This window comes from Candidatus Zixiibacteriota bacterium, assembly GCA_029860345.1.
Classification (GTDB): Bacteria; Zixibacteria; MSB-5A5; order GN15; family FEB-12; genus JAJRTA01.
This window is the reverse complement of sequence record JAOUBJ010000010.1, coordinates 115,343-173,013: the sequence shown is the minus strand read 5'-3', so window position 1 is coordinate 173,013 and position 57,671 is coordinate 115,343. Positions and strand designations below refer to the sequence as shown.

The window sequence follows — 57,671 nt, the reverse complement described above, 5'->3', positions numbered from 1 at the left end:
TAAGAGCCCAATTGAATTTACAGCTTGCTGAAAACAAACCGAATCTCACCGTTGCCGGGGGCTTCAAACGGGCCCAGGCCGACGGCACCAACAGCTTCGTTTTCGGCCTGGCCATGCCGCTTCCGTTTTTTGATCGCGGGCAGGGTAGTACCAAAGCGCTACGCTCCGAAGGAGTGGCTGCCGGATGGGCCCGGCAACAAGCTCAAGTTTCGACCCGGGTGGAGTATCGACGCCTGACGCGGAACCTGAAACAGTTTTCGGCCCGTCGCAAAATGTTTAACGATATAATTCTGCCACAGGCACAAGAGACCTACCGGTCGCTAAGACAGGCTTTCGAAAAGGGAAAGGTAATCTACTCGGTTCTTCTGCAGGGAGAACAAACACTGATAGAATTACGCGCCGAACTGAACGATCTTGATTTGGCGCTGGTCGAACAGGTAATCGCCCTGGAACAACTTCTGGGCGTCCACCTTCTAATGACCCAATCCAAGTGAGGTTATGCAGATGTCACGAATACTCAACAACAATCGGCTCCTGGTCTTACTGTTCATTGCCGTAATCGGCCTTCTTCTGGGCTCGGTGTCGGTTACCGGTGGTGGCGAGGATGATCACGAACACGAAGACACCCTCGCCCAAGAGCAAGACAAGCACGAGGGTCACGACCACGACGATGTTGCTCATGAAAACGATGGTCACGACCATGACACCGATGACGCGAAGCACCCTGATGAGCAAACGGCCACCGATGCACACGCCGGCCACGACCACGAGGATGAACTTACGGTCGAGCTGTCACCCGAAGCTGTTAAACTTGCCGGTATTTCTATATCGACCGTGGGCCGTGGTCGGATTGAACAGTGTATCGAACTGCCGGGTGAGGTCGGTTTCAACGAAGACAGAGTAGTTCATATAGCGCCGCGCTTTGCCGGAATCGCCCTGAAGGCCAACTACCGGATCGGCGATCATGTCTCGTTCGGAGATGTCGTCGCAGTGGTCGAAAGTAACGAGAGCATGAGTGCGTACTCGATCAAGGCTCCTATGTCAGGTTGGGTGATTTCGCGCCATGTAACGGCCGGAGAATTCGTCTCGGAGGAGAACAGCATCTATGTAATCGCCGATTTGTCAACGGTCTGGGTAAATCTGGCCGTCTATCCGAAAGATGCCCACCGCATAAGGAAAGGTCAGGTGGTCGAGATTGATGCGGTCGGATCAAGCATTCGGGCGACAGGGAAAATCGAGTACATTTCGCCAATCATGGATCTTCGCACGCGCAGCCTGACAGCCAGGGTTGTACTGTCCAATATGGACAAGGTCTGGAGACCGGGGGCTTTTGTTCAAGCCATGATCGCTACCGAAGGGGGTGATGAAGGACTGGTGGTGGATAAGGGCGCGGTCCAATTCCTTGAGGGCCAGAGTGTCGTGTTTGTCGTCGACGGAACCAACAGGTTTCGACCGATCGATGTTGTTACGGGCGCCGGCAATGCTCGCCAGATAAGAATTCTTCACGGCCTGAAAGACGGCGCTAAGTATGTCTCAGGCGGCGCTTTCGAGTTGAAGGCAAAGATCGTGACGAGCAATATGGATGCTCACGCCGGACACTCGCACTAGAGAGAGGCTGTTTGATGAAAAGTTTTTTTGAACTGATCCTGAAGAACCGTCTACTGATAGTCGTCCTGCTGATTTGTGTAACAGCCTTGGGGCTCTACCAATCGAAAAACCTGCCGACCGACGCATTTCCCGACATTTCGCCGGTGATGGTGCCGCTCTTCGCCGAGGCACACGGCATGGCGCCTGAGGAAGTGGAGCGCTTGATTACATTCCCTATCGAATCGGCCATGAACGGTCTACCCGGCGTGCGGGAGATCAAGTCGACTTCCGCTTTCGGCATGACGGTGATCTATGTCTATTTCGATGACGACGTTGATGTTTACTTTGCCCGCCAGATTGTTGCAGAACGATTGAGCCAGGCAGCCGCCGAACTACCCGACTTGCATGAACCACCCGGCCTGGGGCCGATCTCGACCGGCCTCGGCGAGGTCTACATGTACTATCTCACGGCCGACAGTACTGTCGACACCGATGGCAAACCCCTGGATGCATACCTGCGCGAAGTCAATGACTGGGTAATCAAATACCAACTTCAGACAATCCCGGGTGTTACCAGTATTCTGTCCATGGGCGGTCACATTCTGCAATACCAGATAACCGTCGATCCATACGCGCTCAACAAATATGATCTTGGTTTTGAAGATATCGTCCAGGTGGTGACCAACAACAACAGCAACGCCGGCGGGCAGTTTCTGGTCCTGGGCTCTGAGGAGTATCTGGTAAGAGGGGTAGGTCTGGTTGAGACGTTGGACGATCTCAGGAACATGCAGCTCAAAGTGGTAAACGGTACACCCGTTCGATTGGGTGATGTGTCCGAGGTCGGCTACGGGCGCGAGATTCGCCGCGGCGTTGTCTCCCTAAACGGTGAGGAGGAAGTGGTTGGCGGTATCGTAATGAAGCTTTTTGGCACCAATACCTCCGATGTTATAACCGGGCTAAACCAAAAAATTCCCAAAGTACAGCAATCATTGCCACCGGGAGTGCGACTGGTTCCTTACTATAATCAAAGTGCGTTGGTCAGCAACGCCGTCTACACGGTGCGTAATGCGTTATTGCAGGGCGCCTTTCTCGTCGTATTGGTATTGGCCCTGTTCCTGGGAAACGCCAGGAGCGCTCTTGTTGTCGCGCTGGCTCTGCCGGTCTGCGCGGTGATTGCCGCTATCTTTATGAGAACGGCCGATATGTCGGCCAATCTTATGTCGCTGGGGGGAATAGCCATCGCAATTGGGATGTTGGGAGACGCCTCAATCGTCATTGTCGAGAATATATATCGGCTGCTTGGAGATGAAGCCAACCAAAACAAAAGCAAGACGGAGATCATCGTCGCGGCCTGCGCCGAAGTTGCCAAACCAATATTCTTCTCCGTCTCGATCATCATCATTGTCTTCCTGCCCCTGTTCACGCTTGAGGGTGTTGAGGGCAAGATGTTCTCACCAATGGCCTTTACCATCACTTTCGCGCTTTTGGGATCTCTGGTAGCCGCTTTGGTTTTTTCGCCGGTATTGTCTTCACTACTGTTCACCAAGAGTAAGAGAAGAGAGTTCATTCTTGTGAGGGCGGTTAAAGCCGTCTACCGACCGCTCCTCGGTTTCGTGTTGCGAATCAAGGCGGTTGTTCTGGTGGCAACGCTGTTGTCGTTTGCCGGGACCCTTTACCTGTTGTCACATCTGGGCACAGAGTTCATCCCAACACTTGAGGAGGGCGCCCTTCAGATCAACGTAGGCATGGCGCCCTCTATCTCGCTGGTGAAAGCGACCGAGACCATCCAAAAAATCGAGAGAATTGTCATGGAGTTCGATGGTGTAGAGCAAACGATCGGTAAAATCGGTCGACCGGAGGCGGGCAGCCACCCGCATCCGATCAACGCTTCGCACCTTCAAATCATGCTCAAACCTCAGGAAGAGTGGCAAGAGTACGAGTCCAAAGAGGAACTTGTTGAGGCTCTGAATAAGAAACTGTCGGAATATCCGGGCATTCAAACAGTCTTCTCGCAGCCAATTCAAAGCATGTTCGACGAGTTGCTTTCCGGCGTTAAGACTCAGTTGGCCATCAAGGTCTTTGGCGAGGACCTCACCGTTCTTCGCAACACAGCCGAGCAGATCAAAGAAGTCATCACGCCTGTGGAAGGTTTGGTCGATCTCAGCGCCGAGCAGAGTTTTGGTCAGCCACAGGTGCAGATTGTGGCCAATCGTGAAGCGTGCGCGCGTTACGGTGTCAACATTTCAGAGATTCTCGAGATCGTGGAACACGCGGTTGGTGGTGAAGAAGTTTCACAGGTCTATCTGAACATGCGACGGTTTGGCATCTATGTCCGATACGCCGAAAAGTACCGCAACGACCCCGAGGCGATCAAGAATCTGCTGGTACATACATCCGAAGGAGTACTGATACCACTGGCCCAGGTGGCCGATGTGGAGACGGTGATCGGTCCTATCCAAATCAACCGCGAAAACAACCAGCGAAGATGGATCGTCTCCGGCAACGTTCGCGGTCGTGACATGGGCGGTGTGGTCGCCGATATCAAGAGACTGGTCGATCAAAATATCCAACTACCGCCCGGCTACTTCCTGGAATACGGCGGACAGTTTGAAAACCAGGAGCGGGCCATGAAAAGATTGAGCATCATTGTCCCGGTTACATTCCTGTTGATTTTCCTTCTCTTGTACATGTCGTTCGGAACTCTTCGCAGTGCGACGCTGATTTTCGTGAACGTCCCGCTTGCCCTCATCGGTGGCGTCCTGGGGCTGTACATAACCGGCGAGTATCTATCGGTACCGGCCTCGGTTGGGTTCATCGCGTTATTCGGGATTGCCGTCCAGAATGGATTGGTGCTGGTGTCTTGCATCAACCAACTGCGCGATGAGGGAATGCCGACCGTCGAGGCGATCACGCAGGCCTGCCTGCTCAGGTTACGACCGGTCTTGATGACCGCCCTGACGACAATCCTGGGACTGGTGCCGCTGCTTCTGTCGCACGGTATGGGATCGGAGGTTCAGCGACCGTTGGCCGTAGTGGTTGTCTTTGGGTTGCTGTCGTCGACTTTTCTGACGCTGGTTCTGATACCGGTGTTGTACGAATGGTTCGCACCCAGACGGGCGATAGAGACAATGTGATTCTGAAGGGCTGGAGGTTGTCTCCAGCCCTTACTTGTGAAGCTGATGAATCGAAAAATCGTAACATGGTCAATGTGCAGCGCTCTCTTGATCGGAGCCGCATTCGCCGCACAAGGTGAGCTTCTTTGTATCGAACACGACGGGAATACAGAAATCGAAAGCCTTGGTCTTCTCTGTTGCCGGGATTCTGACCATTGCTGTGAAGGAGAAAACTCTAGCTCGCAGAAGGATCATCATCCTGGCGATTGTAGCCGTTGTGCAGACGTCGAGCTCGACAGTGTTCTTAGGTCAAATCTAACTCCAAGGGTCAAAGAGGGATCTGTACCAGACGTCTCATCTACCACCCTCATAGATTTCGATGATCGTCCATCACAGTTTCTTGACAATTCATCACCACTGACCACACATCGTCAGTCGGCCCGTCCAAGAGCCCCGTCAACTGATATTGTGATAACAGCTATGCTCTGTTGATTTCCAAAACTGACTCGGTTTTGGGATAGTGCCACTTATATCCGGCAGACGGGTACAAGTGAATTACTACATACGAGAACGTTTTCAGGAACAACAAAGGTGAAAAAATGAAAACAATATCGACGAGCATATTTCTGATACTCATGCTAATCAGTGTAACCGCTGCGCAAGAATGTGGACCCAACTGCCCAGTCTGTTCCGGGGCGGGCAACAACCCTGGTGCTTTGTTGTCCCGGAGATCGCTAATGTTCTCCGGCATGACTATTCCGACGGCGGAGGAAGAAACGGGTGTATTGAATGCCAGGGTCGGATTGCTGAGTTGGCTCGATGCCGGTGTTGGATACGCATTTGAAACTGAAAAAGTCCTTTGGGACGCAAGAGTACAGCCGGTGCTGGAACAAGAAGACGGTTGGAAACCGGGGCTCATCTTGGGTACTGGTAGCGTACAGACCGGTGGAAGTGATCAATCAGTGTACGCGCAAGTCATCAAGTCCTGGGAGGTCAGTGAAACCTTTGGTTTACGATTCTCGACCGGGGTGGCTACACTTCTACCCGACCATGATCAGCTTTTCGGGATGGCCGGGTTAACTGCCAGTTTGAGTGAGCGATACGCACTCTTTGGCAACTATGATGGTGAGTCCTTCCACGAAGGGCTCGCCTGGATTCCATTGGATTGGCTTACGGTTTCGTTTCTGATGATAGAAACTGAATTCCCTGCGATTTCTATCACAGTCAAGAGATAGTCTCATGATGTGACGGGAGGATCGGGCACGGCGCAGTATCAGCAACTCTTGGAGGGCAGATTGGTCTTCAAACCTGCCGACTGTGGCGGGTACACGCCGCGGCGCGCAGGCGAAGACGGACCCGGCCACTTCATGCTTCGACTGCGCTCAGCATGACATGCACCAGCGATTGGTCACCAGTTGAACGGTGGGATCATACGGTAGCCCACCCAGAGGCTCTGCGTCGGGTGGGGCCATTGATGTTCACTGGGGAACCAACCTGTCGCCGGACTTTAGGTGGGGTGCAAGATTCACCCTTCGACTCCGCTCGGGGTGAAGTTACAAACGTGCGAAGCGCCAAGAGCCCTTTTACGGACAGTCGGCCGGGGGTGCGCCGCCGTTGAACATGAAGTCGACTAAGCCGACCAAATCGGTGATATCGTTGGCCCCACTGCCGTCGATGTCGGCTTCGGCAAGACAGGGCGGCGGCGGGCCGTAATCATCGGGATCGCCGCCGGCATCCGAGAACATCCAATCGGCCATGTAGATCAGATCGGCAATGTCCACCTGGTCGGCCGGGTCGCCGTCGACATTACCGCGCGTACCACGACAACATGAAACGAGATCAAAACAGTGCGGACCGTCCCAGTCGGGCGGGAAGGCTCCCACGGCCGAGCCGTAAGACCACATCCAATTGCCCGACGGCGGACAGTAGGCGGAGTCCAGGCAGAAGGTCTCGCCGATGAAGGCTGAGTTGTCGTCGAAATCAACCGTTATGTAGTAGACAGGGCCAAAGAAGCCCGGCGGCAACCCGGTGCCTACCATGACAGAACCCCCAAACCGGACGGAGTCACAACCTGCGCCGTCCCAACCGAACTGCCCTATTGAAAACACCAGGTCGAACCAATCGTTGGCCGGGAAGGAAGGGTCCAACCCCCACGATCCGACCCAGGTCACACCACCAGTGGCACACAACTCATACCCGTTGACCATTCCCTTAACTTTGTTGACCGGATCATAGTTCTGATGGCTCATGTGGAAGGTGACCGGTCCGCCCGGGATCGGAATCTCGCCATCCATGAGACCTTCTACTTCATCCAGCCAGACTCGCCCGCCGTTCTGGCCAAAAGCAGTAATTGTCAGCAGACAAACCAGCCCCATCGTAATAGCAAAAATGCGTGTCATAGAAGTATACCTCATCCCTTCCTCAGAAGTACGTTGTTTGTCGAAACGGTGTCATTCAATAGATGTCTTGTCATATCTCTACACAATATACATCGAATATCCTCACGGGCAATCAGGCATTGGGAATCCACCCAGGAACATAAACTCAATCAGCACCACCAGGTCGGAGATGTCGATTTCTCCACTACCGTCGATGTCGGCTTCCTCCGGACAGAACGGTGGCGGACCATAGTCGTCGGGGTCGCCACCGTAGTCGGAAAACATCCAGTCGACGAGATAGATTACATCGGCGATATCGACCCTGTCCTCCGGATCAAAGTCGATATTCCCCACACCGCCGCGACAGCAGTGCACGATCTCGAAGCAATGCGGTCCGTCCCAGCTCGGCCGGACTTCGCCATGGGGCGGATCGTAGCGCCACATCCACCCACCGCTTGGCGGATAATAGGTGGAGTCCAGACAAAGGTGGTGACCGATCAAGGACTGATCGCCTGCGAGTCTGAAGTTCATCCAGAAAGCAACCGAGTCAAACCCGTCCACCAGCCCCGCACCATATTGGGTCGAAACGCCGCCCCAACCGAGCGTGTCGGCGCCGGAACCGGTGAGGCTGTATGTGTTCATCGCCCAGACCAGATCGAACAACGAACTAAAATCTACCGGTCCGTCGCCCCAGGCAATCCACTCCCAGGTCACCGCCGGATCGCTACCGTATACGCTGAATCCGTTAATGATGGCTGTGGCCGGCTGGGCAAAGCCGACGTTGGTCAACCGGATGTGAAAGGTAATCTCGGTGCCGGGAACGATACTGTTCGGCGGCCAGACGCCTTCGGCAGAATCCAGCGATATCGACGGATGCGGGACGCCCTGTCCGACAGCGACCGTGCAGATAACACTGAAACAGGCTAAACATGCGAAAATGCGAACGAAAGTCATGATGACATTCTCCGCGCAGAAAGTATTGATCTCGTAATTTCGATCGTAGCGCGTGTTTCCCTGCCCTGAACAAGGATAGCATATCAACAGGGAGGCGTCAATCTCTTTTTGTCGGGGTGCCCAAGCCTAGACCGTGTCACCCTGAACACTCACTAACCTCACCCCGAGCATTTACTAACCTCACCCTGAGCGGAGTCGAAGGGTGATTCTCTCCCGGAGAGTTCATGCTTCGACTCCGCTCAGCATGAGGTGGTGATGGACATGTCAGAAAAACAATGTCGCCGAAGTTGAAAAGGAGGTAGGTCGAAACCCCTGGCCCGAAGGGATGCCGAAGGCAGGTTTCGACAATGGCAATTGCAGGAAAAAATGTCGTGGGAGCCGAGAATGCACCGGGTGGCGTTGTGATTAGCTACCGAATGAAGACAGCTATCGCGCCCACCGCAAACAGCAGTCCGAGCGGTACTAAGAAATGCAGTAAGCTACCGTAGCGTTCGTACCAGTTCAGATTAGTGTCGACCTGTTTCATGTTAACAGAATAATCGACGGGTGCGAGTTTGTCAATGGGGGAATGCATCATGCCGGGAGGTTAGTTCGTGAGGGACTCCCCATGTAGGTTCATGCTTCGACTCCGCTCAGCATGACACGGTCAAGCCGTGATTCTCGCGCTTCGAGCGTTCACTTAGTCATTCCGGGCTTTGACCCGGAATCCAGTTCTGAATTCGAAGACTGGATTCCGGCCTTCGCCGGAATGACAAGTCAACGTAGGGCGTGTCGAAGACGGGCCTGCCCTGCGCACGGACAAAAAAACCCGCGGGCGATGGATACCCGCGGGTCTATATTTATGCGGAAGGCGGGACTTGAACCCGCACGACCGAAGCCACTACCCCCTCAAGATAGCGTGTCTACCAGTTCCACCACTTCCGCATTAACCGTCAAAATCAATCCGTGTCGACCTACTGGCCACCCGGGTCGGTCGGGGTTGTCTGCGGAGGCTGATCAGTCGGTGTCACCTGCACCCCTGGTGCCGTCGAGTCGTTCAAAAGCTGCTGCTGTTGTTGCTCCTGGAGGGCTCGTTCGCGGTCTGCCTGCGCCTGTTGAGTGACAACCGACGTTGCATCACCCGGTTGAGCGCCGGTAGTACCGACCTGCCGCGAGGATGCCGACATAAAAGCCAGCGCTCCACAGTTTAACATAAACAGCACAGCCAGATAAGATGTGGCTTTCGACAAAAACGAAGCGGCGCCTCGTCCCCCGAATACGGCGCCACTCAAACCGCCGCCACCAAAAGCTGAACCGGCCAAGCCTTCGCCTTTACTGGCCTGCAACAACACTACCAACACTAACGAGATGCAAACCATAACATGAAAAACTACCAAACCAACAAACAAACGCTTACCTCCAGTCAAACAGCATTTACAATTCCACAAAAATCATCAGCCTTTAGAGATGCGCCGCCCACTAAGGCGCCGTCGATATCCGGCTGACTCAAAAGGTCTTTGGCATTACCCGGTTTGACCGACCCACCATACAGTATCGGCACCACCGATGCAGCATCTTCGTCGTTTCGAGCCAATCTGACTCTGAGAAAACTATGCACCGCCTGGGCCATTTCCGGTGTCGCCGTCTTACCGGTGCCAATCGCCCATACCGGCTCGTAGGCCAGTATCGACTTCTTTAGTTGATCCGCCGTCAGGCCCTCAAGAGAGCCGTCCAACTGACCAGCTATGACCTCCTCCGTCCGGTCGGCTTCTCTCTCGGTCAATGTTTCGCCGATGCAGATGATCGGGATAAGGCCGGCTGAGAACGCCGCTTTGGCCTTGGCGTTGACCAACTGATCGGACTCAGCATGGTACTGCCGCCGTTCGGAGTGGCCAAGTATAACATACCGGACCCCAACTGTCAAGAGCATCTCAGAGGAGACCTCTCCGGTGTATGCACCCTTCTCATGTTGCGACATATCCTGAGCGCCCAGTGCAACATGAGACCCGGCAAGCAGTTGGGCCGCCTGAGCCAAAAACGGGTAGGCCGGACAAACGATCATGGTTGCGCCGTTGTCTGAGGAGCTGCCGCTCAGCAGTCCTTTGATAAGCTCCTCTGTCTCGGCTGCCGTGCCGTTCATTTTCCAGTTGCCGGCAATGATGGTCGACCGCATATCAGAGGGCCTTGACCTGTGATTGGTCGGTGAGCGATTCGACACCCGGCAGCTTCTTACCTTCAAGAAACTCAAGTGAAGCCCCGCCGCCGGTGGAGATGTGGCTCAGTTTATCATCCAGGCCGATTCTGGAAATGGCCGCTGCCGAGTCACCGCCACCTACAATCGTGATTGCGCCGGACTCGGTCATCTGGGCCAGTAGGCGGGCGATGGCGAAAGTGCCATGGGCAAAAGGCTCGGTCTCGAACACACCCATCGGGCCGTTCCACACCACCGTCCCGGCGCCGGACAGGCTGTCACTGAACTGTTTAATCGTGGCCGGACCGATATCCAGCCCCATCATGCCGTCCGGTATTTTGTCTACATCTACAATCTGCGTCTCAGCCGTGTCGGTAATCTCCGAGGCAACCACAGCATCCACAGGGAAGATCAGTTCGGCGCGTGAGTTCTTGACCATAGCCATCAACTCCCGAGCCAATTCAACTTTGTCTTTCTCAAGCAGCGACCGGCCGATCTCATAGCCCATCGCTTTGGCGAATGTGAAGACCATACCGCCGCCGATAACGAGTTTATCGACTTTGTCCATCAAGCTTCGAATCACATCGATCTTGCCCGATATCTTAGCGCCACCCAGCACCGCCACAAAGGGACGTTTTGGTTCGGACAACGCGCGGCCCAAGTATTCGAGTTCTTTTTCCATCAGGAACCCGGCCACCGATTGGTTGAAGTGATGAGTAACGCCTTCGGTCGAGGCATGGGCGCGATGAGCTGATCCGAAAGCATCGTTGACAAAGATATCGGCCAGAGCGGCGAGTTTCTGAGCAAACTCCGGATCGTTGGCTGTCTCTTCGCCGTGGAATCTGAGATTCTCCAAAAGAACGCAGTCACCGCTCTTCAGATTATCTATCAGGTTGGATGCTTCCGGTCCTATACAGTCCTCGGCAAACTGAACATCCTGGCCCAATAGTTCACTCAGCCGCACCGCCGCCGGGCGCAAGGACATCTCGGCAACGAATTTCCCCTTGGGGCGGCCAAGATGTGAACAGGCGATGACAACACCGCCATCGTCAATTATCTTTTGGATCGTTGGAAGAGCAGACCGAATACGACGGTCGTCTGTAATGTGCTGTTGGTTATCCAGCGGCACATTGAAATCGACCCGCACCAAAACCCTGCGATCTCGGAAGTTGATGTCGGCTACGGTGACTTTGTTCATTAATTCGTCCTTATGGTTCGCCCTGCTACAACATGATCTTCATCATGTCGATCATGCGGTTGCAGAAGCCCCATTCGTTGTCGTACCAGCTAAACAGTTTGGCAAAGTTACCCTGCGCCATGGTCATGCCGGAGTCGAACACCGAACCGTGCGGGTTGCCGATGATATCGATGGAAACAATAGGGTCCTCGCAGTATTCCAACGCATTCGACAGCCATTTGTCGGCTGATGCTTTTTTCATGGCCGCGTTGATCTCGTCGGCGGTCGTTTCTTTTTCGAGAATCACGGCCAGGTCGACCATGGAACCGTCCGGCGTGGGAACACGAATGGCGCAACCATCCATCTTCCCTTTCATCTCGGGAATAACCTCGGCAATCGCCTTGGCCGCCCCGGTGGATGTGGGAATCATTGACAGGGCGGCAGCGCGCGCACGACGCAGATCACTGTGAGGCGCATCGAGTGTCCGCTGGTCCATCGTGTAGCCGTGGATTGTCGTCATGAAGCCTTTGACGATGCCGAAGTTTTCCATCAGCACTTTAACCATCGGAGCCAGACAGTTGGTCGTGCATGACCCGATCGAAATAATATGGTGCTTGTCCTTGTCGTATCCCCGGCAGTTGATTCCGGGGATGAAGGTGCCGTCGTGCCCTTTGGCCGGTGCCGAGATAACAACCTTCCTGGCTCCGGCGGCCAGATGCTTGGATGCAGTCTCTTTGGTGCGGAACAGTCCGGTGCATTCCAGGATGACTTCCGCGCCCAGCTTCGCCCACGGCAGGTTGGCCGGATCACGTTCGGCGGAGATAGGTATCTTTTTTCCGTCGACCATCAGATGGTCGTCGCCTGAAGATACCTGGCCCGGGTACTTGCCGTGCACCGAGTCATACTTCAGAAGATGGGCCAATGTCTTGGCGTCGGTGATATCGTTGATGCCTACGAATTCAATGTCGCTCTCTTGGGCCGCTCGGAATACAAGTCGCCCGATCCTACCAAATCCGTTGATTCCTACTTTCATCTGGTCCTCCAATTAACCAATCAGTTTCCATTCTTCGGGCTGTAAAGATATTTGACGCCAACCGTAAACGCAAGCGCATCGTACTCATCAATGACCACCAACGACATATTTATGGGCATATATTTGACTGTGAAATCAAGACCAACACTGCCGGCTATAGGCCAGTCAAATCCACCGCCAAGGACATAATTGAAGTCGGTGGCGGTCTCTTCCTGCCAGTTGGCGTAGGAAATCTGCGAGTTGGTAAACTGAACATTGCGTCGGCCATAATGGAGACCACCTCCGGCCATGAGATACGGATACAGACGGGTGCCGGGGAGTGTGGGAGTGTATAGTTTAAGCTGCACCAGGATGGGGTAGATTATCAGATTGCCGACATCGGAGGCGCCGGCTGCATCCGAAAGCGTCACACTGCCGCGATTGACCGAGCCGAGCGACACCTCGCCGATCAGCCGCGAACTAAGACGGTAGCCGAAGTAAGCTTCGACATAGGCCGAAGAGGAGTGAATATTGGTCTTGAAGGAGCCGGTAATCACCGGCGGATCACCGTCCACAATATCTCCCGCCGACGGGGGGAGATCGCCCTGATTGCTCCACACACCGATGCGGATACCGGCCTGGTGCCTGGTCTGAAAAAGATCGGGTTGAGGGGATTCTTTATCGGTTGCAAGAACCTGGCCGGCTGCAATTATCAGGAGGGCAACTCCGATTACCAGGAGTTTTGACGACTTCAACAAGATCATTCTCATACTACTTCCGGTTTGTGACTCAGCTTTGAGATCGGACGCCTCAGCTATCGTCGGATTTCACTTTCATACTTGGCCTATCAGCATCATAGAAAATGATGCTACTGTTCTGGTAGTCAAGAAGGATTTTGAAGTTTTCCAGGACCAGGTTGCCGATGTTACCGGCCAACTGCTCCGAGCCGGCTAATCCGCCGCCTGATTCCGGGATGATTACTTTTAACGACTGAAGCAAAACATCGCCCACCTTAAACGAGGCGGCAAAGGCTGTTCGTCCGGAGATAGAGCCGCCGACCCCCCCGATCCCGTGCGGGATAGGCTCAATGTGATCCAGCAAGCTGTCGAGGTGGTGTGTTTCGGCAAACCGGTCGTGGATGACCAAACCGAAGGCGTTACCCAAATCGACGATGAAATCACCGGCTAGACCGTTTAGCTCTGCCCGCACGGTTGGGACTTTCATGGTCAGATGGAAAGTCACGCTTGTTCCGCTGTCTTCCGGATTGAAGGTTTCGGGATTGTAAACGGTCAATGTAGAGTCCCGATAGTTGATCAATACCGGAAAGCGTGACAGAAAGTCGTATCCCAACACGCCACCGAAGGGGGCGCCGTCGGGGCCAACTGAGGAAAGCACCGAAAGGTCCAACGAGCCGGCTACCTGGTCGCGCAAGCTAAGACCACCAATCTGTATCGAATCCACTCGCACCATATCCACTTCCTCGTAAGCGCTGATTCCCTTGGCCGCAATCTTACCTACATGCTCCAGGCCGAGTTGAGTGGCCACCGACTTGTTGAAAATGTTGGCCGATGCGCCGGAATCGAGAATCATCCAGACTTTGGTGGAGCCGTTCACCAACACCGGTAACTTGACATGTCCTGCTTGGTATCTAAAAGGCACCACCAGTGAATCAACGTCACCGGGAAACCCAAAGTCCCTTGTGTTGTCGGTCGGAATCCTGAAGATGGATCGGTCGACCGGTTCGTTGAGGGTGATAGTCTCGTAAGTGGCTTTCATCGACACCGGTGCACCCTGGGCGATTACATCGACTTCGGTAGGCCATAGGATGCCACCGATTTTCGAAACATTGCGGTAATATGTGTGCATGGCCAACTCGTCGATAAATCCGATAGACTCAGACAGTAAGCCGGAATCGAATTCAAAGTAGGCGGTGACGGTATCTTTGTTTAGCGGGCTGAAAGCCACTTCGTGATAGCGAACGCCGTCCCTGATGATCTCTCCGTTGTATTCATAGGACCCATCGAAACGGTCGTTGAACAGATACGAATGAGAGTTGAAATAAAGACCCTTAAGCACGGCGTCCCGTTCGAATCCTTGCAGCTCGGAAGTTTGTCCGTTCATGTCAATCTGCCAGGCGGTGTGGCCGTCATACGCCTGCACCATTTTCATGGCGCCTACCTGAATCTTCGAATAGAATCTGTCCGGCGGCACGTAATACTCTACAAACGTGCCTTTCATGCCCATCATATCCATGTCACCCTCAGCCCGATACGATGTCAGACGTTTCAAGCTGTCAACAGCCTCGGGCCCTCCGACCGATTTGACAAACAACGAGTCGAGATCGATAGCTCGGGCTGTGATTGCTGCTGATACGATGCAGAGCAGAATTACCAAAAATCGTTTCACCGATAACCTCTCGGGCATGTGGTTTGTCAACGCCGGACTATTAAGACAACCTTGGTTGTCCCGGCAAACAGTCTTCCTACCGCCAATTTCGGCATAAGTTCCCGCGCATTCAAGTGTTGAATTCAACCAATTCGGGCGGCGTTGAAAAGGGAGCAAACATAGTTGCGACTGGGTGGCACTTTCAGGCTCGGTTTGGGGGACGCTTTCAGTCATCCTCCCCAAACAGAGAGGCTGTGTCGCAGTGGCAGGTTCCTGCGTTCGCCGAAGGCGAGTGTGTGAACCGGAGGTTTCAAGGGCTGAGTTTACAGAACGGCTTAGGGAAATCGCAGGGTCACAACCCCGACTTCGTCGTGATCAGGACCCTGCGAGACCACACTATGACAGAACCTGAAGGTTTGAGTCGGCCACCCGACCACTCTTCTTCTCACTTGGCGAATGGTGTACCTCCTCGTGCACCACGGAATTCAAGTGGCGTTGGGCGACCCCGCCCGACGCCTGCCTAAAAGGCCACTAGCTGTCAGGCGAATCGCCTGACAGCACCAAATCAGACCATTCTAATAGGCAGATCATGATCAACTACGACAGGCCTGTAGAATTGACCGACTCCGGTTTTTTTGCTTTACAGGCTAACCTCAAAAGCTTTAGATTCGCTCAACACAGACAATTGAATTGGAAATTTGTTAGAAAAACAAGGATTACCCATCCAAAAAACCACGGAGGTTATGGGATGAAAAAGTTCATTATTGGCCTAACGATTCTGCTGTTGTGTATGGCGGGCTCCGCTTTTGGCCAGGCGGGCGGTTGTATGGTTCCGGGGACCAACATTTCTTGCCTGAACGCCTATTTTGGCGTCATGGTCGGCGGCATGTGGTCCACTATGACCGGCGACGGAACCACCGAGCAGGGGATCGATGTCAAGAGAAGGACTGGTCTGTCGCTCGGCGCCTTTTTTGAATACCCTTTTGCCAATAATCTCTTTGTCCAGCCGGAAATAAAGTACATCCAAAAAGGGATGAAGAAAACTCACACCTATGACGCCGGGGAATTCACAAGGTTGGGCAAGATATCCGCCGTGGACGCGGACGGACCGTCCGATGAAGTCACGCTGTCATACATTCAGATTCCGGTGCTGGTCAAGTACGTCTTCCCGCTGGAAGGGAAGATCAAGCCGAGCATAATGCTGGGACCGTCGCTGGCCATCAATTTATCAGCCAAGGACAAAGCCTCCGGCTGGGGTGCCGGCTGGGACGGCGATTTCGACATCATCAACGCTAAGAAGTGGGAAATCTCAGGCGTAATCGGAGCCGGTGTCGCTTTCCCTGTGGGCAAATTGACTTTCGGTGTCGATGTTCGTTATGATAAAGGGTTCACTAACGTCTTTGATGATGTCACCCAGGAAGAACTCAACGATCTTGGTTCGGACGAAACAGCTTGGACAGGCAACAACCTTGAGGGCTTTGAAGCCAAGAACGGCGGTTTCGGATTCTCGGCCAGCGTGATTCTACCCATCGGCGCAGGCAAGAGCGACGACGACACGCCGTAAGCTGGTCACAAAGCAGGGGCGGGTGTTGTTCCCGCCCCATTTCTTAATCTGCCAATTCGCGCACATCTTGTCACCCTGAGCGCAGTCGAAGGGTGAATCCTCTTAGCTCATTCGCTATCGAAACGTCCGTCGCACCATGAAATGTGCCATCAATTGCGAGAGCGTCTCTTGCGAACCCTGCCCGAGGGGGTTGTTGGCCATATTGTCACTGTTGTTGATCTTCTCGGTTTCGATCACTCGTTCCAGACCTGCATCGATAGACCAGGAACCGATCCGGTAGCCCACGCCACCGGTGATATGGTCCTCGCCGATGGCCGGAAAGAGCGGTTTCAAACCGGCATCCGGGATTGGTGACTTGCCGTGGTTGTAACCCATCCGCCATGTCCAGTCGACCACCGGCGTCAGTTCCACACCCAGTGCGTATACCCACTGATCCTCCCAACCCATGTCAAATGGCACCAGACCGGTGGCCGGAGCCTGCCCTTTGTCCGGATTACTCAGGTTGACGGTTAGTTGATCGATAGCGCCGGACCAGTTCACCCAGTCGACATCGGCGGCCACCAGTAGCCAGGGTTTGACCTGATAAGCCCCGCCCATCCCCACCTGCTGAGGCCAGGCAAAGCCGGATATGGTAGCATCGTAGGCCACTTTCCCCGCACCCATGGCCGACAGGTTCAGGTTCATGGTGCCACCGTCCAAATCGAGATCAGACTCGGTACAGTAGGCCCCACCCAGCGCGAGTCCGCCCGACCTGTATTGAAAACCAAGCCTGAGTCCATAGCCCATACCGGACACATCCTCCATTTCCATGCCGGAGAACCTCAAGACCAGCGGTCCTTGATTGACCATAACCGATGTTTCCGGGAAGAACTTCATATCCATCCGGGCATAACAGACGTTGACACTCGCCCCCAGGGTCAAATCCGAGGTGGCCCGCCAGGCCACGGTCGGCGTTAGTTTGGCATGCATCACACGCGTGCGCATATCATCGGTGGCCGGCACGACACTGCCGTCGAAAGCACCGGGTGGCACCTGACCGGAGGCGAGCATAGCCGCAAAGGGCGTTACCAGGTCGGGGTATTCAGCCCCCATACCACCTTGAACGAACATACCGAGACCAAAAGTGACCTGCCGCACCGGATGGGTATAGGCGAGAAAAGGCATCGGCACACGATCCAGCACGTCTTCTTTGTTATTGCCCAGGTTGTCGGAATGATTCAGCGACGGCCACATAGGGCTGAAACCGAAGGATAGTTCTTTGAGACTGCCGGCTCCGATTCCGGCCGGATTGATGTTCATGGTGTGGCTGCCGGTCATGGTCAGATCGGCTCCACCCATCGCCGTCGATGCTGCGCCGAAACCGATCATGTTCATGCCGTTGGAGGCATAAGTGTTCTGTCCGGACATGAGCACAAGTCCGGCCAGACAAAGACAAAGTGTTAGAATTGCTTTGTACGAGATCATCATGATCCCTCCGATTTGCTTTGCGTTCCATTTGAGCAGAGACTCCCAGAGGGGATCAATGCATGTGAGTAAGAACAATGCCACCCAGGACAGCCAACCAACCGCCCGCAATGGCAGTGTAATGCAAGCCCTCACCCAATGTGGTCATGACTCCGCAGGCTTTGAATTTCGGGTCTTCGGCATCCGGATCACAACAGAGTCCCTCTTTGCTATAGCGACCCAGAATCCGGGGAGCCAACACAAAGATAATCACCGGTACAAAAGCAAAGAGCACTTTGAATCCGAACACCACCAGCCGCTCTGTGCTGGCCGGGCCATCGTGCGTGTAGTGGAGCAGGATAGCGCGCGAGATTCCGGACAGGACCAAAAGCGACACCACGATGCGCATTAGAGCGCGGGCTTTGGGAATAAAATTCACAACCAGGTTGTGCCTGGCTTCTTCATTTAAGTGAGCTTTCACAATCGGCATGAATCCGAAAGTGGCGATGAACATCCCGCCCAGGAAGATAGTGAAACACAGAATGTGAATCCAGTTGAGCACTACGTCGAGAACCGCCATGATTTCTCCTGTTTTAGTACATTTAGGCAGAATCAGCCGAAAAAATGGATGACCTTCTCGGCTATAGTATCGCATGCAATATAGCGGTGGGTGGTCGAGTGTCAAGAATTGATTTCAAGACCCATGTTTAAGGACACGATTAGGCGATTTTACAGGCAAGCCTGTTCTTAAATCTTCGCGCGCCAATCTGCCAATGTCATTCCTGCGAAGGCAGGAATCCAGTCTTCGATTTCAAAACTGGATGCCGGATCAAGTCCGGTATGACAAGGGGGCTCGCCATTGCGAGGAGGGAACGCGGTGACCGACGCGGCAATCTCGCTGGCAATGGGTGGCACCCTCAAACCCGGTTTGGGGGTGACTCTTGTTTTCCCCGCCCCAACTAAGCCGCTTCGGCGTGCAGCACCCAACACACAAAAAACAAGAACCGAAGTTCATGGTTCGACTCCGCTCACCATGAGGTGGGTGGGTGCGACGGGTGGCCGTCTCAAACCTTGTTTGGGACGGCGAGCAAGCCCGTGTCAGCAGTTGTTGTTTTTCGGTATCTTCAGAGCAAACAGCATGTCCACAAAAACGATCACCGCGCCGGCGATAAACGTCACCTCGTGACCGAACATGCTCCAGGCGATACCACCCACCACCGGAATGACAACAGCCGTGACATGGTTGGCTGTCATACCGAACGACAAACAACTGGTCAGGTCTTCGGGTGTCGAAATCTTGCGAAGGTACGACTTGAGCGCAATCGATGATCCAAACAAAACGTTGTCGACAAGATACAGTCCCACCAAAGCCGGTAGGTAGTCCACTATGGCATAGCCGAAAAAGATAAAGGTCAGAATCAGCGAACACCCAACCAACAGATTGCGCTCACCGACCCGGTCGCTGACTGTTCCCATCCAACGGTTGGTGAAAATCGTCACCAGATTGTTGGCCAGCATGATTCCGGAGATATAAGTGATGTCCAGTCCGTGGTTCTTTACCAGCAGGAAGATTGCAAAGGTCGTAAAGATATGCCTGCGGCAGCCGCGCAGAAATGATAGGGTGTAGTACAGCCAGTATTTCTTTTTCAGCTTCACTTTGCGGTGGTCTTGTTTGGTTCGGTTGGCCGGCAAAGCGATGCAGAAGTACAGCCCCACCAACACCACTAAAGCGCCGAAGATGTAGAAGGTCGTCCGGTAGTCCAGATACAACGTAAGCAGCATGACAAGTCCGGCCCCGACCAGCCCGGCGGCTGATTCCCATGAACGCAGTTTCCCTTGCGCTTTTCCCAACTGGGCGGAGTCGGTCAGGTTCAACAGTTGGGCCGAATTGGTCGGTTCGAAGTAATGGAATCCGAACGACATCAGCACCGTAGCAATGCCCAATCCGACCAACGAAGGCGCCCAGCCCGAGACCAGCAGCCCCAGACCGACCACGATAATCGATAACGATGCGATCCGAGATTCGGTGAAGTAAACAGCCAACGCCCCCACGCCGAAAGCCAGCAAGCCGGGGATTTCACGTACCGCCTGAATAACGCCGACATCGGTGGCCGAGGCATCGAACAAGTCGACCGCGAAATTGTTGAACATGACCCGCCAGGCATAGAATCCGATCCACACCACCGAAGCCGACAACGTTATACTCACGATTGAGACGTTTTTGATGCGCCAATTCATAGGCTTCAGAAGATAACACAAGATGGAACAATCTCGCAGGGAAAAATGGGAGACAATGGATGCAAACGCCCAACCTGCCTGTTTTTTTCACTTCATTAATCCTTCTCGCTTCGTAGATGTCTTATATTGGTGAACTTGCAGCGTGCGGTGCGGTCGTGCGTTTGACAATTCGTTACCGCAGTGAAACGTCAAGGTGAGGACAACATGCCCAAGACAGCTAACTTCGTCGCTACCATTGTTCTGATAGCTCTCATAACCACAGTTTCTGCAATTGCCCAGTCTCGGGGGGGCGGCAACGCCGACAGAGGTGAAAGGCGCCGACGTATGGGCGGCACGGTCGAGGGGTTTGTGATAGATTCGGCGGGCGGGCAACCTATCGAGTACGCTACAGTGACGTTGTTCAGTCTGAGAGACTCCAGTCAGATTACCGGCGGCGTTACCGACACCGCCGGCTACTTCAAACTTACCCGTCTCCGACCGGGACGGTATTTCATGCAGGTCAGGTTCGTCGGCTATCTTATATCTACCATCGACAGCCTGGCCATAAGTCGCGAAAGCCGACAGGTCGATCTTGGAGAGATTCAACTAATCCGTTCGGCCGTCGACTTAGGCGAGGTAACGGTCAGCGGTGAGCGACCGGCCATCGAGTACAAGATCGACAAGAAGATTATCAATGTCTCCGAGATGCCTACCGCCGCCTCCGGCACGGCGGTGGATGTATTGGAGAACGTGCCGTCGGTGGAGGTTGATATCGAGGGGAACGTCAGCCTGCGCGGTAGCGCCAATTTCACAGTGCTGATTGATGGTCGTCCATCGATTCTGGAGTCCAACGAAGCGCTTCAACAGATTCCGGCCGGCACGATTGAAAATATCGAACTGATCACCAACCCCTCGGCCAAATATGATCCCGACGGCAATTCCGGAATCATCAACGTAATCATGAAAAAGGACAGACCCCAGGGTATCAGCGGTATCAGCAATCTGAATCTGGGTACTTACAACAATCATGGCGGGGACCTTCTTCTCAGTCGGCGCCTGGGCAAGATCAATTTGGTTTTGGGCGGCAACCTGGGGAAACGGGGACATCCAGGCACAACCGAATCGGAGAACCGGACCCTTCTCAACGACACAACATCTTTCACACTCACAAATGGCGACAACGAGCGGCGCAGGAAGTCTTACAGTTTTCGCGGCGCCGCTGATATGAATATCAGTCCGCGCGATTATTTCAGCCTTGGTTTCCGCTATGGCTATCGATCTAGTGAGCGTGAGTCGGACCTGGACCACGATGCCTGGATTGAACCGGGCGGAGTTCACCACTATTATACAAACGCCAGTAGTTCGGAAAGATCGGGTGACTACTATTCGATCCACGGAGATTACCGGCACAACTTTTCTGAGGATGGACACGAACTGGCCGCTCAACTGATCCGACAACATCGTGAAGGTGATGAAAAGACCACCAACGAACTACTGGACCTCGACGGTGCCGTAAACTCGGGCCAACGTTCCACCGAGTTGGGACCATCGACGACCTACCGAATGAAACTTGACTACACTCTCCCGCTGAACGGTGATGGTCGATTCGAAGCCGGTTACCAGAGCCGGATCGGTCGGTCCGATGACATCACCGAGTCGTATGAACTGGACACGACAGCATCGGTCTACCGGTTTCAGCCCGAGTTCAGCCACACCGTCGACTACACCCGCGATATTCACTCGTTGTATTCACTCTACTCAGGCTCCCTCGGTAGGCTTGGATATCAGGGCGGTATACGCGGCGAGTACACCAAACGTGCTGTTGAGCTGTTGGGAGAGGGTGAGGAATTCAGTATTGATCGCTGGGACTACTACCCCACCGCCCACTTCTCAATGCAGTTGAACGACGGACAGCAGTTGATGGCCAGCTACGCCCGTCGGCTTCACCGGTCGCGTGGCTGGTATCTGGAACCTTTCGAGACGAGATCGGACGCATACAACGTTCGTCGGGGTAACCCCGAACTGTTGCCCGAGTATATAGATTCCTATGAAGCGGGTTACCAGCGGCGAATAGGTGGTAATCTTTTGTCGGTCGAGGGTTATTACCGTGTCACGCATAACAAGGTGGAACACATCCGGTCGGTCTATGAGCCAAACGTCATGCTGACCACGATTGAAAACGTCGGCACCGATTACTCCCTGGGGGCGGAGTTCATGTTTATGCTCGAACCGACAAAGTGGTGGCGATTGAACCTTATGGGCAGCTTGTTCGATTATCGTGTCGAAGGGGAACTGAACGGACGATCATTCGACCAGGACAGTTTCAACTGGAATATGCGCATGAACAACTCACTTCAGGTAACGGCCACTACCCGGCTCCAGTTGGACGGCATGTACCGGAGTCCATCGGCTTCGTCGCAGGGCGAACGCGAAGGGTTTTTTATGGCCAACGCAGCAGTGCGCCAGGACTTCTTCGCGCGCACCTTGACGGCGACGCTTCAGGTGCACGATCTCCTGGGAACGGCCAATCGAGAATCAACCTCGCAGGGCGCCGACTTCTACAATTATAATCTCCGTGAACGAAAGTCCCCGACCGTCTCGTTCAACTTGCGGTTCAATTTCAACAACTACAAAGAGGAGCGCAGCCGCGACGGAGATCGCGCGCGCGGCTCAGGCGGCGAGGGGATGGACGACAACGATGACTTTTAGGATTGCGGGTTAGGGCACTAACGGACGTGGCAAGAAGCAGGCTTGCCTGTCAGGAGCACGGGGCTCCTGACCTACAACTGTGAGCCGTCATGCTGGCGAAGGCCAGCATCCAGTCTTCGCATCTTAAGCTGGATTCCGGGTCAAGGCCCGGAATGACAAAACTGGGGACCAGTTGTCAGTCTTGTAGGTCAGGCCTCTCTTCTCCTGGAGACATGACGCAGTCGTAAGTTGGGTGGGGTACCGCTCATGCTTCGACTCCGCTCAGCATGAGGTGGTGTATAGCAGCATCATCTGGGGCAGATGTGGACATCTGCCGCTCACCGCACACCACTCGCACTCCAAAAAACTTCGCATTTGGGCAAAAGAGTGCTTGACAAACAATCGGCCAGTTGTTACCATAGCCGTGAAACAAAATTGATAACTACGTACAACTGAAGGAAAATAACCACAAGCAGGTAACCCCTGTCTTAGGATTATTGTATAGCATTTGAGCTAAAGGACAACTAAACCAAGACCCCGCTCCGAATAGGAGAGTACGTTTTGTCCTTTAGCGCTTTTTTATGCCCGCCAACTCACTCGGCCAGGACCTCGATGCAGGTCGGGCCGGATGATCTCATGCCCGCTTCAGGACAGACGCTTCACACAAACCACACTCAAATCACCTTCGCCGGCCCTCATCATGCACCGACAACTTCGAAAACAGGGTCTCAGGAGGGAGGTCTGCCGATCAGTCCGGTCGCAGACCTCGAAAACATGCCGGATTTGTTGTCCGATAATGCGGTCAACAAGCCGGTGATGACGTTTTTCCCGGAGCACTTTTGTTTTTCCAATCCGCAGGCTGAGCGTATCGGGTGGCCGGTATGCAACAACTCCTGCGATTCTGTTTTGTTGCACTGCACCGAATGGGCCTGGGAGGCTTGTCTTGATTGGGAGACGGTGTGCGATCCGTCTTTCGATTCTTTGCTGGTTCAGTGCGACACTACTTTGATAGACACCGGTAGCGTGATCGCCAAGGGCGGCACGCTATCGGTGATTTCAACGCTCGTGGGTGACATCGACGGCAGCGGATCGTTGCCGAAAGATATCGCCGACCTGGTCTATATGGTGGAATGGATATTCGATGGCGACCCAACACCAAGATGTCCGCTGACAACCGACCGCAACGGGGACGGTCTGGTTGGCACTGCGGATTTGGTTTGCGGGGTCGACACGATGCTCCCGCCGGACTAGATCAGGTCTCTGGTACCCGGTGGCGTTGGGTCAAGCGTCGCCGGGTCAGGCTTCGCAGGGCGGATCAGGAGGACCGGCAGGGATACCGGCCTCCTGCCCGCTCGGCTATACAGATGAAAACGTCGGCAACGAGGTTAAGACAAAGTCGTAGAAAACCAGTTTTCAGAGAGAGAAGTTACTGTGCTCAATTCTACGGGTGGGATTTATCCATGCAAGCTGGCGTCGGCCACTCTTTTTGCGATGGCCTGGCCATTGGCAGTGTCGGCCAATCCCGAAATTGTCCTCAATGTCGGCCATGTTACCGCGCTTCCCGGACAGTCGGTGGAGATACCTATCTATCTCACCAATCAAGTGGATACGGTTGGCGCCTTTGAATTCTGGGTTCAACTGGACCGGCCCGGTATAGTGAATTTTACCAGTATTGTGACCCAACGATATGACACTACGTGGTGGCGCTGTACCGACGTGTATCAACAGGTTTGTGATGACTCGGTGCGGGTGCCGCCGGATGCGCCATGGGACTTCATGCATGTGGACACATCCTCGATCAGTATCGGCACTGTGGATGCATCCGGCACTCTGGTCGAAGACTGGGAGTTTCTCCAGGCACGTTCGGTCGGTGGCTACGGGCAGGACCTTAATGTGGTTGGTTTCTCTGAAGTACATGAGGCGGTCAGAGCCAGAGGTATCCTTCCGCAACAGGACGGATTGTTGGTCAAACTTCTGGCCGAGGTTCAGCTGATCCCCGACAACCAGACCAACCGCACGGTGAATGTCAACGTGCGATCCGGAATGCATGATCGTTTCGGGTTCTCCGATCACTCGGGAAATCCACTTGGCTTGAGTTGCGACTCAGTACCGGATACGTCATACTTCTATTGCCCTTGGTGGCAAGGTAACTACTGTTTGCACTGGGTGCGAGTCTCGGGACCGCCCGCGGATTCCATGAGCATCGATATTGTCTGGCGTTGCGTCACTGACACCGGCACCGTCCACGCCCTAAACGGCTCGATCACTGTGCTGGACGAAACCACCTACGGTGATGCCGACTGCAACAACTCTGCCGACATCGCCGATCTGGTTTACTTCGTCGACTTCATGTTCCGAGACGGGCCGCTACTGCCATGTCCGAAGAACCTGGAATGCGACAACGACGCTGAGATAACAGTGACCGATTTGATTTGTCTTGTTGAATGGATGTTTCCCCGTCATTAGACGGGATTACAGGCGCCCGGCGGTGTTGGGTCAAGCACCGCCGGGCCAAACTATACCGGCCACCGACCTGTGATTAAGGTTGACCAAAATGGATTGCCAGGTATATTACCAACGAAGCGCACTGAAGCCTATCCGAATTACTGATTAGAGCAGTGTCTGAGTCTACTTCTTGAGTCGTAAACGAGAAACGCACACATAGATGTTACGCTGAATGACTGTATAAACAGCTTTTCAACAATCACCGGAGGGACCTATGTCCTTAAGAAACCGCCTGCTAACTCTCATCACTATACTATTTGTTGCTGCTGTCGGTCTTGGCGTCAGCGGCAGTCCGAATGGAGCCCTGGATTTGGAAGTAGTTGTTGATGTCGGGGATGTCACTGCATACCCCGGTGAAGTCGTCGAAGTCCCGGTGTACTTGTCGAATTATGTCGATACCATCGCCGGTTTCAATTTCTGGGTGCAGATGGACAACCCGGAACTCATGGAGTTCACCACGGTCATGGCGGAAGTTGTCGATACCACCTACTGGCTGTGTACCGATTGGCTCGACATTACATGTGTCGATTCAATGATGGTGGGAGGAGGAGGTGCGTGGGACTTCTATCACGTCGACACCAACGATATGTTGGTCGGAACACTCGACACAACAGGAACTCTTGTCTCGGGTTGGGAGTGGGTGGATGCAAGGTCGCTCAGTGGTTACGGTACCGATCTGAATGTTGCCGGAATCGCAGACTTGCCCGGACCACCCGTCACACCGGGTGTCGCTCCCCAGGAGAGTGGATTACTGATCAAGCTCGTAGGCCAGGTCTATGATATTCCCGACACCATGACCGAACGCACAGTGAATCTCCTGGTGCAGACCAGTTTCCTCGCCCATTTCAATTTCTCCACGCCGTCGGGTGAGAGTATCGGTATCGTGTGTGACTCTGTTCCCGACACAACATTCTGGTATTGTACCAACTGGGCCGGGGATGTCTGTCTCAATTGGACACAAGTCCCGGGACCGCCGTATGATTCGATCAGTATCGACGGGTACAACATCAATTGCCACATAGATACCAGTGTCGTGCATGTTCTCGATGGGTCGGTTACCGTCCTGGTGCCGGACCCGCCGGTGTACGGCGATGCCGACTGTAGCGGATCGGCCGACATCAGTGACTTGGTGTATGTCGTGGACCATATGTTCCTGGGCGGACCTCCAATGCCGTGTCTTGAAAATGTTGACTGTGACCTTGACGATCTGCTTACGGTCACCGACTTGGTCTGCCTGGTGGAGTGGATGTTTCCTCCGCAGTAGGTTTTATTCACACAGATTCGTAGGGCAGTAGCAGGACGGAACCCTCTTAGCGGTTCCGCCAATGAAACCCGGCAGAACCGAAGGCGGTTCTGCCCTACGATTTCCCACAGCAAGGGGCTTTTTGATAAACCCTGATTACGTTGTGTCGGGTCCTGAACGCGCCAAAGGCGTGGTTGTGACCCGACACGCAACTACTTGTCAGACATGGGCAGCGGGCCAATGGCACTTTTTCAACACTCCCCAAGCTGGTGGGCCACCCATAGTTCTTAGTAGGGCGGCATCCCTGCGCCGAAGGTCCGCCGCAGGAGGGATGCCGCCGATTCCGGCAGGATCACAGGGATCCTGCCCTACAATGTCCTGTGCGCGGCACACCCTCGGGTCTGCCCGTTGAAATGAAGATGGCGGGTCCGCGGACGGACCCACCCTACGGGCTCACGGAATATACTCAATCACCACAGAAACGTGCGGACGTTGGGCGCGCTTAGCGCGAAAAAGTGATTTATCACCCTTCGACTCCGCTCAGGGTTCCTGTGCGCGGCACACCCTCGGGTCTGCCCGTTGAGCTGAAGATGGCGGGTCCGCGAACGGACCCACCCTACGGGCTCACGGAATATACTCAATCACCACAGAAACGTGCGGACGTTGGGCGCGCGTAGCGCGAAAATGCAATTTATTGCCGCGAAGCGCGAAAAAGCAATTTATTGCCCCATGAAGGGGTACTTATATGACTTTGGTGCGACAAAACTCTCTTTGATCGAACGCGGCGATGCCCACCTGAGCATATTCTGGATTCCACCCGCCTTGTCGTTGGTACCCGAAGCACGGCCACCACCAAACGGCTGCTGACCCACAACGGCGCCCGTCGGTTTGTCGTTAATATAGAAATTGCCGGCTGCCTGACGAAGCATCCGTTCGGCCAATTCGACAGCTTTGCGGTCACGTCCGAAGATAGCACCGGTCAGCGCGTATGGCGATGTTGTGTCGCACAGGTGAAGGGTCTTGGCATAGTCGCCATCATCATAGACAAAGATCGTAACAACCGGACCGAAAATCTCTTCCTCGATCGTCTTGCTGTGCGGATCGGATGTCAGTATCGCCGTAGGTTCGATAAAGTAGCCTTTCGATTTGTCATAATTGCCGCCGACCAGTACTTCGTCGGTGTCGGCAGCCTTGGCATGATCGATAAAGGCCGTTATGGAATCAAAAGCGGCTTCGTCGATCACGGCGTTGACGAAATTCGTGAAATCTTCGGGATCACCCATCTTGAGTTCACCTACCTGCGCTACGAACTTTTCTTTGACCTCAGGCCAGAGTGATTTCGGAATGTAACACCGCGATGAGGCCGAGCATTTTTGCCCCTGGAACTCATAGCAGCCGCGCACCATGGCAGTGACCAATTGGTCAACATTGGACGAGGCATGGGCAAAGATAAAGTCCTTGCCCCCGGTCTCGCCGACGATGCGTGGGTAGCAACGGTAGCCGGCAATGTTCTCGCCGACCGTCTTCCACATATTCTGAAAGACGGCTGTTGAGCCGGTAAAGTGAATCCCAGCCAGGTGCTCGTTCTTCAACACTGTGTCACCGATTGCTGCGCCGCGCGCAAAGATGAGATTGATTACACCATCCGGCAGTCCGGCTTCAAGGAGGATTTTCATGAGCAAATGCGAAGTGTATGTTGCCGTCGAGGCCGGTTTCCACACCGCGACGTTACCGAGCATAGCCGGTGCGGTCGGCAGGTTGCCGTTGATCGAGATGAAGTTAAACGGCGTGACGGCAAAGATGAACCCCTCAAGCGGACGATGATCCATGCGGTCCCATATACCCGGTGCGCTTTCGGGTTGCACTTCGTAAATTTGTTGCATGTAATAAACGTTGAAACGCCAGAAGTCGACCAGTTCGCAGACGGCATCAATCTCTGCCTGATAGATATTTTTGGAATGAGCCAGCATGGTCGCGGCGTTCATTATGTGCCGGTATGGTCCGGCCAGAAGATCGGCCGCTTTCAGAAAGATGGCCGCCCGATGTTCCCACGGCACCAGCGCCCACGACTTCTGAGCTTCAACGGCCGACGCGACCGCTGAGGCAACCTCGCCCGCTGAACCCTGATAGTAAGCACCCAGTTTCAGGCTGTGGTTGTGAGGCGCACTGATCTCTATCTTTGTGTCGGTGGTCACTTCCTTGCCATTGATGACCATCGGAATCTCAACCGGGTTTCCTTTAAGATCGGCCAATGCTTTCAGAAGTTCGGCCCGCTCCGGTGAGCCGGGTGCGTAGTCTAGGATCGGTTCGTTCTGGGGATAAGGGACATTAAATCGGGACATCGTTTCCTCCGGGCAGACACTGTCTGCCACTCTAAGCAAATCATCTTTCACGGCCAAAGGCAGGCATTATTCCCGCCCAAAATCAGGGCCAATAATAACAGGAAAGGTGATCGATGGCAAGGTGCCTGATTTGGTTTTTTCAGGATCAGCCTTCGAAGCCGCTCAGGGTGAGGAAATAAACCACTGTTTCGCCCTTCGCGCTTCCGTCACCTGTCATGCCGGACTTGATCCGGCATCCAGTCTTGATTAGTCTTGTAGGGCTGGTCTGTCTTCAGACCTGCCGATAGTGGCGGGTCCACGCCGCGGCGCGCAAGCGAAGACGGACCCACCCTACCTAAGTAGGCCGTTTCATCAGCGTCATGACCAGCCGCACCGCAGCGGTTGCCGCCCAGACGATTTCCAGAATTACAAACGGAATGGCGCCACCCGCCCACGCATACCAGGCGGCCATCAGGGCACCGACAACGTTCATCGAAAGATAGACGGCACTGCGCTCGGACAGTTTACGCACCAGATTAAGCGCAAACGCTATCAGCAACAGCGCCACGCCGATGGAGCCTATGTATACCGGGGGTATGCTAATAGACGCTCCCCTCACAGATTCTCATAGTTGGGACCTTCACCCCCCTGCGGCACGACCCAGCGGATAACCTGGTACGGGTCGGCGATGTCGCAGGTCTTGCAGTGGACGCAATTCGACGGCGTCAATTGGAGTTTGGTCTTCCCCTCGCGTTCGGGATCGTCAACCATCTCGTACACCTGCGTCGGACAAAAATGCTGACAAGGGTTGCCGTATTCTTCGGTGCATTGGTTGTTACAGATATCAGTGTCGGTAATCACCAGGTGCGAAGGTTGCTCTTCCTCATGCTGAGTGCCGGACTTGTAAACGTCGGTGAGTTTATCGAAAGTGTACTCGTTATCGAATTTGACAGCTATCTTCTCCGGCAACCGTCCGGCCTGACGACCGTATTCATCGAGCTTGCACATGTACTCGTGGTCGCGCTTGTTGACCCGCCGTTCGTACAGACCTTTGCCTCCCGAGATCATCTGCAACATGCCGTGGACCAACCCCGAGAGTAGTCCGCCTTTGAATCCTGAGTGGAAGTTGCGCGTTTTGTACAGTTCTTGTTGGGCCCAACTACTGTCGAATCGTTGCTGGTATCCGCGCAGCGCCTCGACCGTGAAATCGTCGTTCTTGAGACAGTCGAAAACCGTTTCGGCGGCCATGATGCCCGACTTGATGGCCAGATGGATCCCTTTTAGTTTCTGGGGATTCAGAAGGCCGGCCGAGTCGCCGCACAGCATTAACCCATCCGAGGTCAGCTTTGGTATCGCAAAGTAGCCGTTATCGGGAATAGTCTTGGCGCCGTAGTGGAGCATCGTGCCGCCTTCAAGGATCTTCTTCACAAAAGGATGCGTCTTGTAACGCTGGAATTTCATGTGCGGATCGTTGGTTGGATCGGGTGAATTGAGACCGACCGCGTAGCCCACTGAAACCGTTGTCTCACTCATGGCATAGATCCACCCGCCGCCATATTCGCTGGACGGTTGCGGCCAACCGATAGTGTGATAGACCTGACCCGGTTTGATTCGACCTTCGGGTACCTGCCAAACCTCTTTGACGCCGGTAAGGTACGCTTGCGGCAGACAGTCTGCTGTCAGTTGGGGCATCTTTTCGAATGCCTGGCGGGTCAGCGAACCATGCACACCCTCGCACAGAATCGTCACCTTGGCTTCGATGACAGAACCCGGCTCGAAATTTGACCTCTGGTTGCCTTCTTTGTCCAGCCCCATGTCGACAGTCTGAACACCGGTGACTCGTCCGTCCTTAACGATTAACTCAGAGCCGGCCAGCCCCGCAAAAATGTCGACGCCTACAGACTCGACCTGTTCGCCCAGCCAGGCCGTGAACTTGTTGAGGGATACAATGTAATTACCGTCGTTGCTGACTGCTTTCGGCATAAACGGAAACTTCAGCGCGGTTTCATTCCCGAAGTAGTACATGGCATCGGCCGAGACCGGAGCCTCAAGCGGCGCACCTTTTTCGACAAAATCCGGAATGAGTTCAGCAATTCCTCGGGGGTCCATCACGGCACCCGAAAGCGAGTGCGCACCGACATGAGAGCCTTTTTCCATCAAGAGTATTTCGGGCATTTCTACTGAGCCGTCGGCCTGTACTAGTTGGGCTAGTTTATAGGCCACGGCCAATCCAGCCGTTCCGGCGCCAACGATAAGAATATCTGTAGGGAGAACTTCACGCTCTATAGTCATCTTGCATTCCTTTGTTCACGCATCAATTATGTCGCACCGAATATACGATTTGTAGTTGCAAACGCAATATTGAAGCATGGAACCACGTTCGCGCCGTTGTAAAACCATACGTCGTGTACCTGAATTGTTGGCTGTGGGCGGCGAATATGGGTGGCACACGAATCCCACCCGCCGCAAAGCCTCTGGGTGGGGTACCGAAGCAGATCCCACCTCATGGTGAGCGGAGTCGAACCATGACCTTCCGCCCCAAACAAAGTTTGAGACGGCCACCCGAATCGAAGGCTGGATTCTGGCCTTCGAAAAAATGACTGAGAAAAAGAAGATGGATTCCAGCCTTCGCCAGAATGACACCCCGCGCCACGCGGGGTCCTTTGCGCTTCGCGCACCCATCGATTGCAGTCGGAGTGACGAAGGAGCGTGGGAATAACAGAGAAGTGCGGCAATGACAGAAGGGGTGCAGGACGGTCACTTAATCAAACAGCGGGTGATCTCATCGACCAAATAGAAGCCTTCGTCGGATAGCCTCAGCTTACCCCGGTCAGGTAACAGATGACCGGATTCAACCAACCTGCGATAATGACTTTGGTCTAAACGATCCCGCAACGATACTCCGAAACGCTTGACGAACCGCTTACGACTAATCCCCTGCGTCGTGCGCAATCCAAGCATGATCGCCTCGGTCATACGTTCGTCCAGACCTGATTCATCCACGACCTGGGGCAGATGGCCCTTGTCCAGCGTTTCAATATACCGATGCAAATTGTCATAATTGAACAATCGTTGACCGTCGATGAACGAATGCGCCGATGGTCCCAGCCCCAGATACTCATCCCCCTCCCAGTAGCCGAGGTTATGCCTGCACTCGAATCCGGGTTTGGCGAACGACGACACTTCGTAGCGGCGGTAGCCGGCCTCTTCCATCTTCTGCACCCCGGCGCGGTACATAGCCAAGTTCAATTCCTCATCCGGCAACTTGATCGAGCCGTCGGCCACCCGGTCGGCCAGGACCGTGCCGTCCTCGATGGTAAGCTGGTAAAACGAAATGTGCGGCGGGGCCAGGTCCACAAACTGTTCGAGGTCGGCCGAGAGTTTATCGCTGTTCTGTCCCGGCAGGCCAAAGATCAGATCAAGACCAAAACTGGCAAAGCCCAGCGCGTTGGCATGATACACCGCGCGATGACTATCTTTGGGTGAGTGTCTGCGGTCGAGTAGTTTCAAGAGTTGTGGATCGAAAGACTGAACGCCGAAGAGAGGACGGTTGACGCCCAGCGATTGCCAGGATTGAAGCAGCTCCAAACTGACCGACTCCGGATTGGACTCGACAGAAAACTCGAAATCATCTTCGACGATAAAGAGATCACGGACCTGGGCCAGCCAGTCTTCCAGCAATTCCACCGGCATCAGCGACGGCGTGCCGCCGCCTATGAAGATTGACCTGACGCGACGCTTGCCGCACTGCCCGGCAATCAGATCGGTTTCTGTTCTGAGAGCATCGAAGAATTGCTTCTGAAGTTTTGTGTCGTGCAGTTCTTTATAGAAGTCGCAATAAGAGCAGCGATTACGACAGAAAGGATAGTGAAGGTAGAGTCCGAGCGGCATGGTCAGAGACTGGCGCCGAGCCGATCCCAGCGAACGTGCGAGGGGAAATTGTAGATTCCCCACCCGATCCACTGAACGGCGTCGATCACGTATGGAAAAGACCAGCCCGGAGTGTCGGCATCCGGCTGCCAGGACCAGTAAACAAATACCGCCTTACCCCGAAGGTTTTCTTCCGGCACAGAACCCCAAAAACGACTGTCGCGGCTGTCATCACGGTTATCGCCGAGTACAAAATACTCACCGATCGGCACCGTGTAGGGGCCAAAATTGTCCCTGAAGCTTAGCTCGCCCGGCAGAATGCGTCCATCGGTGTTCTTCGATGTAGCCGGTATCGCTGCAATCTCCTCATCCACGTAGACTGCTTTGTCGGCCACCTGGACGGTCTGTCCCGGCAGAGCCACAATGCGCTTGATGAAGTCTTTGTTGGGGTTGTTGGGGTACTTGAATACAATGATGTCGCCGACCTGGGGAGGCTGGCCGAAGGAGTAAGCCAGTTTGTTAACAAAGAGATAGTCCCCTTCGTACATGGCGTTTTCCATCGAAGCCGAACTGACCCGGTAGGCGCTGACGACAAACAGCCGAAGAAGCACAGCCGCCAATAGGGCCAAAAGACCGGTTTCGAGATACTCCCGCCATAACGGTTTCTCCGGTCGACGATCAAGCAGTTTGGCCGATTCGCGATGAACCTCGGCTTGCTTGAGATCCTGTATCAGAAAGTCCTCGTCCATACTTAGAAAGTTATCGGTTTCACCCCACAATTCTTTAGCGTCGCAGGGCATGATTCATGCACAAATATAAGCCCGGCTTGTAGATACCGCAACGACTGGTTAACCTCGCATGGGAGTCAAAACCGCTCTATACTGAAACAACGAAGGAAGTTAGACCTATTGCATTATTGCCCAACTTCTTGTACCGTAGGGTCTGGGCTTGAGAATAGAATGCGAGTCCGGTATGAAAGCAGGGTGGTCCAGAGCGCCGAGGGCTAGTTGAAAAAGTCCCTCTGGACTGTTGCGGTGGGTCCTGTCCGCCGTGGCGGACGCCAGCGAATCCGTGTGACCCGCCGCCCCTGTCCAATATGGATTTAGGTATCGGGTCACAATCACGCCTTCGGCGCGATCAGGACCCGACACAACGTAATCAGGGTTTATCAACACTCCCCGGAGCGTGGGTTGCAATCATTATCAAAGAGGTGAATGTGAACAGCAAGAACGACCTATTGCATAAAAAGCTTTGCCCCAAGAGCGGCAGCTTCGAGACTGAGTGGATGCTGGCCAACGAAATGGGGCCTAATGCTATATGGCTGGCCGAAATCCTCGCCGAACGAATGAGGTTGAAAGAGAACATGCGTGTGCTCGACCTTGGATGCGGCCGTGGAATGACCTCCGTATTCCTGGCTAAAACCTACGATGTTAATGTATGCGCAACGGATTTATGGATTAATGTCGATGATATCTGGTCTGTAGTTTCAGACGCCAAAATGGATAACAAAGTATTTCCAATCCAGGCGGAAGCTCACAACCTTCCTTACGCCGCAAAGTACTTTGAATCGATTATTAGCATCGATTCCTACCAGTATTACGGTACTGATGATTTGTACCTGGGATATATCACTCGACTCCTGAGAGACGGTGGACAATTGGGACTGGTCATGCCGGCAATGATGAAAGAGTTCGACAAACCGCCCGAGCATCTTACCAGAAAACAGGCATCCGGCGGCGTCTTTTGGGACCCAAAGGAGTGTTTCTGTCTTCACACGCTCGATTGGTGGACAAACCATTTCTCTCGCCCCGGTATCGTCGATATTGAAGTTGCCGAAACCATTCCGGACGGTTGGAAACTTTGGCTGGAATGGGAACAGATCAAAAACGGCGGTGGCTTTTCGGGATTCCCAAGTGATGCAGAAACAATCTCAGCAGATGGCGGCGAATACATAGGCTTTGTCCTGTTCATATTGAAGACAAAACCGAGGGGTAAGAGCGAGCTCGGTCATTCGCTTAAGTTACGGCTATAGTTGCAGGAGTATCCGCAGGTGTTTCGTCAAGTGGGTGGCCGCCTCAAACCTTCAGACTGTATCGCCATGGCAAGTTCCTCCGGTTCCTGCGTTCGCCGAAGGCGAGCGTGTGAACCGGTGGTTCCTGAGGTTGCTCTCTCACAACAGCATGCCGAGAATCGCAGGGTCACAATCCCGACTGCGTCGAGACCAGGACCCTGCGAAACCACACTATGACAGAGCCTGCTTGTTTGGGGCGGATAGCAAGACCAGATTCTGGCGACGCTGTTTCAACCTTCTCCTATGCGGCTCAAAAGAAATCGCTCACGTAGAGAAAACCGTAACCCATATAGAGGTAGCGCACGAAGCGAGCGGCAACAATCGTTATGAAAAACGGAAGACTCGGGTACCGCTTGGCGCCGCAGGCTGCGTAGATTACGTCGCACGGCAACGGCGATGCGGTGCCGAAGAATAAGATCATCGTTACATACAGTCTCGATTTGCCGTAGGTCCAGGGGTTTTTTTGAAGATCGGGGAAACGCCGTTTCACCCAAGACCGGTCCCCCATGTAGCGCCCGATGGCAAACGTCGTGTATGACCCCAGCGCCGAGCCGAGCGCCATCACCGCGGCCAGCCTGACCACGCTCAACCCCAGAGCGGCCCCGGCCACCGCATAACCCCAGACCGGCAGCATTATAGGTGTGCAGGAAACCGCCGTTACGAGAAACAGAATGACATCAACCCAATCCTGACCAAAGCGCGTCAGCAATGATACGCCGTAGTCGTTGATGTCCGTTCTGAACAAAGCCACCAGGACCACACCAACCAGGACGATGGCCAATGTGACCAGCGGAGCGACCAACCAGTTTTTGTTCATCGAATTGGCGTCTGTCGAACTGGGAGTAGCTGTTTGTTGGTTGGTGGGTGCACTGCTGTCTGTCATGTTTCCTCTGGTATACTTACGTCGTCAGAGTACGAGTCGTTGCCCGCCAAGTCAACAAGTGAGTCGGTCTGATGCAAGGCGGCAAACAGGTCGGACTGTCCTTTGCGCGCCGCTGCGTGAACCCGCCTCTGTCGGTAGCAGGCACCCCACGCAGAGGCTTTGCGTCGGGTGGTCGCATTGAATTAGACAGGCTTGATAAAAAAAAGTTACCCATCGGACCGCCCAAAGAGTAATCTATGTAGCCGGACGTGCAAGCATGGTTCTTTTGAAATAGAGGAGAAGAAATGACTGAGGAACAACTGGAACCCGGGTCTGTCGGCTGGATGGACCTGACTGTGAAGAAAGCTGGAGAGGTGCGTGATTTCTACAAGAACGTGGTCGGGTGGACAACCGATTCGGTCGATATGGGCGGGTACAATGACTTTGTGATGATTGAGCCGGGAAGGGAGCTGCCGGTGGCCGGCATCTGTCATGCGCGCGGCACCAACGCCGGTCTGCCTGCCCAATGGTTGATCTATATCACGGTGGCCGACCTGGACGCAAGTATCGCGTCGTGCAAGAAACTTGGCGGTGAGGTTATACGCGACGCGACTGAACTGACTTCCGACAGCCGCTACTGTATCATCAAAGACCCGTCTGGCGCGGTGGCCGCACTCTTTGAGAAGAAGTAGTCTTGTGGGCCAGGTCTCTCTTTTCTTGGAGTTGGAATAAATCGCCGCCTAGTCAGCAGAAGGTTTCATGTTTGCGGATGTTGATTGTAAAGAGAGGTCTCCTATCATATCAAAACGGGTCCGTCTTCGCCCTACGGGGACTCGCCGGACACCGTCCGGACCTCAGGCGTACGCCCGAACAGCACCCAGGCGTTGAAAGCGATGGTGATAATCATCCCCACCGCGGCCAGGCTGGTGAATATCGCCGGGTCGCCCAATCCGGGCAAAGGGAGAACGCCCAAAGACAGAAACATGAAAACAGAGACAACGGCCAGGAGCAACTTACGTTTGTGAGTTGCCATCATATCGCTGACCATAAAAGTCAACAGCCAGATAGTACCTATCGGAATGTAATCACCCCAGGCTCCTTTACTGACCAAGGCGGCCAGATTCAACAAAGCCAGCCACACCAACAATTGCCGATGTCGATTGCCGTTGACACGTGCAGCCAGGAGAGCAACGACAAACACCAAAACCGTGTAAACCAGATGCACCGTGTTGGCCAGCGAGATAGACATACCCGGCAGACCCAGCACACCGAGCTTGAAAACGAAAGCGAAGGGTGATTGGTTGCCCGCTATGAGCAAGTCACGGAATTCCGGCCAGATCTCTGCGAACGCAAAGGCGCTGCCGTTTTGAATCGCGGGAATCTGGTAGGTGAAGAAGGCAACAAACGGTTCCGTGCCAACCACCATCAGAGCAAGCAGAGAGAATGCTACACAGAAGCCCAAAGTCCAACCTGCTTCTTTCCAGCGGCGTTTTGCCAACAAGTAGATCAGCAGAATTCCCGGAGCCGCTTTGGACAACATGGCGAAGGCCAATGAAGCGCCACCAAGAAAATACCGCCGACGGGCAAACCACATCATACCGGCCACGGCCAAAAAGACCGACATCAGGTGAAACTGTCCATACTGAAGGTTGGCCAGTACCGGAAACGATATCCACAGCAGAGGGATCAACAATGCTGCCATCAACCCGACCTGCCCGCCGATAAACCTGGCCACCGTCCAGGCGATGAAGCCAAAGAACAAAGCCTGTAAGGCCAGCCAGAACGTTTTAATCAGATCAAAATCGTTAGTCAATGCAATAGCCAAACGGGGCAGCACCAAAAACTGAGGGGGATACTGATATGGATCCTCGGGGTGTAGGTTATTAATAGTTGTGCGGATATCGGCGTCCGGGTTGAGTCCGGGGTAGTAGCTTTGGTCATAAACATTGTCCACACCCTGACGGTTGAGATCAGCGGCGTAGATATATGCAACCATGCACATGTGTTGGGCGAAGAGCGGGTTCTTGGTACTAATCCACCAGTCCTGCGACGGATCACTTACCCAGCTTGATAGACGAGCGGTCTGGACAACCATCAGGAGAGCCAAGACTACCAGCAGCATTGTTCGCACCGGGAAACGGTGCAATGATCCATCCATCCAGACCGGCAAGCGACGGGCAATCATGTTGCTCAGCAGTACGCCAACTGGACAAACGAGCGGCACGGCCAAAAGCGGCAGTAGGAGCGAACGGTCCACCAGCGCCAAGATTATCACGGTGGCCAACGATACCACCAGGGAACTGAGATAGGCCGAAAGTCCGCGCGGCCACTGTCGACTCAGAAACGCCGAAACCAGCATTACAAGCGCCACCGCCAGCACTATGTCGTAAACGGCGGTAATCGCGTCGGCATCAAACGCTTTTCTTAGCAGCGTTGCCATGGCATGAGCCAGCGGAATGGCCAGCGTGGTGGTGATACTATACGCAGCGATACAACGTTCGAATCCGACTTTCATGACATGACCTCCAAAAAACCGCCATGGCCCGAGTGTTCTTTCGAATATGAACCAGCCCGGCTGGACCGCCGGGTGGTCCTGCTATTTCCCGGAACCGACGATTGTTTCATATATTTAGTGGGTCAACATACTCCACTTTATATAAAAGTCAAGTCAGAAACCCATGTTAAGATAGTTTTTCGGAGAGGGCTTACGGAGTCTCGTCATACTGGGGAAAGCCAGTATCCAGGTTCTTGGGGGACGGCCCACTTTCTGTCATTCCGGCGAAGGCCGGAATCCAGGTCTTCGGTACCCCACCTAGAGCCTTGCGGCAGGTGGGTCTCAAGGCTTGACAGAGTATTAGTAAGGCGGGTCCGTCTTCGCCTGCACGCCGCGGCGTGGACCCGGCGATAAATCGCTTTTTGGCGCTTCGCGCCTTTGTTAAGTGCGCGGCGAGTGGAAGCTACTTGTGGCCGTCCTCCTCTGCCCCAGTTTATGCGGGCGGCGGACGCCAACATGAATGTTGCTCTAAACGAGCCTTGTTTACTATCTTGTTCTACAGATAAAGCCTGCTTGCATACCTCGCACAGGTAGGATACAAGAAATTCCGGCGAAAGGGAGTGGACCATGGGTGATCGAAGCAGTCTCCAGAAAATCGACAATATGGATTTGTACTATTTAGGTTTTGTGATGCTAGACCGAGACCGCGACGTGGCACTCAAAATCGATAACATGGATGTCTATTATCTGGCCTTGGCGTACCTCGACAACGACAACGATGTGCTCCGTAAAATCGACGGCATGGATCTGTATTACTTGGGATTAGCAATAGTTGGAGGTGACTGGGACGTGCTCACTAAGATTGATAAGATGGACTGGTACTATTTGGGACTGGCAATCAGAGATAAGGATGCGAACGTGCTGCCGAAGATTAGCGACATGGACATTTACTACTTGGGACTGGCAATAGTCTGATGGAATGCTTGGTTAACTGTCTGAGTAACCGTAGGTCGAAACCCCTGTGGTTTCGTCATCACGCGCCTTGAAAGCCATTTATGGCCGCGTGATTCTTCACTCCACCCTCCCGCTGGAGTAGAGGGATTAGTAGGGCGGGTCCGTCCTCGAACCCGCCAACAGGAATTCGTAAGGCGGGTCCGTCTTCGCCTGCACGCCGCGGCGTGGACCCGGCGGAGTTCTTCATGCTTCGACTTGGCTCATACCTCGACTGCGCTCGGTATGATAGGGTGGTTAGTCATTGCGAGGAGGGAACACAGTGACCGACGCGGCAATCTCGCTTCGCGACAATATGAGATTGCCGCGGCCGTACCGCGTGGCGCGTCACTCCCTCGCAATGACGACAGGCGGTGCTTTTTCCACCCAACGTGAACGGTTGGCCGCCCCACAATCTGCTATGCGTGAGCCCACCCGGCGCAAAGCCTCTGGGTGGGGTACCGAGGAAAGGAAACGCCTCGGTTCTGCTTATGGCGACGAAACAAACCTACGGCGATATCCTCTTCAAAGTCCCCTCTTGAGAGAGGATTTAGGGGTGTGTTATTGACTTGCCGCAGCGACGCCACTTGGCGGCAGATGTGGACATCTGCCAGGCACTGAACAAGCAAAGATGGATTCCCCTTCCCGCCTTCGCGGGAATGACAAGAGAGGTGCGGGAATGACGAGGGGGTGTGCAGGAAGCGTGAAAGTAATTCACCACCCAATGAATCTACACCGAGACTTTCTCAGATACCTGCGAACGGAAGAACTCGACAGTGCGGTGCAAGCCTTCATCAAAGCCCACTTCCGACTTGTAGCCGAACTGTTCGAGCTTGTCGATGGCCGCGTATGAGTGCAAAATGTCACCCTGTCGGGGCGGTGTATAATGTGCCTGGATGTCCACCCCGATGATCTCGCGGAGTTTGTCCAGCAATTGATTAAGCGTAAACTGCCCGCCACAGGCGACGTTAAACTGATCGCCCACTATCGATTCATTGGTGGCAGCCAGGATATTGGCCTGCACACAGTTGTCTATGTAGGTGAAGTCGCGTGACTGCTCCCCATCACCGAACACCACCGGCTGCTGGCCGTTCAACAGGGCGATTATCCACTTCGGGATGACGGCGGCATAATCACCACCCGGATCCTGCCGTGGTCCGAAAATGTTGAAGTATCTCAGTGACACCGTGGGAAATTGATACAGCTCCCAGTAGACGCGCAGATAATGTTCGCAAGTCAGTTTGGTGATGGCATACGGTGAGAGCGGGCTCGGCTCCATGCCTTCATGTTTGGGCAGCTCTTCCGATTCGCCGTAGATCGACGATGACGACGCCATGACCAGTTTTTTTACACCGGCCCGACGGGCTGCTTCAAGTACGTGCAGTGTACCGTCGATGTTGACGGCATGAGATGTCAGCGGGTTGGCAATCGAGCGCGGCACCGAGGGCAGGGCGGCCTGGTGTAAGACGTAGTCCATGCCGTCGACCGCCTGGACAGCTGTCCAGTAATCACGAATGTCGCCGTCGATCAGCTCGACCTTATCACCCAGAGCCGCGAGGTTTTCACGACGGCCGGATGAGAAATTGTCCAATACACGCACCCGGTCTCCGTTCTCGACCAGGCGGGTGGCGATGTTGGAGCCGATAAACCCGGCTCCACCGGTAATCAGATAGTTCATCAGTGGGCGTTGCCTCTCACGTTAAGTGCTGCATCTACCCCATTATCGACAGTTTCAAATGGAAACTCAAGCAAAACAGGGTTATTCGTGGATGGGCGGTTCCGTCTCCTCCACAGCATCTACTATGTAGAGGGCGGCAAAAGTGACGATCATTGGCATGATCGGAAAGTGAAACCGGGCATGGCCGAAGAAGACAAAATGAACCGCTGTCCAAAACAGAATCGTCACCCACAACAGATATCCCCCCGGCCGGCGACCACTGCTTCGAGCATAAACCACCAACCCGAAGCCGCCAAAAAGCAACACCATTATATAGTAGCCCTGGCTGTACATGGCCACCAGCACGGACCAGTCAACCCGTGAGTTTTCGGCCGCCTGTTTCATTTGATAATGAATTGCGGTCAGATCACCGGCGAAAAAGTAGCCAATCTTGAGGAGACCACGTTTGAGGAAAGCCACCGGGTCCTGCCGGATGAAGGCCCATCCCCGACGCCAGCCGACACTGTCGATATACGCCTCGCGGGTGGCATCGTGGGTGTTGAATTCGACCGAGTCCACCTCGATCCAACCCATACCGCTGCCCGGATTGTTACCTATCATAAAGTTGATACCGCCGTTGGTGCTTACTCGGGCGCGGCCCACGGCCTGATGGTTGCGGACGATCCACGGCGTTACTACCAGGGCCAATGCGGCCAGCACAAGAACGGTCTGGGTCGCCGCTTTCTTAAGGCTGCCCGATTGCAGGAAGAACAACGGCAACAGGACCAGCCAGTAGACCTGGGTGAGCGCACGGGTCAGCGTGGCCAGACCCAACAATACTCCGCCCGCAATCGGCAGGAGATAATCTCCCATGCTGCGAGTCAGACGGCGTTGTGGTAAAGGTGCTGTCAGACGACTCGCCTGACGGCCTTCGGATTGCAGAGCAGGCGTCACGTGGGGTCGCATGACGCCACCCTTGAACCAACCTTGAATTCCACGTGCATCGGCAGGGATGAACATCAGGAGTGACAACAAGAACAGCGGTGTGAACAACATCTCCGAGGCCAACAGATTGACGAACAGAATCTGACTGGGGAAGAACATCATTATAAGCAGACACCAGCGTCCGGTTTTTTCGCCGAAGATGCGTCCGGCGATTCGGTAGCTCAGCCACCCGATGCACAGACTCAGAAAGATATTCGCGAGGACACCAGCCAGGGGGGCATGTCCGAACAGGTAGTACAGTCGCGACAAGAAAAACGGATAGCCCACCGGATAGTAGCCGGTGAGATGCTCACCGTTGTAATAGCCGCCCTGTTGCACCCAGGTCCAGGCGAGCTCGTCGTAGCCCTGGTAATCGATGTAGAGAGGTATCTCCATGCACAGGATAACCAGAACCCGCAGGATCAATCCGGCTGACAAGACGATAGTGAGAAAGTCGGCGGTCGACGATGTGTTGATATGGTGGTGTAACCAGCGAAAGAATCGGTGCACGCCCCCCCTGAAGAACAGATAGAATCCGATCACGCCCAACGAAGCCAGCACCACGCGCAACTCCAGCATGGTTGCATCTCCGATGTCGCCATCCGGACTGATGAAAAAGAACCACCGGGCGATCCGGTCAAATGCGATCGCTGAGGTCAACCCGATAAGTAGCAGCACTATGCCGCTGGTTTGTCGTATCCATTTGTCGATCATAATAGCTTGGTGCGCCAAGATAGGTTGCGGTGGAGTGTGGGGCAATTTGTTTTTGGCTTGTGCAGCGAAGCCCGGACGAAGGGGCTTGTCGACCAACCCTCGTTTGCCGTCATTGCGAGGTATCACGCGAAACGCGTGATGCCGCGGCAATCTCAATTCGTCGTCCAGCGTGCAACATGAGATTGGCCCGCCGCCGGCGTGATCAAGACCCAACACAACCTCATACTGAGCGGAGTCGAAGTATGAACTTCCGCCCCCATCGGACAGGCTGTGTCATAAACGAGTTTCGCAGGGTCCTGATCTCGACGAAGTCGGGATTGTGACCCTGCGACTCTCACTAAGGCGTTGTGTAAGAGAAGCCTTTGAAACATCCGGTTCACACGCTCGCCCTCGGCCAACGCAGGAACCGGAGGAACCTGCAATTGCGACACAGCCTGGAAGTTTAGGGCGGCCACCCGCTCGGCATGACCTGAGTAGCGCGATGCGCAAGGAAGCGACTTGTCGCCTTGCCTGTATAGCAAGACCCGGACCAAAGGTCCGGGCCGTACTGGAAATGCGTCCGTGAGCCAACGAGGCGGACCTCCATGTCCACCTCCTCGCAAGGTGCTACGTTATGGACAGCCCGGAGGGGGTGGGCCGCCTGAGAACATATAATCAACCATGTACACCAAATCAGATATATCGATAGGCGCCGAACCGCTGCCGTCGATATCACCCTCGTCGAAACAGGGCGGTTGAGCTCCGCCTGAGAACATGAAATCGACCAGGAAGACCAAATCGGCGATGTCGATCGGGCTGGGACCGCCGGCATGGTCGACATCGGCACGATTCAGACAACAGCAGATGTCACCCACACCGTCGTCGTTGAGATCGGTCTGGTCAGGGTTGTAATCGTCGGGGCAGTTGTCTACATCGGCACAGAAACCGTCTGCATCACTGTCGTCTTCGGGGTCGTTCGGACAGACGTCGCACAGGTCACCCACACCGTCGCTGTCGGCATCTTCTTGAAGAGTGTTGGCGCTGTCGGGACAGTTGTCGCACAGGTCGCCTACGCCGTCGGCATCAAGGTCTTCCTGGCCGGGGTTGTGGTCGCCTGCGCAGTTGTCGCACGCATCTCCCAGCAGGTCGCCGTCAATGTCCGATTGGTCGTTGTTATCGGCGGTAGGACAGTTATCGACGTCACCACAGACACCATCGCCGTCAATATCGTTCTGTGGATCGTCCGGACAGACGTCGCACAGATCACCGATACCATCACCATCGGCATCGAGTTGATCGATGTTGTAAACGGCTGGACAATTGTCGATATCGGCGCAGAAACCATCCCCGTCGCCGTCGTCGAACTGATCATAAGGGCATACATCGCAGGCATCACCAATGCCGTCACCATCTGCATCCTCCTGCCCGGTGTTCGACACCAGAGGACAGTTGTCATCGCTGCAGGTGTTCGATGGATTGCCGGGATCACCGTAGCCGTCGCTGTCGCTGTCGACGCAGGCATAATTGTTGATCACTGCGGACGGCTGGGCAGGGGAATACATGCTTAGTTGGTTTTCATTATCGGTGGCGCGGACTCGGTAGTGGTAGAGACCGGTCGGATGATCGGTGAAACTGAAACTGGTATCGGTGTGAGCGGACGCAACGACGGTCTGTACGCCATAGAAATCGACCGGCTCTATGTCGTCGATCCAGATACCAGGTGAGCCATCGTAGTATTGCGTCGAATAATATACGAAGCCCACGAACAGAGTTTGTCCGACGTAATCACTGAGATCGAACAGCCCCTGTACCCATCCGCCGGAGTAGCCGGTAATCCCATGGCCGGCGTTGAAGCCGCCGTATGGATCGTAGTCGGTGCTCAGGTTGCCTTCGAGTGTTGTCCAGACAACCAGGTCGGTCGAGACCATGACATAGGCAAAGTCGAGGCCGTCCTCCATACCATAATTCGCCCAGAACTTGATCGAGTCACCCATCCCTACCACAATCGGCTCAAGGCTCCTGATACCGGCCGCAACCTGGAAACCGGAACCGGAGTAAAAACTGGTCGGACCGGAGTAGCTCAGGGCGTCAAGTGAGAAGTTCAGGTTTTCCCAATGACCAAAATCGTCGGCCGGGTCGACTATACGTTGGTAATCCTGTAGTTCCTGAAGTTCATAGCTGGCGGCCGGGTTGTTTTCGTCGACGTGCGTCCACTGTACATCGTAGCCGACACTGTCGACGACATCAGCGACATAGATACTGGGCGCGGCCGGAGCAATAAGCGCGTATGGATGACCTGCCGCCCGGGCATAGAACTTGTTCGGACGGTAGTTTTCATTTACAAGATCAGGTATGCGATCCACTGACGGCCAGAAGTAATCTTCCTGAGTACCGACCTCGACCGTGTATGAGAAGTTCTTGTTCTTCAGGGTCTGTTCACCGTAGTTCCAATCGTTGGCGCCGCCGTTGACCGTGTAAAGCGCATCGGAACCGCCGGTATAGCCATTCCATGCCCTGGCCGAATCAAAAATCGCCCGGAACACCGGTTCGTCCGGAGTGAACTCGCCAAGGTTGTAGCTCCACGACCACAGCAGAAGATTCCCGTGAGCATGGTACTGTAACGAGATCACGAACTCACGGCTGATAACAAAGTCGCGTAACGCCTGTGTTTCCAGCTCCGAGAAGGGGCCGGTGCCGCGATAGGTCTCGCTTGAGCCGACCGGGCTTGAACCCTGATCATCGTAGCCCCACGCGTAGCCATAGTTGCGGTTGAGATCGACACCGTAGGTGCTGTCGGCGTTGAGCCTTCGGTTCTTACGCCACATGCCGCCGCCGCCGGGGGCGATCACCTCGTTGTGGTAGTAACCGTCGGGGTTGACACACATCACGAACCACATTTCGCGAGTGTCGATAAGCTCGGTTTCTTCCGGCCAAAGTCCGTAGCGATCAACCATCTGTTCGATAAAATAAAACAATACCTCCGGCGTGATCACTTCGCGGCAATGATGAAGGGCGGTGTACAGAAGCTCCGGTTCATCTTCGTCGACGTTGGGGTTATCAGAGAGTTTGAAAGCCCAAATGTCCCGCCCTTCGAGGGTCTGGCCAAGCGAGATTTTCTGCGAGAGAAGATTGGGATATGCGGCGATCAGATCGTCCATACGTGTGTTGAGTTCGTCGAGCGTCATATAGCCGCCCATATCTTTGGCCGGGTCCAATCTCGACTGATTGTACTTAACGATGTCTTCGTGCAGAACTTCGGTACGAATACCGAGGGCTTCGATCTGCCTAAGTTCCTCCTGGTCGGTTACGATGTCGATGTAACCGTCTTTTTGAAAAGTCTGGTCCAGATGCAACTGCCGAATGTCGAGCAGTTGTTTGGGATCATCGATGTAGAGTCTCACCTGCATTTGCGTCGCCGATGCCGAAGCGGTCAGCACCGCCAGCACCAACATGATCACCAATGTCTTTGTCACTCTGCCTTGCATGAAATCCTCCATAGGTGGTAATAGATTTGTGCACTCCCAGACATACCATCAGGAAGCGGATAGACGTACCCGTGAGTCCCTCGCAACAGATGCGGTGAAGTAAGAAGGAGCGGGGCTGCTTAGTATACGGGACGAGCAGGTGCTGGGTTTCGTTTGATGGCGAGGTAACTAAGGCAAAGTTTGCGACTGTGAAATCCGGCGAGAGTGGAAAGTGAAACCGGGGCGTTGTGGTTGCAGAGCCTTGCAGGGCAGGTCTCTCTTCTCTTGGAGACCTGCCACCGGCGGGTCCGAAGACGGACCCACCCTACTTCTGATCTGTCAGGACTCACTCTCGGCGGCTCCTCGGCGTTCCGGGTCACGGCTGGATTTCTTGAAGTGACCGACGGCCATGGTGACGATCACCAGCGTCACTGTGCCCAAAGGCCACAGCTTCACTTCGGGAAAGGCGGCATGCAGGCCCCAGAATATGCCCAGCACTGAAAGCACGGCGATACCCATCAGGCCTTTTGTGGTTTTGTTGTGTCGCGTCATTTTGGTATCTCCTTTCGGTTAACGTAGCTCTACTGTTTAGCTACTAAACAATACGCACAAAAAAACGTCAGGTTTCGCTTCTTTTGTCGATACCGCTCTCAAGATGGCTTAAAAAGGAGCCGAGCAGCTTCAGTTTCGAGGCTGTCAGGCCGTCCAGGAAATCAAACAACTCTCGGTCGAGATCTTCGTGCATTTGCTCATGCGAGTAGTAGGCTATCTTTCCTTTGTTGGTCAGTTCCAACAGTACCCGAGAGCCGCTTTCGGGATGTTTCGATTTTCGTATAAGTTTTTTATCCTCAAGCTGTTGCAGCATTTGCGAGATGGCGCCCTTGGTGACCCCGGCCCGCTCGGCCAACTCCGTTACACCAGCTTCCGGGTAACGACCAATAAGCACAATAGTGTGAACCTCGGCCGGGAACAGAAGTCGCCTGAGCCCGTACCGGCGCGGCTTCTTCTGGTTCTCGACATATTTGTTGAGAACACGCAGAAGTTGCTCGGCTATCTCGTTGCTGACCGATGCCATGATCCAAATGTATAGTAACTAAACCTATTTGTCAAGACCATAAAGGGCCTCCTGGTCGCTTCGCGACCGACCTACCACCAACGTTGCCGACCATTCTCACATGTGAAGGCCGCTCCCGACACTAAGGTCGAGAGCGGCCGTTGATAATACAGCAAACCATGACGTCTGCTACATCATGGGAGTATCTCTCCTACGGACATGCTACCGGCGGCGGGCCGCCAGAGAACATGAAGTCAACCGACCAAACGAGATCGGAGATGTCTATCGCACCATCGCCGTTCATGTCAGCTTCTTCGAAGCAAGGCGGCGCCGGGCCACCGGTGAACATGAAGTCGACCAGGTATACCAGGTCGGAGATGTCGATGACATCGCCGCCGTCATAATCGACATTACCGCGGATCGGCGGGATACAACATCCGCAGTTCGGCGAGGTCAGGTTCTCCTCATACCAAGTATGACATTCCTGCGCCGAGGCGATAAAGGCCGCAAAGCCCAAACGACTGGTGATCAAACACTTGAATATCCAGATCGTTGTGGTCGGAGTCAGCGTGTAGCCTGACTTGAAAGTCATGACCGAGTGCAGGTCGGCGTTGATGGAGTCCGAAAGGACATATCCCGGGCGAGCGGTCATCAAACTGTCCAACTCATGGGCGATGAAGCCGCCGGTCGGATTGACCCAGCGCGAGTTGCTGCCGGTGTAAGCGCCGTAAGGACTGGAAGTCACCACGACAGTTCCACCAAAGTCTTCTCGGATGCTCAGCAGCTCAATACCGCCGAAGCGGTCCGAGTTTTCCTGACATTCTTCAGGGTCCTGGTTGTATTCGGAACCCTGCTGGTAAATCAGCCTCTGGCCAACACTGAAGCCCGAAAGGTTGCGTGCAGCGCTGTCGGACGGGATATCCCAGTCGATAGCTTCACCGATGTTGAGGCCGCTGTGCGTCTGGCCATCGATTACCGAAATCCTCAGGACTTGAATGATCCAGTTGGAACCCTGGTGAGCGCTCTGATCCGGAGCGATCCACCACTTCTCAATCAGGATACCGGTGTCATGAGTGGCAAACTGAGACAAGTAGGCGTTGGCGTAGGACAGCGGATTCTCATCACAGTCCACACCGTAAACAAACGGCGTTACCGGAGTGTGGCCAAGCGGCACGAAGCCTTCACTGGAGATGTAGGTGGTGCCGAAGATCGACCAGTTACACAGCACGGAGTCACCGTCCGGCCAACAGATGACCGGAGAGGCGTCGTATACATAGATCGAGGCATCGCCGGGGACGTTATCGCCGACCCCTTTCTGACCCTCGCAGTCGCCGTAGTCCCAGAAGTCAAGGTTGACACGACCGGCGCCCTGGTTCCCCCAGTTACCCATGTTGGATACCACCAACGAGAAGCAACCGGTGGAAATGGTGTCGAATACCGGCACCACAATCGTGTCGACTACAAAGAAATCGATCGGGAAGATAAACGGAGAGTCATCGAAGTTGCCGGTCGCGGTCAAATCGCCCGTCAGATGCACCACCGTACCAGGCAGATTGATGGACCCACCGGCGTTGATGGTGACGGTACCGCTTACCTCATTGCCTGCGCCGGGGGAAATGATCCCTGACTCAAGTGAAGCTGAAACCGACAGCCAGCCAGAATGCGGCCCGGCGTCTTCGTTCAGAACTATCTCAAACTCCGTAGCTATGTTTCCGCAGTTCCCAATGGACAGCGGCTTGTCAAACTGAGTTCCATGTTTGGTGTACTCAGGATAGCCGATGGCGATCCAACTGGGATCCCAGCCCGCAGTCGGAATCACACAGGCGTCACCAACGCCGTCCCAATCGGTGTCGGCCTGATTGGGGTTGTAAACGCCGGGACAGTTGTCACCCTGAATAGGCCAGCCGGGGCAGCTTTCGCACCAACCGTCTTCGTCGGAATCTTCGCAGACACCTATTACATCTAAAGCGTTGAGTTCATCCGTGAGGGTCAACCCCAACGATGTCGCCCAGGCAAAGAACGTCACCGTGCCGTTGAAATTGGTCATGTAGATGTCGCCGGGAGACAGCGGCCCAACCGGCATATTCGGGTTGGCTCCGGTTAGCGACGGTGAACCGGCCCGCAGTGAAAACAGAGCGGTGTCGTAGATCGGGTTGAGGTATCCGTACTGGTGGAAATCGCACAGCGCCACTGCGTCGATTTCGTCGCCGGGCATCAGTCCGATGTCCTGAACGCCGGAGGCATAGATGCCGAACATAAATCCGCCCGGTCGAGCAATCAGGATGTCGTCAGGCGTCACACCGTCCGGATCGGGCGGTCCCGGTCGGAAAGCCACCCCGCCCCAGAAGACACCGTCATTCGGGGTCAGCACGTCCAGGAACGGATCGGCGATGCCGATGGTCGGCGAGGTGCCGTCAATGCTGAAGTAGATGAATTCATCGGGGATACCGTCGTAGTCCCAGTCGACGTGATTGCCATTGCTCAACTCAAGAGCATCGAGATCGTCCTCGTTGGTCAGAGTGTGGGCGCTACCTAATGTGTCGGGAGCCTGCAAGCCCAATAACAGCTCATCGGTGCCCAGCACATTGCTGCCGGGCGGCGCCGGTGCCGTCCATGGGCCGAGACCGAGCCCGAACGACAAGGCATTGGGCGGTCCGATGAAAATATCGCCGGCTGCTTCTTCGCCTGGGCTGCCGCCAACGTTGGATGGAACTATCGTTGGTGGTCGTCCAAACACGGGCGCCAACACAGCTTCGTTGTAAACACCCGAGCCAGGCACACCGATGGCCGCCGGGTTCACACTGAAGAGCGGCAGATTACCACCATCAGCACCGAACGATACGGCAACCAGGTTGTCACCCTCCTGCATGCCCATGGTGCCCACGGCCCAGGGCATATCGAACGGTCCCGGCATACGCAGTATGGCCGGGGGCCCCGGAGGTCCGGGAGGAGGTGTTATCGGTCCCATATACGGCGGCGGGCCGGGCTCACCGGTGCCCAGAGCGCCTGAGATTCTTAGAGTGTTTGTAATATCGGGAGCGGCGCCAAGCAAGGCGCCCGAAGCCTGAAAGAGCTCACCCTTGGTTGTGCTCAACGGGACCACGCCTGGACGAGCGCCACCCCATCCACCGGCAGTGCCCAGACTGAAAACGTCATTCGGGAACGGCCAACACGAATCAATCAGACCTTCGGCCGGGTTGGGTTCACCGTCAACAGAGAAAACGGTCGGGTAGGGCAACTGCAAAGGTATGTGCGGCAGGCGCGAAGTGTCGCCCGGCGGGTTGGGTGCGGCCACACCATGTGAGGCTCGCATCAACCAGCCTACCAGGTTACAGCCGGTAACATCATAAAGGGCTGTCGCATTGCCGTTGGCGAAGTTAAAGGTGTGGACATACGTTCTGCCCAAAGGGGGAAAAGTATATATCGTGTCCACCTGCACAACGATGGGCATAACATTGACCAGAGTCATACCGCCCAGGCCGGCCGGCAGATCCACCTCCACATAGAGGTTGAAGAAGCTCCGAGCCGGAAAGTCATCGTTAGGATTTCCACTGTGACTCAATGCCTCCACTTCCCCCAGGCTGCGCGGTGCAGATAGCGCAGCGTCACCGGCGCGTATAGCCCAGCCGTCGCCGTTCTGCATGTTCAGCCAGGCCATCTTGGTGTGAACCTCGCGACAAGTTCCGCTTCCCTGCTCGAAAGTGGCCGGATGGGGGCCGATGTCACTATCGGATACGTTATCCGGGTCGGTGACCACCGGTGGTTGCGGGGAATTTCCATTGCCGACAACGGCACCGCCCACGTCGGTGGGGTCGTCTTCCCAGTGTGCCGCGCTTCGAAGAATGATCGTGTTTGGGTCGGTCACTCGGATGGTGTACGTTGCTCCACCGTAGGCCGGGCTCAGCACCACATGGAACAGGCCGGTCGAAGAAAAGGAATCCCAACCAGCGCCCGGAAACTGGGCGGCTTGGGTGGTAGCGCCGACAAATAGCGCCAACGTGGCGGCAAGCAGCAAAACTTTAGCTGCGTTTGATGATTTCGCCAAAGATGGCCGACAGGTTTTCACAATAACCCTCCTCTCAAACAGGTTAGGCCCTCACATGGAAGTCATTGGCCACGAGCCAAATTGTCCCACGCGAGAAAAGCGTAAATTGTTCTTCGTAAATCCTTTGCCTGCGATCGAGTTCAGTGCTGAGACACTGAGTGACTTTTATGATAGCTGCCGATTTGCCCTACTGTCAAGCGGTTTTTGAGAAAAATGTACAACTTGGTCGACTCACTCTGCTAGCCACAGAGGTTCACTCTGCTAGCCACAGAGCGGCCGGTGGCCGTCGCAAACTTTCAGGCTGTGTAGTAATGTGGTTTCGCAGGGTCCTGACCACGCCTTAGGCGCGTTCAGGACCAGACACAACAGAACGACAGGCGACGCGCCTGATAGCACTACCACCATCGTTGAGCGCCATCCTCCCATGAAAACGGTCGCTCGTCACGATCGGACCCTTCGGCCACCAACCAGTAAAGGGTTCCGACCGGAACGTTGTCGAACAGCAACGGTTTTTCGCTCGATACCGCCTTGCCCAACGATTCCCACTCATCGTCCCAGTAGAATAGTTCGTACTCAACACCGGCTGTGAGATACGATCTCTCGATTCCGTCGGTGGAGGCTACCTGTTTGCGTCGAGTGGTGGAGGTGAGGCTGAGGGTAATGGTTGCATCGGACACCGACCTAAACTGTCGAGATTTATTTTCGGAGTCGTTCACAAAGGGCGGACCGTAGGGGACTACTTCTTCATTGATATAGAATGCCGGTAGGTACAATAGGTTGCCGCGCACATTGCTGAACACCGCTTGATGGCTCATTACTCTGGCCCAGTCTATCGGCTTCCACTCGCCCGAGTTAAAGACACACAGATATGCAATGTCGACAGAATCCGGCGCCGGTATCTCCAGTTGGGTCTCGATACGATCCAACAGGTCCGTCTGATACGAAGCAGTAACGTCTACATAGCTTTTGCCACCCAACCAGGCCGGCAGTTTTTCCTGTTTGTGTTCTTGAAAAACCAGGTTCTCTCTCTGATGGCTGAATGTCTTGCGATACACTTTGGCCGGACGGTGACCCAGCTCATACTTGCGGGGGTTTTTCTCCGCCCCCATAAAAGGTATGGCGCTGCCGTCGGCTGCAATGATGGCGTTCCAGGCATGATTGTTACCGGCATCGGCCCAGGCCGGTGTGTAGTCTGAGGTCACGGCCAGCCCATTGGCCCGCATGGCGTATATCGTAATATTGGTCATGTCTTCGCATCGTCCGACACCCGTTTGCAGCATCTCGGTCAGACCCAGATCGGTCGGATGGTAGTAGTAACGAGGATCGAATGTGAAAAAAGTCATGACGTCGTCGTTGATCAAACAAGCCGCCTCGACCGGGTCGGTGGAATCGATCATGCGGTCGGCCAGGTCTGAATACTTGTCAAAGAACATGGCTCGCCATGGTTCCAGCGGTTCGTTACTACCCCGGTATGGCAGCACATACTGACAAAAATCATCGAACGACAGATGCTCCGCCCATGGTCGCTCGCGCCAGGCACGAAAGGCCAAATCGATCTGACTGATGAGATGGTCGGCGCTCACCGTCTCAAGGTCCGGCTGTAAGTCGTTCTTCTCAAAATCGAGGACACCATACTCAGCTTCCAGCGTGGCGAAGGCACTGGTCAGAGAATCATAGTTCGGGAAAAGGCTTACATCGAAGGCAATCTCGTTGCCCACCGTGTCGACCAGATCGTATGTGGCCCAGCCGTGTCCTTCCATGTTACCGATAAGAAAGAAGGCCGCCCGGAGTTTGAGCGAGTCGTCCGAGGCTTGGTAATGGGCGATTACACTCTTCAATTCCGAGCCGTTGTCACCGGCTGCATCGATAGCCAGAGCTACCTCGTCCGGCAGGTATGACCGGGTTGAGCAGTTCGTCAGTATCAAACCGATTGACGCCATGAAAAACAGTCGTATCGACGTGGTTAAAGTCAAACCGATTACCTCATAGTTGTAAAACACAGGTTTCTTTGTTTCAAACTATGATCGGCCCTGAAATAAATCAAGTTCCGCGAAGGAAATTCGTTAACCGCACAGAAAATCGGTTGCGGGATCGAGAAAGGCGTATATATTCAGGTCGTACCTTGACCGGCCGATCGGGAAGTTCCATACAACAGGTGCATTCTCCGGCGATCCTTTGAGAGGCCTAAATACGAAACGCAGATTCGTTCGTAGTTCAGGCAAAGGTGTTACCGGCCATGTCCGGTCCACAGTGAGATTAGAACTTTGGAGAAATATGACCAGCATGTTTGACAAGATACATCAGTATCTCGAGACGGTAACACCGGAGCGCCCGCCGGTACTTCGTGAGATGGAAGAGTATGCGTCCGAACACAAATTCCCAATAGTCGGCCCTCTGGTGGGGCGATTGCTTTATCAATTGACTCTCGCAACCAAGGCGCGAAAGATTTGTGAACTTGGTTCCGGCTTCGGCTACTCAGCTTATTGGTTTTCGATGGCCATACGATCGCGCGGCAGTGTCTTGATGGTCGATTCGGACAAACGTAACAAGCGCCTGGCCTTCAACTATTTTAAGAAAGCCGCACTCCAGAGTCAGTTTGAGTTTCGCGTCGGAGACGCCCTCGGGATTCTCAAGAAGAACGATGGACCGTTCGATATTATTTTCAACGACATCAACAAAGACGGATATCCGAAGGTGATCGATGCGGTGGCAACAAGACTGAAAAAGAATGGTTTGTTTATCACCGACAATCTGATTTGGTCGGGGAGAGTGTTGGATAAGAAACCCGATGTAACCACCAAAGCGATACAGGAGTTTACGCGAGTATTGTACAATGATAGTCGGTTCTTTACTACTATCCTTCCCTTGCGAGACGGTGTCAGTATAGCAGTACGATTGTAATAGCCGGCCGAGTACCCATTTAATACCCAAGACCGGTATGGTATCCGATTGCTCGAAACTACTCTTAGAAACTTTGAAACAAAAGCGCTGGTTGATACGTTCAATAGATGGGCACGCCATTGACTAAAGCCGTCTGAAAGTTTTCCGATATTGGTAGAAAGGTTCAAACACACAGACAAGTCTCCAAATGGGGTGACACCTTTTTTGATAGTGCGCTTCGTCCGCAAACAAAACCTATCGGACAGAACGCTGAGTTGATTATTCGCAGACATGGTGAACCGGCTTGACTAAGGTCAAAGGACGGTCCGCAACCGGGATGTATATTCCATTGAAACAAAAAGTAACAATTGTTGTTGACAAGGATCGAAGAAACGTGTTTTTATAGGTTCCCAAGATCGTGGGACCTTAACCGGTTGCTCACAATTGGAAAATTCACGCTGGCTACCGAGGGGTATCGGTAACTAAGAAGGCCGGCGCGAACAGGGGTTTCACTTTAGAGGTTCGGCGCTGCAAATGCAGCCCGACGGAAACAGTTTTCAGGAGGTATCATGGCTCCCAAGAGAGCGCTGTATTTGAGTTATGGAGAGGATGAGAAGTGTGCTGCAACCAGAAAGTTCATGGAGGATGCAGGAGTCATTCTCCAGATTCGTGACTTGTCCAAGAACCCACTGTCGGAACGTGAACTGACCGTGCTTTTTGGTCATCTCAAAGTAGATCACTTCCTCAACACTTCGGCGCCAAGTTATCAGGAGCTCAAGCTGGACGGTAAACAGCCCGCTCGGAGTGAAATCATCAAAATGGTAGCTTCCGACCACACCCTGCTTCGTCGACCGATTGTCAAAGCGGGTAGGTTGTTGCTTGTCGGCTGTGATCAGAAAAAGATATCGGACATGCTGCAAATCGGCGGCAACGGCGCCGAGCCATCGAAAGACCCGCCGCAACCGAAGAATCATCGACCGCAGAAAAAATCCCACGCCGGCCGGCCCTGACCGTACGACGCAGATTCCTCCACACAGAAACCGGTAGGTTCCGTCAGATCGGAACCCCGGACCTGTCGGCACTCTGAACGTGCCGCTTCTCTTGAGATTGTGAGCAACCATAGCCATTGGCGTCGTTAGGAGCTCGACAGTCCCGGTAGCGACATTCACCTAAACACCCTCTCGAAAACCTCACACCGTTTGACAACACCTACTCCATTGACTATATATGGCCGAGATATGAACGACCCAAGCTATGGAAGGCTCCATCAATGATAGATTTCTCCCTGACCGATGATCAAATCGCGGTGCGTGACATGGCCCGTGAAGTTGCCCAAAAAGTAGTCGCACCAAATATCGTCGAATACGACCGCAAACAGGAACCTATACCGCAACTGTTGCCCGCTATGGCTGAGGCCAACCTGCTTGGCTTTTGCATCCCGGAACAGTACGGCGGACTGGGCATGGACTACATTTCGCTGGGTTTGGCTTCCGAGGAAATGGAGTATGCCGACACGGCGGCGCGGGTGGTGCTGTCGGTGCATATCGGGTTGTTCTCGCTGCCGGTCTTGACCTGGGCCTCAGAAGAGTTGAAACAAAAGTACCTGATCCCCGCCGCAAAAGGTGAAAAGATCACCACCTTCGGACTCACCGAACCGGCCGCCGGTTCCGACGTTGTCGGGTTACAGACTACCGCGGTAAAAGACGGCGACGATTATATTCTCAATGGCGAGAAAATGTGGATCTCTCTGGCTGCCGTGGCCGATTATTTTTTGATCTTCGCCTGGACCGATCCTGAAAAGAAAAAGAGGCGCGACCACTCAGGTATCTCCTGCTTTATCGTCGAACGCGAATGGGCTGGTGTAACCACCGGGTCGTTGCACGGCAAGCTTGGCGTGCGTGCAGGCAACACCGGATTCATCTCGATGCAGGACGTCAAAGTACCGGCAGCCAACCTTGTCCACAAAGAGGGTTCAGGCTTTAAGATTGCCATGTTCTGTCTCGATCAGGGGCGATACACCGTGGCCGCCGGGTCGTGCGGGTTGATCAAATCTTGCCGCGACGCTTGTGTCAAGTATTCCAAAGAGCGCAAGACGTTTGAGGTCAATATCGAAGAGCACCAGTTGGTCAAGCAGATGATCGCCAACATGGAAGCGGGCTATGAGTACTCCACATATCTCTGGATGAAAGCAGGCTGGCTGAAAAACCAGGGCAGACGTTCAACCAAAGCAACCTCGATGGCCAAATGGATCGCCTGCCGTGAAGCCGAAGCTTCTGCCGCCAATGCCGTGCAGGTGCATGGTGCTTATGGCTTCTCCGATGAATACCCGGTCGAACGATTCTACCGCAACTCCAAAGGCGCCTCGATCTACGAAGGTACACGCGAGATACATACTTTGATGCAGGCCGACTACGTTCTCGGTTTCCGCAAAGACAAAGAACTCGAACTCGACTTGCCGGTAGTCTCCCAGTCTCCGTCGGAGGGATAGCCCGGTCAAGCCGCCCATAAATGGGTCACATGCGCTTCGCGCGTCAACAATGTCACCCTGAGCGCAGTCGAAGGGTGATGAATCACATTTTCAGGCTTCGCGCGCTATTAATGTCGTCCCGAGCGTGATCGTGTCATCCCGAGCGGAGTCGAGGGATGCTCCACGAACTCGTGCCAGCGTGATCTTCAGATCGCGTCGGGTATCGTGGCCGAGTCTGAAGACTCGACCACCAACCCATTGGCACAGCTTACGCCGCGCCTCCCTTTGTCATTCCCGCGAGGGCGGGAATCCATTCTACCAATACTGGAGATGGATTCCGGGTCAAAGCCCGGAATGACTGACATGTAGGGCGGCTGACAATTGGGCGACCCTCGTCTGCGCTCGGGGTGACGGGTTAGGGCGATCAGAGTGACGTGGACATAAAAAAAGGCGGGTCCACGCCGCGCCGCGCAGGCGAAGACGAACCCACGTGACAAAGTAAAAGCGCGGCGCATGAGGACATACGCCGCGCACAGTACACAGTATGAATGTGGCTACTTCTTCAGACGATCTTCGAGACCTTTGAGTTGATCGGCCAGTTCGGTCGGCAGTCTGTCTCCGAATCTGGCGAAGTGCTCTTTGATCATCTCGACTTCTTTCAGCCAGCCTTCACGGTCGACGGTCAGAAGTTCTTCCATAGCCGATTCAGAGACTTCGCTCTCCAGACCGGTGCAATCAATGTCGCCCGCGGTCGGCATGTAACCAAGTGGAGTCTCGACGGCGTTACCGGTTCCTTCGCAACGCTCAAAGACCCACTTCAACACGCGCGAGTTCTCACCGTAGCCGGGCCATAGCCAACTACCGTCGGCCGATTTTCTGAACCAGTTGACGTAAAATACTTTCGGCAGATTGTCAGGGTCGGCCTTGGCGCCCATCTTGATCCAGTGCGCAAAGTAGTCACCCATGTGGTAGCCACAGAAGGGCAGCATGGCGAACGGATCACGACGCACCGTGCCGGCCTTCAGATCGAGCGCGGCGGCGGTGACTTCGGAACCCATGATCGAGCCGATGAAGACACCGTGGTTCCAGTCGAACGCCTGGTGGACCAACGGCACCGTGCCGGGGCGACGACCGCCGAACAAGAACGCAGAAATCGGCACACCCTTGGGATCTTCCCATTCGGGCGCGATGACCGGGCAGTTAGCCGCTTTGGCCGTGAATCGGGAATTGGGATGGGCTGCTGGAGCTTCGGCTTTGCCCTCCTCCCACTCGTTACCATGCCAGTCGATCAGTTTACCGGGAGCCGGATAGCCGATCCCTTCCCACCAGATGTCCTTGTCCTCGGTCAACCCGACGTTGGTGAAGATAGTATCTTTTTCGACC

At 54.4% G+C, this 57,671-nt stretch carries 41 protein-coding genes and 1 tRNA gene (2 of these 42 running past the window's edge); 15 read left to right on the top strand and 27 right to left on the bottom strand.

The annotated features are described in order from the left end of the window. The 4 genes from OEV49_11620 to OEV49_11605 form a co-directional block, all read left to right on the top strand. Positions 1–494, top strand: partial view of a TolC family protein gene (locus OEV49_11620; GenBank protein MDH3891723.1) — the 3' end only. It extends 820 nt beyond the left edge of the window; the window shows 494 of its 1,314 coding nt (coding positions 821–1,314); the start codon falls outside the window, past its left edge; its stop codon occupies positions 492–494. Between the two features lie 10 nt (positions 495–504). Continuing rightward, the gene (locus tag OEV49_11615; protein MDH3891722.1) at positions 505–1,608 is read left to right on the top strand and encodes an efflux RND transporter periplasmic adaptor subunit; all 1,104 of its coding nucleotides are present in this window, start codon (positions 505–507) and stop codon (positions 1,606–1,608) included. A gap of 14 nt (positions 1,609–1,622) precedes the next feature. Continuing rightward, on the top strand, positions 1,623–4,721 hold the full coding sequence (locus OEV49_11610; protein MDH3891721.1) for a CusA/CzcA family heavy metal efflux RND transporter: 3,099 nt from the start codon (positions 1,623–1,625) through the stop codon (positions 4,719–4,721). Positions 4,722–5,437: 716 nt separating this feature from the next. Further along, a complete protein-coding gene (locus OEV49_11605) occupies positions 5,438–5,935 on the top strand; it encodes a hypothetical protein (GenBank protein ID MDH3891720.1) in 498 nt (165 codons plus the stop codon). A 348-nt stretch (positions 5,936–6,283) separates the two neighbouring features. Here OEV49_11605 and OEV49_11600 read toward each other — a convergent pair whose 3' ends face one another. The 9 genes from OEV49_11600 to OEV49_11560 all read right to left on the bottom strand — a co-directional run bounded on the left by OEV49_11600 (position 6,284) and on the right by OEV49_11560 (position 14,797). Then, entirely contained in the window at positions 6,284–7,099 is an 816-nt protein-coding gene (locus OEV49_11600) for a hypothetical protein (protein MDH3891719.1), read from the bottom strand. Positions 7,100–7,201: 102 nt separating this feature from the next. Continuing rightward, on the bottom strand, positions 7,202–8,032 hold the full coding sequence (locus tag OEV49_11595) for a hypothetical protein (protein MDH3891718.1): 831 nt from the start codon (positions 8,030–8,032) through the stop codon (positions 7,202–7,204). An 842-nt stretch (positions 8,033–8,874) separates the two neighbouring features. Further along, positions 8,875–8,956 (bottom strand) — tRNA-Leu (locus tag OEV49_11590). 29 nt (positions 8,957–8,985) lie between these two features. After that, positions 8,986–9,420 (bottom strand): preprotein translocase subunit SecG, encoded by a 435-nt coding sequence (secG, locus tag OEV49_11585; protein MDH3891717.1) that lies wholly within the window; start codon positions 9,418–9,420, stop codon positions 8,986–8,988. A 14-nt stretch (positions 9,421–9,434) separates the two neighbouring features. Then, on the bottom strand, positions 9,435–10,184 hold the full coding sequence (gene tpiA / locus OEV49_11580) for a triose-phosphate isomerase (GenBank protein ID MDH3891716.1): 750 nt from the start codon (positions 10,182–10,184) through the stop codon (positions 9,435–9,437). A 1-nt stretch (position 10,185) separates the two neighbouring features. Then, a complete protein-coding gene (locus tag OEV49_11575) occupies positions 10,186–11,400 on the bottom strand; it encodes a phosphoglycerate kinase (protein ID MDH3891715.1) in 1,215 nt (404 codons plus the stop codon). 25 nt (positions 11,401–11,425) lie between these two features. Next, a complete protein-coding gene (gene gap, locus OEV49_11570; GenBank protein MDH3891714.1) occupies positions 11,426–12,412 on the bottom strand; it encodes a type I glyceraldehyde-3-phosphate dehydrogenase in 987 nt (328 codons plus the stop codon). 20 nt (positions 12,413–12,432) lie between these two features. Further along, positions 12,433–13,161, bottom strand: a complete 729-nt coding sequence (locus tag OEV49_11565; protein ID MDH3891713.1) for a hypothetical protein — start codon at positions 13,159–13,161, stop codon at positions 12,433–12,435. Between the two features lie 40 nt (positions 13,162–13,201). Further along, on the bottom strand, positions 13,202–14,797 hold the full coding sequence (locus tag OEV49_11560) for a retropepsin-like domain-containing protein (protein ID MDH3891712.1): 1,596 nt from the start codon (positions 14,795–14,797) through the stop codon (positions 13,202–13,204). Positions 14,798–15,524: 727 nt separating this feature from the next. Between OEV49_11560 and OEV49_11555 the strand changes: the two genes are divergently transcribed. Then, the gene (locus OEV49_11555; protein MDH3891711.1) at positions 15,525–16,340 is read left to right on the top strand and encodes a PorT family protein; all 816 of its coding nucleotides are present in this window, start codon (positions 15,525–15,527) and stop codon (positions 16,338–16,340) included. 114 nt (positions 16,341–16,454) lie between these two features. Here OEV49_11555 and OEV49_11550 read toward each other — a convergent pair whose 3' ends face one another. The 3 genes from OEV49_11550 to OEV49_11540 all read right to left on the bottom strand — a co-directional run bounded on the left by OEV49_11550 (position 16,455) and on the right by OEV49_11540 (position 20,042). Then, positions 16,455–17,807: an outer membrane protein transport protein gene (locus OEV49_11550; GenBank protein MDH3891710.1), complete on the bottom strand. Its 1,353-nt coding sequence runs from the start codon at positions 17,805–17,807 to the stop codon at positions 16,455–16,457. 52 nt (positions 17,808–17,859) lie between these two features. After that, a complete protein-coding gene (locus tag OEV49_11545) occupies positions 17,860–18,363 on the bottom strand; it encodes a hypothetical protein (protein MDH3891709.1) in 504 nt (167 codons plus the stop codon). A gap of 518 nt (positions 18,364–18,881) precedes the next feature. Further along, positions 18,882–20,042, bottom strand: a complete 1,161-nt coding sequence (locus tag OEV49_11540; protein ID MDH3891708.1) for an MFS transporter — start codon at positions 20,040–20,042, stop codon at positions 18,882–18,884. Positions 20,043–20,225: 183 nt separating this feature from the next. On the opposite strand from OEV49_11540, the gene OEV49_11535 reads away from it, so the two are divergent. The 4 genes from OEV49_11535 (at position 20,226) to OEV49_11520 (ending at position 26,457) form a co-directional block, all read left to right on the top strand. Then, positions 20,226–22,709: a TonB-dependent receptor gene (locus OEV49_11535; protein MDH3891707.1), complete on the top strand. Its 2,484-nt coding sequence runs from the start codon at positions 20,226–20,228 to the stop codon at positions 22,707–22,709. Positions 22,710–23,324: 615 nt separating this feature from the next. After that, positions 23,325–23,939 (top strand): hypothetical protein, encoded by a 615-nt coding sequence (locus OEV49_11530; protein MDH3891706.1) that lies wholly within the window; start codon positions 23,325–23,327, stop codon positions 23,937–23,939. A 180-nt stretch (positions 23,940–24,119) separates the two neighbouring features. Next, positions 24,120–25,154 (top strand): hypothetical protein, encoded by a 1,035-nt coding sequence (locus OEV49_11525; protein MDH3891705.1) that lies wholly within the window; start codon positions 24,120–24,122, stop codon positions 25,152–25,154. Positions 25,155–25,407: 253 nt separating this feature from the next. Beyond that, a complete protein-coding gene (locus OEV49_11520) occupies positions 25,408–26,457 on the top strand; it encodes a hypothetical protein (protein MDH3891704.1) in 1,050 nt (349 codons plus the stop codon). A 698-nt stretch (positions 26,458–27,155) separates the two neighbouring features. Here the strand turns inward: OEV49_11520 and pruA are convergent. The 5 genes from pruA to lepB form a co-directional block, all read right to left on the bottom strand. After that, positions 27,156–28,778: an L-glutamate gamma-semialdehyde dehydrogenase gene (pruA, locus tag OEV49_11515; GenBank protein MDH3891703.1), complete on the bottom strand. Its 1,623-nt coding sequence runs from the start codon at positions 28,776–28,778 to the stop codon at positions 27,156–27,158. 334 nt (positions 28,779–29,112) lie between these two features. Further along, positions 29,113–29,376: a hypothetical protein gene (locus tag OEV49_11510; protein MDH3891702.1), complete on the bottom strand. Its 264-nt coding sequence runs from the start codon at positions 29,374–29,376 to the stop codon at positions 29,113–29,115. Continuing rightward, a complete protein-coding gene (locus tag OEV49_11505; protein MDH3891701.1) occupies positions 29,373–31,049 on the bottom strand; it encodes an electron transfer flavoprotein-ubiquinone oxidoreductase in 1,677 nt (558 codons plus the stop codon). The genes OEV49_11510 and OEV49_11505 overlap by 4 nt, the downstream gene beginning before the upstream one ends. A 465-nt stretch (positions 31,050–31,514) precedes the next feature. Beyond that, positions 31,515–32,648, bottom strand: a complete 1,134-nt coding sequence (gene hemW / locus OEV49_11500) for a radical SAM family heme chaperone HemW (protein ID MDH3891700.1) — start codon at positions 32,646–32,648, stop codon at positions 31,515–31,517. Between the two features lie 2 nt (positions 32,649–32,650). Next, positions 32,651–33,427: a signal peptidase I gene (gene lepB, locus OEV49_11495; protein MDH3891699.1), complete on the bottom strand. Its 777-nt coding sequence runs from the start codon at positions 33,425–33,427 to the stop codon at positions 32,651–32,653. A gap of 416 nt (positions 33,428–33,843) precedes the next feature. On the opposite strand from lepB, the gene OEV49_11490 reads away from it, so the two are divergent. Further along, entirely contained in the window at positions 33,844–34,659 is an 816-nt protein-coding gene (locus OEV49_11490; protein MDH3891698.1) for a methyltransferase domain-containing protein, read from the top strand. 289 nt (positions 34,660–34,948) lie between these two features. Here OEV49_11490 and OEV49_11485 read toward each other — a convergent pair whose 3' ends face one another. Then, the gene (locus OEV49_11485) at positions 34,949–35,581 is read right to left on the bottom strand and encodes a VTT domain-containing protein (GenBank protein ID MDH3891697.1); all 633 of its coding nucleotides are present in this window, start codon (positions 35,579–35,581) and stop codon (positions 34,949–34,951) included. A gap of 284 nt (positions 35,582–35,865) precedes the next feature. Between OEV49_11485 and OEV49_11480 the strand changes: the two genes are divergently transcribed. Next, positions 35,866–36,252 (top strand): VOC family protein, encoded by a 387-nt coding sequence (locus OEV49_11480; protein MDH3891696.1) that lies wholly within the window; start codon positions 35,866–35,868, stop codon positions 36,250–36,252. A 131-nt stretch (positions 36,253–36,383) separates the two neighbouring features. On the opposite strand, the gene OEV49_11475 is transcribed toward OEV49_11480, so the two are convergent. After that, positions 36,384–38,075, bottom strand: a complete 1,692-nt coding sequence (locus OEV49_11475) for a DUF2029 domain-containing protein (GenBank protein ID MDH3891695.1) — start codon at positions 38,073–38,075, stop codon at positions 36,384–36,386. Positions 38,076–38,681: 606 nt separating this feature from the next. Here OEV49_11475 and OEV49_11470 point away from each other — a divergent pair. After that, the gene (locus OEV49_11470; GenBank protein MDH3891694.1) at positions 38,682–39,029 is read left to right on the top strand and encodes a hypothetical protein; all 348 of its coding nucleotides are present in this window, start codon (positions 38,682–38,684) and stop codon (positions 39,027–39,029) included. Positions 39,030–39,774: 745 nt separating this feature from the next. Here OEV49_11470 and OEV49_11465 read toward each other — a convergent pair. From OEV49_11465 to OEV49_11435, 7 genes are all read right to left on the bottom strand, one after another. Continuing rightward, on the bottom strand, positions 39,775–40,722 hold the full coding sequence (locus tag OEV49_11465; protein ID MDH3891693.1) for an SDR family oxidoreductase: 948 nt from the start codon (positions 40,720–40,722) through the stop codon (positions 39,775–39,777). Between the two features lie 81 nt (positions 40,723–40,803). Then, positions 40,804–42,399: a glycosyltransferase family 39 protein gene (locus OEV49_11460; GenBank protein ID MDH3891692.1), complete on the bottom strand. Its 1,596-nt coding sequence runs from the start codon at positions 42,397–42,399 to the stop codon at positions 40,804–40,806. Positions 42,400–43,010: 611 nt separating this feature from the next. Next, positions 43,011–45,863: a M14 family zinc carboxypeptidase gene (locus OEV49_11455; GenBank protein ID MDH3891691.1), complete on the bottom strand. Its 2,853-nt coding sequence runs from the start codon at positions 45,861–45,863 to the stop codon at positions 43,011–43,013. Positions 45,864–46,181: 318 nt separating this feature from the next. After that, positions 46,182–46,394 (bottom strand): hypothetical protein, encoded by a 213-nt coding sequence (locus OEV49_11450; GenBank protein ID MDH3891690.1) that lies wholly within the window; start codon positions 46,392–46,394, stop codon positions 46,182–46,184. 67 nt (positions 46,395–46,461) lie between these two features. Continuing rightward, positions 46,462–46,917, bottom strand: coding sequence for a MarR family transcriptional regulator (locus tag OEV49_11445; GenBank protein MDH3891689.1), 456 nt, complete (start codon positions 46,915–46,917; stop codon positions 46,462–46,464). 190 nt (positions 46,918–47,107) lie between these two features. Beyond that, positions 47,108–50,962 (bottom strand): hypothetical protein, encoded by a 3,855-nt coding sequence (locus tag OEV49_11440; GenBank protein MDH3891688.1) that lies wholly within the window; start codon positions 50,960–50,962, stop codon positions 47,108–47,110. A gap of 374 nt (positions 50,963–51,336) precedes the next feature. After that, positions 51,337–52,914 carry a transglutaminase-like domain-containing protein gene (locus OEV49_11435; protein ID MDH3891687.1) on the bottom strand — a complete coding sequence of 526 codons (1,578 nt, stop codon included), beginning with the start codon at positions 52,912–52,914 and terminating at the stop codon, positions 51,337–51,339. Between the two features lie 310 nt (positions 52,915–53,224). Between OEV49_11435 and OEV49_11430 the strand changes: the two genes are divergently transcribed. From OEV49_11430 to OEV49_11420, 3 genes are all read left to right on the top strand, one after another. Beyond that, positions 53,225–53,842: an O-methyltransferase gene (locus OEV49_11430; protein ID MDH3891686.1), complete on the top strand. Its 618-nt coding sequence runs from the start codon at positions 53,225–53,227 to the stop codon at positions 53,840–53,842. A 548-nt stretch (positions 53,843–54,390) separates the two neighbouring features. Next, a complete protein-coding gene (locus OEV49_11425) occupies positions 54,391–54,831 on the top strand; it encodes a hypothetical protein (protein ID MDH3891685.1) in 441 nt (146 codons plus the stop codon). A gap of 260 nt (positions 54,832–55,091) precedes the next feature. After that, entirely contained in the window at positions 55,092–56,309 is a 1,218-nt protein-coding gene (locus tag OEV49_11420; GenBank protein ID MDH3891684.1) for an acyl-CoA dehydrogenase family protein, read from the top strand. A gap of 533 nt (positions 56,310–56,842) precedes the next feature. Here the strand turns inward: OEV49_11420 and OEV49_11415 are convergent. Continuing rightward, a protein-coding gene (locus OEV49_11415) for a phosphoenolpyruvate carboxykinase (GTP) (protein MDH3891683.1) crosses the window boundary here: on the bottom strand, positions 56,843–57,671 show its final stretch. Its footprint extends 995 nt past the window's final position; 829 of the gene's 1,824 nt are visible here — the last part of the coding sequence; the start codon falls outside the window, past its right edge; it ends in the stop codon at positions 56,843–56,845.

Coding starts and splice junctions, on each gene's coding strand:
- OEV49_11600 (MDH3891719.1), bottom strand. CDS start 7,099: ATGACACGCATTTTTGCTATTACGATGGGGCTGGTTTGTCTGCTGACA.
- lepB (MDH3891699.1), bottom strand. CDS start 33,427: ATGCCCTGCGACGCTAAAGAATTGTGGGGTGAAACCGATAACTTTCTA.
- OEV49_11430 (MDH3891686.1), top strand. CDS start 53,225: ATGTTTGACAAGATACATCAGTATCTCGAGACGGTAACACCGGAGCGC.
- OEV49_11575 (MDH3891715.1), bottom strand. CDS start 11,400: ATGAACAAAGTCACCGTAGCCGACATCAACTTCCGAGATCGCAGGGTT.
- gap (MDH3891714.1), bottom strand. CDS start 12,412: ATGAAAGTAGGAATCAACGGATTTGGTAGGATCGGGCGACTTGTATTC.
- OEV49_11530 (MDH3891706.1), top strand. CDS start 23,325: ATGCCCGCTTCAGGACAGACGCTTCACACAAACCACACTCAAATCACC.
- OEV49_11505 (MDH3891701.1), bottom strand. CDS start 31,049: ATGACTATAGAGCGTGAAGTTCTCCCTACAGATATTCTTATCGTTGGC.
- OEV49_11460 (MDH3891692.1), bottom strand. CDS start 42,399: ATGATCGACAAATGGATACGACAAACCAGCGGCATAGTGCTGCTACTT.
- OEV49_11470 (MDH3891694.1), top strand. CDS start 38,682: ATGGGTGATCGAAGCAGTCTCCAGAAAATCGACAATATGGATTTGTAC.
- OEV49_11535 (MDH3891707.1), top strand. CDS start 20,226: ATGCCCAAGACAGCTAACTTCGTCGCTACCATTGTTCTGATAGCTCTC.
- OEV49_11425 (MDH3891685.1), top strand. CDS start 54,391: ATGGCTCCCAAGAGAGCGCTGTATTTGAGTTATGGAGAGGATGAGAAG.
- tpiA (MDH3891716.1), bottom strand. CDS start 10,184: ATGCGGTCGACCATCATTGCCGGCAACTGGAAAATGAACGGCACGGCA.
- OEV49_11420 (MDH3891684.1), top strand. CDS start 55,092: ATGATAGATTTCTCCCTGACCGATGATCAAATCGCGGTGCGTGACATG.
- OEV49_11480 (MDH3891696.1), top strand. CDS start 35,866: ATGACTGAGGAACAACTGGAACCCGGGTCTGTCGGCTGGATGGACCTG.
- OEV49_11610 (MDH3891721.1), top strand. CDS start 1,623: ATGAAAAGTTTTTTTGAACTGATCCTGAAGAACCGTCTACTGATAGTC.
- hemW (MDH3891700.1), bottom strand. CDS start 32,648: ATGCCGCTCGGACTCTACCTTCACTATCCTTTCTGTCGTAATCGCTGC.
- OEV49_11555 (MDH3891711.1), top strand. CDS start 15,525: ATGAAAAAGTTCATTATTGGCCTAACGATTCTGCTGTTGTGTATGGCG.
- OEV49_11545 (MDH3891709.1), bottom strand. CDS start 18,363: ATGGCGGTTCTCGACGTAGTGCTCAACTGGATTCACATTCTGTGTTTC.
- OEV49_11595 (MDH3891718.1), bottom strand. CDS start 8,032: ATGACTTTCGTTCGCATTTTCGCATGTTTAGCCTGTTTCAGTGTTATC.
- OEV49_11485 (MDH3891697.1), bottom strand. CDS start 35,581: ATGACAGACAGCAGTGCACCCACCAACCAACAAACAGCTACTCCCAGT.
- OEV49_11475 (MDH3891695.1), bottom strand. CDS start 38,075: ATGAAAGTCGGATTCGAACGTTGTATCGCTGCGTATAGTATCACCACC.
- OEV49_11565 (MDH3891713.1), bottom strand. CDS start 13,161: ATGAGAATGATCTTGTTGAAGTCGTCAAAACTCCTGGTAATCGGAGTT.
- OEV49_11455 (MDH3891691.1), bottom strand. CDS start 45,863: ATGCAAGGCAGAGTGACAAAGACATTGGTGATCATGTTGGTGCTGGCG.
- OEV49_11450 (MDH3891690.1), bottom strand. CDS start 46,394: ATGACGCGACACAACAAAACCACAAAAGGCCTGATGGGTATCGCCGTG.
- OEV49_11615 (MDH3891722.1), top strand. CDS start 505: ATGTCACGAATACTCAACAACAATCGGCTCCTGGTCTTACTGTTCATT.
- OEV49_11520 (MDH3891704.1), top strand. CDS start 25,408: ATGTCCTTAAGAAACCGCCTGCTAACTCTCATCACTATACTATTTGTT.
- OEV49_11605 (MDH3891720.1), top strand. CDS start 5,438: ATGTTCTCCGGCATGACTATTCCGACGGCGGAGGAAGAAACGGGTGTA.
- pruA (MDH3891703.1), bottom strand. CDS start 28,778: ATGTCCCGATTTAATGTCCCTTATCCCCAGAACGAACCGATCCTAGAC.
- OEV49_11550 (MDH3891710.1), bottom strand. CDS start 17,807: ATGATGATCTCGTACAAAGCAATTCTAACACTTTGTCTTTGTCTGGCC.
- OEV49_11465 (MDH3891693.1), bottom strand. CDS start 40,722: ATGAACTATCTGATTACCGGTGGAGCCGGGTTTATCGGCTCCAACATC.
- OEV49_11445 (MDH3891689.1), bottom strand. CDS start 46,917: ATGGCATCGGTCAGCAACGAGATAGCCGAGCAACTTCTGCGTGTTCTC.